The organism is Deltaproteobacteria bacterium (genome assembly GCA_026712905.1).
GTDB lineage: Bacteria > Desulfobacterota > Binatia > UBA9968 > JAJDTQ01 > JAJDTQ01.
On the sequence record JAPOPM010000130.1, the window covers coordinates 1 to 55,155 of the forward strand.

The window sequence follows — 55,155 nt, forward strand, 5'->3', positions numbered from 1 at the left end:
ATACCCGACGCGATCAGCCGAAAAAGGACATCTGGCTCCGACCCCTGCGCAAGGACTGGCGCCGGACTCTCACCCGGTGATATCATGGTCCTCCGTCACCCCTCGCGGTCTCTTCATCACTCCGTGACCGAACGAAAACGTTCAGCCGGAAAGGAGCTTAACCGATCCGTCATCGAAACGCAATCGACAGTAATCAATTCAGTGGTAGTCGGAGTCTGTGCTTGTCGTTGGAAATGCAGACCGATGAACATCGGCTGTGAAATATAACACAATGAAAACAAAGACAAAAATAGACAACGATCATCACCATGTGCGGTAGGTACACCCAGACGGCAAAGTTGCAGGATTTAATGGACCGGTTCGGATTCGACGAGCCGGGCTTCGAGTTGGCGCCCCGGTACAACCTGGCGCCGAGCCAGGACGCGCCGGTGTTGGGCGTGAACCCCAAGACGCCGGATTCCCGCACGCTACGGCTGATGCACTGGGGCCTCGTGCCATACCACGCCAAGGACGCCGCCAAGCCCATCATCAACGCCCGGGCGGAAACCCTGGCCCAACGACCGGCGTTTCGAAACCTGTTGCCGAGACGGCGCTGCCTGGTGCCGGCCGACGGCTTCTACGAATGGCGCAAGGAAGGTCGTTTCCGGACGCCCATGCGTTTCACGCTTCGGAGCGGGGAGCCGTTTGCTTTCGCGGGCCTCTGGGACCGCTGGCTCCAGCCCGACGGCACCCCGCGCTATTCGTTCACCATCGTCACCACCAACCCAAACAGCCTCCTGGAGCCGGTCCATAACCGGATGCCGGTCATCCTGCTGCCGGAGGACGAAGCCAAGTGGCTCGATCCCGCCAACACCGACCCCGCGACGCTGTCACCGCTCCTCAAGCCCTATCCCGCCGAGCTGATGGACGGCTACTGTGTCTCGCGCGCGGTCAACTCGCCCGCGAACGACTCCCCGGAGTGCATTGCCCCCGACGAAGTGCAAGCCCTGCCCAAGGGTCGACATTCGCACGAAGATCGCACCGGGGTGAGGGCAGCGACATTCGACGTGGACTTTGACGAGGGCAAGGACATCACGGGCGCACTGGATTTGTTTGCCGCGCGTCGTCCTTCACGGGACCCGGATACCGGATGAGTTGCACGCCACCGCTCCTGAATGGGGTCGCGGTGCGTTCGCCGTACCCTACTTCGCCGCGCAGACCATGATCTCCACCTGGGTGCCCGGCGTAAGGTCCACGCCGATGGCGGCCCGGGCCGGGAGATTGTCCTTGTCGATCCAGGCCATCCACGCCTCGTTCATCTCGTCCTTGGCGTCGATGTCGGCGAGATAGACGGTGGACGTGAGGATGCGGGACTTGTTGGTGCCGGCGGCGGCGAGGACGTCGTCGATCTTGGCCAGTACCTGTTCCGTCTGGCCCTTCGTCGACAAGGACTTGTCGTCGGCTACCAAGCCGGACAGGTATACCAGATCGCCGTGCACCACGGCGCGGCTGTTCCAAACCTGCGGTCTGATGTGTTCGATGCTCATCGGACTGTGCCCTCCATTGGAATGTTTTTCCGGGTGACTTCCCGAACCGCGAAACGCTATCAGATTTTGCCGGAGACGCCTACGCACCCGACGATTCCGCATCCATCTTGTCCTGCCGGTTGCGGTCCTGCCGCTTTCCGCTCCTGCCTCGAAACAGCGACGCCACCGCGGCCAGGCCGCACAGCACCGCCGCTGTCAGGAACACGAGCTGGAAGGCGGTCACGAAGGCGCCGACCTCCCCCAGGTCCGCGTGGGCGACGCGCCAGCGTTCGAACATCAGGCTGGCGCCGGTGACGCCGAAGACGATGCCGCCGGTGCGCATCATCTGGTTGACGCTGCCGGCGACGCCTTGGTGGTCGCGGGGGATGGCGCCCATGACGAAGCTCATGTTGGGCACCTGGAAGGTGCCCAGGCCGAGCCCCACCAGGGCCAGGGAAAGGGCGGCGGTGGGGTAGTCGGAGCTGGCGTCGAGGCCGCTGGCCAGCCACAGGCCCACGGCCTGGACGGCCAGCCCCGCGGAGCTCAACCAGGCGGTGCCGATGCGGTCGGACAACCGGCCGGCGAAGGCGGCGGCAAAGATGGTCATCACCGCGGGCGCGAAGATGAGCAGGCCGACCACAACCCCCCGGTAGCCCAGGATGTCCACGGCATAGTAGGGCACCAGCAGGCCGATGGGAAACCGCGTGGCGTTGGCCGCCAGGGTGAGCAGGTTGGCGAGGGTGAAGGCCGGCCAGCGGAACAGGTCGAGGTTGATGACGGGCGCGGCCACCCGCTTCTCGGTGATGAGAAAGACCACCAGGCTCACCGCCCCGGTCAGCGCCAGCGCGAGCACCTCCGGATCCGCCCAGCCGAGGTCGCGGCTGCGGGTCATGGCCAGCAGCAGCGCGCCGGCCGCCAGGGTGAGCGTGACGGCGCCCAGAAGGTCGAACCGCTCGCGGGAGGCCGCGCGTTCCACGGAGTGCACGCGGCGGGAGGTGAACCAGGCGATGATGAGGGCGGGAAGCGCCCGGTACAGGTAGACGCCGCGCCAGCCGAAGGCGTCCACCAGCACGCCCCCCAGCAGCGGGCCCATGGCGTACCCCGTGGCCATGTTCATTTGGTAGAACCCCAGCGCCCGTCCGCGTTCGTCGCCACTGACGCTGAGCGTGACCAGCGCCGGGGCCGAGCCGAACACCAGCGCGACGCCCACCCCCTGGAGCATCCGTCCCATGAGCAGCCACGCGAACGTCTGGGCCAGGCCGCAGGCGACGAATGCCGCGGCGCTGATGAGGAGACCGATGGTAAGGGTGCGCCAGTGGCCGAAGAGGTCCGCCAGCCGGCCGCAGCCCAGCAGCAGGCTGGCGTGGGTCAGCACGTAGCTCACCACCACCCACTGGATGGACAGCAGGTTGATGCCGAACGCCTCGGTAATGGCCGGGAACGCGATGTTCACCGACGTGTCCGAAGACGCCAGCAGGCCGCTCAGCCCGGCGATGAGCAGGGTCGGATGCGACCAGATGGGAGTCGGTGGTGATGTCGAGTCGGACAAGCGGTAAAATCCCCTACCGTCGTTCCCGCGGAACAGGCTGTGTCAAGACGTCGACCGGACAAGAATTGGCACCAAACCCCCGAGAAGTCGTTCCCGCGGAAGCGGGAATCCAGGGGCGGAGAGGGGCGCGGGAAGGACGATCGCGGATGTCGTCACGGTCAGCTTCCCGCCAGCCATTGCTCCAGCCGCTCGTTGTAGGCCTCGGGCCGGGTGCCGCGCATCATGTGGCCGACGCCCTCCCAGAACTCGAACACGACCTGCGGCGAGGCGATGCTTCGGAGGTGGCCGAGCTCCTGGGCGAGGATGGCGCCGGGCTGGGGCGGCACGGTGGCGTCCCCCACCAGGATCAGCGTGGGCACCTGGATGCGCCGCAGGCGTTCCTCGGACGCCAGTGCCCAGTCGCGGTTGTCGGTGAGCAGCCGGGTCAGGGCGTGGGGCGAGAAGTGGCGGTTGCGGTAGACTTCCCAGTCCTCCTGCTCCGGCGAGAGGCCGTTCTCCCGGGCCTCGGCACGAATCTCGTCCTCGGGGCGCGCGAGCCGGGCCAGCGCGCCGGGCAGGGCGGTGACGAAGGCGTGCTGCATGCGCCAGTAGACCGGGTCCTCCAGGAAGGCGCGTGAGATGTCCTCGGGATGGTCGGCCGCGAGCATGGTGCCGATGTTGCCGCCCCAGGAATGGCCGGCGTAGACTGGGCGCTCGAGCTTGAGGTTGGCGATGAGCTGGTGGACGTCCTCGGCGAAGTCGCGCAGGCGGTAGCCGGTGACGGGTTTGTCCGACTCGCCGTGGCCGCGCAGGTCCGGCGCCACCACGTGGTAGCGGCCGGCGAAGCGCTCGGCCACGCCCGCCCAACCGAGACTGTAGTTGGTCCAGCCGTGGACCAGCAGGAGGTCCGGAGCCGCGGGGTCGCCCCACTCCCGGTAGTGCATGCGGATGCCCTGCACCTCGGTGAAGCCGCTTCGGGGGTCGTCAGCCATGATCGTCCTCCATTGCACGTCCTGTTACAGGTCAAGGGTTAGTGATACACGTTTAGGCAGGTTCTGACCAAACTGACACAATGGTCGTCCGCGCCTCACCTCTGACGGGACAAACAGTGCCGGAGTTCATCACAGCATTGACGGAAGAAGACTACCGCGAGGCGAGGACCTTGCTGCGCGAGTACGAGGCCGAGATCGAGGTGGACCTTTGCTTCCAGGGGTTCGAGGAGGAGCTCGAAACCCTGGAGCGCGTCTACGGCCCGCCGGGCGGAGTATTATTCCTCTTGCGCGAGGGAGAGCGGACCGCGGGCTGCGTCGCCCTCAAGGACCTGGGCGGCGGGGTGTGCGAGATGAAGCGGTTGTTTCTGCGCCCCGGGTTTCGCGGCAACGGCCTGGGGAGAGAGTGCGCAGAGCGGATCGTCCAAACGGCGCGGGAGAAGGGCTATGCGGCCATGCGCCTCGACACGCTTCCCGCCATGCGCCCGGCCATCGCCCTGTATCGTTCCATGGGGTTCAGGGAGACCGCCCAGTACACCGAGAATCCGCTGGAAGGCGCGCTGTTCATGGAATTGAGGTTGCGGTAGGGTTCTGAGCTGTCTACCTGGACATTGCCGACGGAGGATCGCATGAGCGCAAACGCAGACTCGTTCACGGTGCCGGAAGCCACCATCGCGGACATTCACGGCGCCTACGCCGCGGGTACCCTCACCGCGCGCCAACTGGTGCAGGCGTACATCGACCGCATCGACGCCTATGACCGCGGCGGTCCGCGGATCAATTCCGTCATCACGGTGAACCCCGCGGCCCTCGACGAGGCGGACCGGCTGGACGCGGCGTTCAAGGGCTCGGGCAAGAGCGGGCCGCTCCACGGCATCCCGGTGGTCATGAAGGACCAGGCGGATCTCAAGGGGACGCCCACCACCCTGGGCTCGCTGCTGTTCAAGGACTACTATCCGGACCGGGACTGCCGGGTGGTGGAGAAGCTCAAGGAGGCCGGCGCCATCGTGCTGGCCAAGACCACTCTGGGCGAGCTGGGCGCGGGCGATACCCACGGCTCGTTGTTCGGCTCCACCCGCAATCCCTACGACGTGGAGCGTACCGTGGGCGGCTCCTCGGGCGGCTCCGGCGCGGCGGTCTCCGCCAACTTCGGCACGGTGGGCGTGGGCCAGGAGGGACTGGCGTCCATTCGCCGGCCTTCCACGTGGAACTGCATCGCCGGCATGCGTCCCACCGCCGGGCTGGTGAGCCGGGCCGGCGTGTACTCCGGCTGGCCCCAGGAAGCCGGGTCGCTGGGGCCCATGGCGCGCACGGTCCGGGACATGGCCACCCTGCTGGACGTCATGGTGGGCTACGACGGCGATGACCCGATTACCTCCAGGGGCTACGGCCACGTGCCGCCGAGCTACACGGACTTCCTGGACGCGGACGGCCTGCGCGGCGCCAGGATCGGCGTCCTGCGCGAGCCCATGGGCTACAACACCGATCCCGAGGCCGACGACTTCAAGAGCATCAGCGGGATATTCGACAACGCGGTGGAGGAACTGCGGGCGGCCGGCGCCGAGGTGGTGGACCCGGTGGAACTGGCGCGGTTGAACGAGCTGCTGGCCAAGCGCTGCGCGGATCCCACCGCCGGGGAAAGGGCCTTCGGGATCTACATGTCCCGCAGCGCCAATCCGCCGTACCGGACGCGCGCCGACGCCATGGCGTCGCCGGACTACCCCAAGCTCACGGAGCAGGTGCAGGCGCGCCTGCGCATCACCTCCGACCCCGCGGACCACTACCAGTACCTGCTGGCCCGGGAGCACCTGATGGTCCATCTGCTCAAGACCATGGCGGAGCACCGCCTGGACGCCATCGTGCACAAGGCGGTGGAGCACCAACCCACGCTCATCGCCGACGGCGTGAAACCGCCCTTCGTGAACCACAAGGGCGCGCCGCACCTGAACACGTTCCTGGTCTACGTGCCTACGGTGACGGTGCCCGCGGGGTTCACCGCCGATGGTTTGCCGGCCGGCATCAGCTTCCTCGGCCGGCCCTACGAAGACGGCCGCATGATCCGGCTGGCGTACGCCTACGAGCAGGCCACGCACCACCGGAGGGCGCCGGAGACCACGCTGTAGGAGATGTTCCACCCTTCGTCATTCAAGTTCGCGGTTGGCACGATGCCAAGGACGCCCCGATTCGTCATTCCCGCGACAGCGGCTGTATCAAAACGTCACCCGGACAAGAATTGGCGCCAAACCCCCGACCGTCATTCCCGCGGAAGCGGGAATCCAGGGCCCTAGCCGCGGCAGGGATCTTGCACAGCTTGCCATTGGGGAGTATATGTCGGAGTACATTCCGAATTAGTTCGACCATTTCGGAGGATACTCCGAATCATGTACTACCACCGCACCCTTCGCCTGGACCTGCCGCCACTCCAAGACCGTGCGCGAGTATTTTCAGATCCTTGTGGACACGCTGCTGGGCGTCTTCGTCGAGCCGTTCAGTCCGCGCCGCTCGCGCGCGGTCATCACACGGGCACCGAAATTCTACCTGTTCGACGTCGGCGTGGCCGGCCACATGACCGGGCGCCGGATCGAACGCGAACACGGTGCCGACTTCGGGCGCGCCCTGGAGCATCTCGTGCTGATGGAGCTGCTCGCCTATCGTTCCTATCGCGAGTACGATTTCCCGGTACGCTTCTGGCGCACCAAGTCCGGGCTGGAGTGCGACTTCGTCCTCGGCCGTGCGGGCGAGATAGCCATCGAGGTCAAGGGAAGCCCCCGCGTCCGCCCCGAAGAACTCAGGGCCATGCGCGCCTACGTGGAAGAACATCGTCCCGCCCAAGCCGTGGTCGTGTGCAACGAAACCGCCCCCCGCCGCACCGCCGAGGGTATCAGGATACTGCCTTGGGAACGGTTTCTCGAACGGCTCTGGGGGGATGCGCTGGTGACGTAACGAACCGCGGCCGGGCCGAACACGATCCCGGAGGCCCCTACTCGCCGCGCTCCTTCGCGCGGATCACCGCCACCGTCGCGCCCCAGCCGCCCCTCTCCGGCGGCGCATCGTGGCACGACTCCACCAGCGGGTTCTTCCCCAGCGCCGACTGCACGATGCGCCGCTGCACCCCCTTGCCGCGCCCGTGAATGATCCGCACCTCCCGCAACCCCTGCTCGTGGCACTGCCAGACATACTCCTCCACCACGCTCGGAATGTCCCGCGGCGCGAACGGATGCAGGTCGATCTGGTCCTCGATGGGGAGGACGACGGGGTCGTCGTCGGGCAGGGTGTCATCGTCGGGGTCGGGTGCGGGTTCGCGAACGTCGCGGCCTTCGCCGGCGAGCAGGGCGGCGAGGCGCCGGAGGGTGTCTATCAAGGGAGGGGGCATCGGGTTGGGCAGTCGGACTTCCCAGGGGGTTTAACCTTGCAAATTAAAACAAACCATTTTAATTTGCAAGGATGATTATCCGCCGTGCAGACAAGGATATCCGCGTCGCCTTGGGCCGACAAGCCGCCGTGGCGTTGATCGGACCGCGTCAGGTCGGCAAGACCACGCTGGCACGGCAAATCGCCGACACGACGGATAACGTATACCTCGACCTCGAGAAAAGCACGGACCGGACCCGGTTGGCCGAACCAGGGCTCTTTCTCCAGCGGTACGCGGACCGCCTCGTGATCCTCGACGAGGTCCATCGCGCCCCGGAATTGTTTCGCGAGTTGCGCGGCCTCATCGACGAAGGCCGCCGGGTGGGCAACCGCACCGGACGGTTCCTGATCCTGGGCTCCGCCTCCATGGACCTGCTGCGGCAGTCGAGCGAGAGTCTGGCGGGGCGGATCGAATACGTCACCCTCGACCCCCTCGACGTTCTCGAGTTGGCGCCCGACGACCAGACCCTCCGGCGTTTGTGGGTGCGCGGCGGCTTTCCCGAGAGCTTTCTCGCCGCCAACGATGCGGACAGCCTTGCGTACCGTCTGAACTTCACCGCCACGTACCTGGAGCGGGACATGCCGCAGTTCTCGCCGTATCCGGTCCCCGCCGCCACGCTGGAGAGGCTGTGGCGGATGCTTGCCCACGGGCAGGGATCCCTGCTGAACGCCTCGGCGCTGGCCTCCAGCCTGTCCATCAGCGCCCCCATGGTGACTCGGTACGTCGATCTCATGACCGATCTGCTGCTGGTTCGGCGTTTGCCGCCTTTCATCGCCAACACCCGCAAGCGGCTGGTCAAGTCACCCAAGGTGTACGTCAGGGACAGCGGCCTCGTGCACGGCCTCCTGGGCATTCAGGACGAGCTCGCCCTGACCGGCCATCCCGTGATGGGTGCGAGCTGGGAGGGTTTCGTGATCGAGAACCTTCTGGTCGCGGCGCCTCGGCGGACCCTTGCCAGCTTCTACCGCACCGCCGCCGGCGCCGAGATCGACCTGCTCCTGGAGCTTCCCGGCCGCACCTCGCCCTGGGCCATCGAGATCAAACACAGCCTCGCCCCCCGCCCCACCCGCGGCTTCTACAACGCGCTGGAAGACGTACGGCCCGAGAAGGCGTTCGTCGTGTACGCGGGAACGGAACGCTACCCGCTGTCGCGGGAGGCGGAGGTGATCGGCGTGCGGGAGATGGCGGAGGTGTTGAGGGGGGTGTGAGGTGGTATCAAGACTGATACGATCCGTGCCCGTGTGGGACCCGACTCGGGCAAGACGCGAAGAACGTCATACCGGAACTATCGTTGCATCCGGAGATCATCCGCCTGCACCGTGGTGCCTATTCGAGCGCCGGTTTGCGAAAGACCTCGCGCTGATGCCAGGTGATGAACTCCGTTTTCGGGTCCAGTTGGCGATTGCGAGGCGGTCGCAACGGCTTGTCGTGGAAGTCGAGGAACCACTGGATGGGCTGGCTGCGGCCGTGGACATCGCTGGAAACGAGGATCTTGAAGCCCTGGCCAGCGGCCGCGAGACCGATGGCACCACGGTCGAAGGCCTTGTGGTGCAGCCAGCAAAGAGCCAAGCCGTTCGGGACTTCGTCCGGGCCTCCGGCTGCATGCCATTTGATATGGGCAGCCTCGACGCCGATCAATTCGTCCCCGAGGCGCACATCGAAATCACACACGGCGCACCGTCTCTCGTACTCACGCAACACTTCACGGCGGAAGGCGGGGTCTCGCGGCTGAACGGAGGAATCCCGTATCTCCCAGGTACGCGGGATGCCGGTGGCGTTCCGGATGTCTTCATGTAACGACTCCGGGAAGTGGCCCTCCAGCAGTCTTCGTGCAGCCTCTCGCACGAGCTCGGAGGAATCGTGCAGCATGTGGTAGATTTCTTCCGGAAATCCGCCCGGGACGTTCCGGCTCTCCAGTTCCCGGACGGAAAGGTCTCCGCTCGCGGTGACTCTCAGGCTCTCACTCCCCGGGATCTCCCAGAGCCCGTCGGCGCGTAGGCGACCGAAGGGAAATTCCGGGTGAAGCGCTTTCCGGGGAGGGCCGAAGCGTTGCAGCAGGTTTGCCAGCTCGGGCTTGATTTCACTCGGGTAGGACGCGAGGCGTTCCTGGTCGTTGAGGACGCGCCCAAGTGCCAGCAACAGTAACAAGGGTTTGTGGGGCGCACGCTGCCCGCCGCTCTTCCAGACGTTGATTTCGTCGATCTTCTTGAGAAATTCGTTGTGGGTCATGAAAATTGCGATGATAGATGGTTCGCAAGAGTATCATCGCTGGCACGAGACCGACAACTCGGGGAAGGGTAGACCGTGAACGAATCTTGTAAGGACAGCTTGTCCGCGCTGGTCGACGGGGCGCGTGCCTTCCGCCGGATGGAATACGAAGGCGACCGCTCCCTCATGGCGCGCCTGTCGCAAGGCCAGGAACCGGATGTCCTGATCATCGCCTGCAGCGACTCCCGCGTGGACCCGGCGTTGATCCTTGGTGCGCGTCCCGGAGACATCTTCGTGGTTCGCGTCGTCGCCAACCTCGTGCCCCCTCGGCGCCCGGGCGACGCGACCGCGTACGCAGTGATGGCGGCCGTCGAGTACGGCGTCAAGGCGCTCGGGGTCTCCCACGTCGTGGTATGCGGGCATTCTCACTGCGGGGGCATCAAGGCGGCGATGGATGCGGCGCGAGGGCAGGAACCGCCACCGTTCGAGTGCCTGGGGCCGTGGGTTGCGCTGGCGGACGGAGCCTGCCGGGAGGTGCTGGCGGAGGATTCCGAGGGCGGGCGCACGGACGCGGAAACAGCGACTGAGGCCGAGCAGCGATCGGTGCTCAAGTCACTGGCAAACCTTCGGTCCTATGCGTGGATTCAGGATCGGGTGGAAAGCGGGGAGCTCACGCTGCACGGGTGGTGGTTCGACATCGATACGGGTGAGTTGTGGACGGCTGATATGGAGACCGGTGTCTTCCGGTTGCCGCCAACTTGATCCCCGCCTCCCCACCCCTGGATTCCCGCTTCCGCGGGAATGACGACTCGGGGGGTTGGCGCCTCACCCCTTCAAGTACCCTCCAAACCTCTCCAGCACCTTCTCCTTCAGTTCCGGGCTAGCGCCCGACACGGGCGGGAAGTCCTTGGCCCATTCGTATGGGCGGCAGGCGTCGATGATGGCGCGGGAGTTGAGGCCTGGCTTGCCTCGAACACCCGGTTCACCCGGTCCGCGGGGCGTGGTGCCTCGTTGACTCATTCATGACTCCATCCTCTCAAAGAGTTGAGTCTGCGGTAAACCCGGGGCGGTTCAGTCGTGGCCCCCGCGACTTCGGGGGTGGCACATTCCTTGCACTTGACGGGAGAACCGTCTTGAGTCGAAGGCGTGAGCGACCCTGCGCCGCTCTGTCGGCCCCGCCCGTGAATTCGGCACAAGGGAAGACATGTTTGACGTGTGTAGTCATAAATGACAACAATGGAACTTGGTCGCAGACAAGACCCATCGGTTGGGTCAAGGCAGCGCGGAAGGGTTACGAGACCTTCCCAAAGGCTGTACGCGACCGGATCAACACCGCGCTTACGATCGCCGCGGAAGGCGGAAAGGCAGACATCGCCAAGCCGCTGAAGGGTCTTGAGCTCGGAGTCATGGAGATTGCGCTTCGCCACCAAACCGGTGCTTGGCGCGTTGTCTACGTCACTGAAATCGCGGGGAGATTGTGGGTGGTTCACGCGTTCGGGAAGAAGTCGAAGACGGGCATCAAAACGCCGAAGCACGACATCGATCTCGTGAAGGCGCGCCTGGGGCGATTGAAGAGGGGTTTGTTGCAATGAACGACGACTTCGAATTGGAGGAGGGAAGCGGGAACGTCTTTCGAGATTTGGGCGATCCCGAAGCGGATCTGAAGCAGGCCAAGGCGATTGTTGCGGCTCGGGTCATAGCGGTGCTGGACAACCGCGGGCTTACGGTCAGAAAGGCCGGGCAAGAGACCGGCTTTGCGGCCGCGGATTTCTCCCGAATCCGTAATGCCGATCTGCGGCGTTTTACGCTGGATCGGCTCATGAGAATGTTGGCTGCCCTGGACCGTGACATCTGTGTCAAAATACAGGTGGTTTCGCGGTCCACCAAAGAAACCCGCGAACAGAGTCGTGACCGGGGGGTGTCGTAGCTAACCCTGAATTCGTCATTCCGCGGCGTTGGCCCGAATCCTTGCAAAATAGAAATCCATTTCTATTTTGCAAGACCCGCGGCTCACTCCCCCCTCACCCCTTCAAATACCCCCCAAACTTCTCCAGCACCTGCTCCTTCAGCTCCGCACTCGCTCCCGACACCGGGGGGAAGTCTTTCATCCATTCGTAGGGGCGGCAGGCGTCGATGATGGCGCGGGAGTTGAGGCCTTTCTTGTCTCGCGGGATGATGGGGTCGAGGGGGCCGCTCCAGGTGCGGCGCAGGATATCGATGGAGTCGACGGGGTTGCAGCGGGTGCACATGGCCCAGACGACGTCGTTCAGGTCGGCGACGTCGATGTCGTCGTCCACTACCACCACGTAGCGGCCGAGGTAGGCGCCGGTGTGGTTCTGGCTGGCGATCATGGCGGCCTGCTTGGCGTGGCCGGGGTAGCGCTGGCGGATGGAGACGGCGGTGAAGAAGCGGTTCTGGTAGCAGGCGACGCCGGTGACGTCGGGGACGCCGGCCTTCTCCATGGAGTCCCAGATGAACGCGGCGCGGATCAGCGAGCCGCAGCCGTCGGCGCCGGGCAGGGGCCGGAACGGCGGCGAGCCGGTGAGGATGGGGTTGTCGCGGTACATGAGGCTCTTGACGTGCACCACGGGTTCATCGCGCGAGCCGCTGGCGTAGTAGCCGGTCCACTCGCCGAAGGGGCCTTCCTCGCGCATCTCGTCGGGCATGATCTCGCCCTCGATGGCAATCTCGGCGCGGGCGGGAATGGGCAGGCCGGTGAACTCGCCGCGGATGACGTCCACGGGCGCGCCCTTGATGCCGCCGGCGTAGGCGAGCTCCTCGTCGCCCCAGGGGATCTGCCGCGATCCCAGCAGGAACAGCAGCGGGTCCTGGCCGAAGGAGATGGCGACCTTGAGGGGCTTGTTCTGGTCGAAGGCCTTCTGGCGGTGGATGCGCCCGTGCTTGCCGGGCGAGATGTACACGGCCAGGCGGTCCTTCTCGTGCACCATGGTGCGGTACACGCCCATGTTCACCCAGCCCTCCTCGGGGTCCTGGGTCATGACCACGTGGGCGGTGCCGATGTAGCGCCCGCCGTCCTCGTCGTGCCACTTGGGCACGGGCAGCGACAAGAGGTCGATGTCCTTGCCGGTGAACACGTTGTCGTAGAGCGGGCTCTCGTCCACGTACTCGGGCGGGATCAGCGCCGGGTTGTTGAGGCGCTCCTTCCAGGCGGCGATGAACTCGTTGCGCGTGATGTCCGTGGGCAGGTTGGTGGTGAGGGCGGCGCGCTTGAGCGATTCCACCATGCCCACCAGCACCCGGTGCCCCTCGGGGTAGTCCTTGATCTGGTCGAACAGGATCGCGGGGGCGTTCTCGCCGCGCCCGGCCGCCTCCGCCAAGGCGCCGATCTCCAGGTTCCAGTCGCAGCCGGGAACCGTGCGCAGCTCGCCCATGGCGTCCACCTGCTCGATCCATTCTCTCAGGTCGCGATAGGACATGGTTGGTCTCCTTTGCGGCAACAGGGCCCCCTCAGGTCTCTCGCGGTTTACGCCGGCCGGAACTTCGGCAGGGTCACTTCGTCGGTGATGTCCTCGTAGACCACCTCCACGGGCATGTCGCAGCGCACCTCTTCGGGCTTGCAGCCGGTGACGTTGGAGAGCATGCGCGCTCCTTCGTCGAGCTCGATGACGGCCACCACGTAGGGAAGCTCGTCCGCGAACCCGCGCTGGTAGGCGCGGTGGTAGATGACGAAGGAAAACACCCGGCCCTTGCCGGAGACGGGCGTCCAGTCGTACTCGTCGGAGGTGCACTCGGGGCACACCTCTCCGGGCGGGAACCGGAAGGCGCCGCACCTGCGGCACTGCTGCAGCTTCATTTCGTGGTTCTTCGTGGCCTCCCAGTAGACCTGGGAGTCCTCGGACGGGGTCGGAATCGGTTTGGCGTAATCGCTCACGGCGGTCTCCCTCTATCGTTCTGCATTTCCCGGCGGCAACGGGCGTTCCTTCGTCCGCGTCGCCTTGTCGGATGATGCTTCGCTCATGCGACCTGCGTCCCTCGGCTGTCCGGTCAATTGCGCAGTATCAGCGTCGAGTGGCACACGGCGTTGCCGCCGTTGCCGCTGATGATGGCGGTCTCGGCGTCCTTGACCTGGCGCGGGCCGCATTCGCCGCGCAACTGGCGCACGCCCTCGACGATCTGGAGCATGCCTTCGATGTAGCACTCGGAGAGCATGCCGCCGGAGGTGTTGGTGGGCAGCTCGCCGCCCAGCTCGATGCGGCCGCCGCTCACGAACGGGCCGCCCTCGCCCTTCTTGCAGAAGCCGTAGTCCTCCAGCGTGGCCATGAGGATGTAGGTGAAGCAATCGTAGATCTGCGCGGTGTCGATGTCCTTGGGCTGGAGGCCGGCCATGGCTAAGGCCTGGGCGCCGGACTCCTTGGCGCCGAGTTCGGTCATGTGGTCGCCCCAGATGTAGCCGCGGGAGTTGTTGGCGCGGCCCATGCCCATGACGTGGACCGGTTTCTGCTTCATGTCCTTGGCGCGCTCGGCCGAGGTGACGATGACCGCGGCGGCGCCGTCGCTCCGCAGGCAGCAGTCGAACAGGTGGAACGGCCACACGATCCAGCGCGAGTTGTGGTAGTCCTCCAGGGTCATGTCGGTCTGCATGGCGGCCACGGGGTTCAGTTGCGCGTGCTTGCGGCAGGCCACGGCGATGGCGCCCATGTGGTCGTGGGTGGTGCCGTACTCGTGCATGTGCCGGGTGAGGCCGAAGGCGTGCTGGCCGGCGGCGCCGAACAGGCCGTACTCGGGGCCGAACTCGCCGCCGCCCTCGCCCCGGCTTACGGTCTTGCGCGTGGCGCCCTTGTCGCCGTGCACGCACAGCACGGTCTTGCAGAAGCCCGCCTCGATGGCGGCGGCCGCCACCTGCACCATCAGGCAAGAGGTCGCGCCGCCCGCGGACAGCGACACGCCGAAGGCGGTGTCGATGCCCAATCGCTCGGACAGGTTCTGGTGGTGCACCCGCACCGCTCCCAACAGGTGGCTGTGGGTGATCACCGCGTCGACATCGGTCTTCTTGATGCCCGCGTCGTCTAGGGCGGCCTTCACCGCCGTGACCTGCAGACCGTAGTCGCTCAGCTCGGGCACCTTGCCCAGGGCCGAGTGTCCGACGCCGACGATCGCGTATTTGTCCTTGAGTGAAGCCATTCGGTGTCCTTTCTAGGGCGGGGATTCGTCATTCCGTCATTCCCGCGAATCAGGCTGTGTCAAACAAAACACCATCTGAGAGAAGCACCAACCGCCCGGACTCGTCATTCACCAACCGCCCGGACTCGTCATTCACCGACCCCCCGGACTCGTCATTCACCGACCCCCCCGACTCGTCATTCACCGACCCCCCCGACTCGTCATTCACCGACCCCCCCGACTCGTCATTCACCGACCCCCCCGACTCGTCATTCCCGCGAAAGCGGGAATCCAGGGGCGGTGGTGGGGCACTACAGGGGCGGTCCCCCGCCTCCCCACCCCTGGATTCCCACTTTCGCGGGAATGACGAGTCCGGGGGGTTGGCGCCAATTCTTGTCCGGACGACGTTTGACACAGCCTGTTCCTCGGGAATCCTTGTCCGGACGACGTTTTGACACAGCCTATTCCTCGGGGTTTCTTGTCCGGACGACGTTTTGACACAGCCTATTCCTCGGGAATTCTTGTCCGGACGACGTTTTGACAGGCCCATTCCTCGGGAATGACTTTCAACCGGCGCGTTCGCGCTCGTGCAGCCCGGCGTGTTGCCGCGGCGTGGCCGGGCGCGTGTCATTGCCCTTTCCCTTGGTGAGCCGTAGCGTGCCCACGAACTTGACGTTGGCGCAGGCGTCGGCGCCGCCGGTGGCGCAGCCCTCGTCGTTGGGGATGAGAAAGCGCAGCGGGCCGCCCTTGTCACGGGGCAGGGGCTCGTCGCCCACGCGGTAGGCGATGAGCGCGTTGCGCAGCGCTTCCAGCGGCACGCTGGCGGCGAAGCCGCCGTCGGTGGATTCCACTGTGAGGTGGTCCAGTTGCGGGTCGGGCTGGAGCCGGTCGAGGATGGCCTGGAGCGTCACCGCGCCGCCGACCCGGCCGGGGATCAGCGCGCCGACGTCGTCGATCTGGCCGTCCAATGCCGCGAGTTGCCGGAAATCCAGCTCCTGCGCCGGCCTTCCTTCCTGTTCGATGCGAAGCCCGTTCATGATTCGTCTCCCTGTGGTGGGTGGGCCCGCGCCCGCGCGGCGTTCTCGTGTCAGCCGCGAGTCGGGCCGCCCGCAATCACGACATGGCCGGCTGCGTCCGGCATGAGCGTCGAGTGTCGTGACGAAGTCCAAAACGCACGGAGGGGCGTCGAAGCCCATCTCCGCGATACGTCATCGTGAATGGAAACGCAAGCAGGGGGGCGGGCGCGGGCATCCCGCGGAACAGGCTCGCGGTCAGGTCGGCATGCCCGTGCACGGCGGGCAGACGCCGTAGAGCACGACCTGGTGGCTTTCGAGATGAAAGCCCTTGGGCGCCAGCTTCACCAGGTCGTCGGTGGGGCAGCCCTGCACGTCGAATACACCGTCGCACTCGCGGCACTGAAAGTGGTGGTGGTGTTCCTTCCCGGCGGTCTCGTAGCGCGCCGCCTCTCCGGGAATGCCCACCGCCACGAGCGTGCCTTCGGTCATCATGGTGTGGATGGTGCGGTAGACCGTGGCGATGCCCAAGCCGGGCGCCCTGGCCTGCGCGGCCAGGAGAATGTCCTGCGGGCTCAACGGTCGGTTGGCTTCCAGGAGGACTCGCTGGATGACGCTGCGCTGCCTGGTGCGCCGCTTGGCGCGAGGGCGAATTCGAAGAACGGTCTCGTCGAGGTGGCTTTTTTCGCTGTCCATGTGAACTCCCAAGCACCTGCCGGGGCAGGCGTGCCGTCCGTCCCGTGCGCGACTACGGAACGGATCCCTCATATTACACAATACCACACTTGAGTGGCACGCAAAGGCGGCGGCCGGGTCCGTCGCCGAAAAGTGCGACTCGGCCGAGAGGTCGGAAGGGCGGGTCCATACGGGCATTATACGCGGGCATTTGACCAAATAAAATGATCGATCAATATATTTATCCCTTGCGACGCGACAATAGGTGGTCAAACAGGTCTTGTTAATGATCTACAGATCTCACTCGCAACAATGGTCTTTCCAACGACAAGGAAACATGGGAATAGGCCTTGATAATCTGATAGTGATTTACTAATAGCATATGGTGGAACTGTGCCAGAAGGAGGCTTTTCTATGAGACTTGTCAAAGTGAAAAGGTTGGTTCTCGGATGCGCGGCGTTCCTGCTAGCGTGCGGGCTCTCGGTACCGGGCGGAGCCCAGGAGCCGGTGGATGCGCTCAAGAAGCAACTGCGCGACATGCAGCAGGAAATGGGTGACTTGATGAAGCGCATCGAGGATCTCGAGACGAAGAAGGCCGAGGCGGACCACGTGAAGTCGGTCGAGCAATCGGTGAAGTCGATTCAGGAGAGCCCTTCGATCCTGAACCCGTCCATCGGTCTGGCCATCGACACGACCTTCGAGAGTCGGCCGGACACTGACGGGGAGTTCAACGTACGGTCGGTGGAGCTTGGACTGTCGGCCGAGATCGATCCCTACGCCAGGGCCTATACGTTCATCAACGGCACGGGAGAGGGAGTCGAGATCGAAGAGGCTGCCGTGCAGACGACGTCGCTGCCGGTCAATGTCACCGCGGGGCGGTTTTTCGCGGACTTCGGCCGCCTGCCCCAGTTCCACCCGCACGAGCTCCCGTTCGTCAATACGCCTCTGTCCATGACCCGCATGGTCGGCGGAGAGTCCCTGGGCACGGGCGTCCAGTGGCGCTATCTCTTTCCGACCCCGTTCTACCTCGCCTTGAGCGGCGGCGTGTTCAACGAGATCGGGCATGCACATGGTGGCGAAGGGCACGGCCACGAGGAGGAGGGCGAGGAACACGAGGAAGAGGGCGAAGAGCACGATGAGGAAGGTGAAGAACACGAGGAGGAGGGCGAAGAGCACGATGAGGAAGGTGAGGAACACGAGGAAGAGGGCGAAGAGCACGCCGACGAAGGCGGAAGCCGCTCCCTCGAGGACCTGACCTACCTGGGCCGGCTGCACGCCTACTTCGACCTGAGCGAAACCTGGAATCTCGAGGTGGGTTCGTCATTGGCGCATTCGCCGAGGACGGAGATGGAAGAAGACAGCCGTCGCTCGCTCATGGGCGTCGACGTGACGCTTCGGCACCGGCCCCTCGTGCCGGGTTTCTACGAAGGGTTCACCGTCGCCGGTGAATGGTTCGTCAACCGCCAGGACTTCCACGACGTCGGAACCATGACTGCCCGCGGCGGCTACGCTTACGCCAACTGGGACGTCAATCCGGAGTTGCCCGGCAAATGGAGCCTGGGTTTGTTGCTGGATTCCGCGCCCGAGCTGGAAGACCCCGACCACAGGACGCTCAGTCTGTCGCCGTACATCACCTGGGCGCCCAGCGAGTTCAATCGCCTGCGGCTCCAGTACACCCAGGGATGGGACGACGACGAGGGTTCGTCGTACGACGGTTCGCAGGTCTTTCTCCAATGGACCACCGTTCTCGGCAGCCACACGCACGGTTTTCGTGAGCGGCGCTAGGGTCGTGTCCCGTAAATACCTGGCATAAGTTGCGCAGGATTTTTCGTCGTCGGCAAGGCGCGATGACGAGCAGTGGCGGGCACCACGCGAGGAAGAGCAACGCAGCCGACGGCGAAAAAGACCAGCAAATTATGCCACGTATTTGCGGGACACGACCCTAGGGTCCTTGAGGAGACATGCGCATGACGAGTCCTTTCATACGGTGGTGGCCGCGGGCCGCCTTCACGCTGTCGCTGGTCCTGCTGTTGGCGGGACCGGCGGCGGCCCAGAAGATCCGCGTGGTGACGACCATTCCGGACCTGGCCGACATCACGCGGCGGATCGGCAAGGACAGGGTGTCGGTAAACAGCCTGACGCTGGGTGTCCGGGACATTCACAGCGTCCAGGTGAAGCCGAGCATGGTCACCCTGCTGAACCGCGCGGACGCGGTGGTGCTGATGGGGCTGTCGCTGGAGCACGCCTTCCTGCCCGCGCTGCTCGACGTGGCCGCCAATCCGCGGATTGCGCGCGGCGGCATCGGCTACATCGACACCTCCACCGGGGTCGTGCCCCTGAAGCCGCCCAAGACCCTCTCGCGCAAGGGTGGCGACATCCATCCGCGGGGCAATCCCCACTACAACCTGGACCCGGTGCTGGGGAAGCTCATCGCCCGGAACATCGCGGAAGGCCTGTCGAAGGCCCACGCCGAGCACCGCTCCTTCTTCATGGAGAACATGCAAGCCTACACCGCGGAGCTGGACCGGCGCATACCCGGGTGGCAAAAGGCCGCCCGGAGCCTCGACGGTATCCAGTACGTCAGCTACCACGACGACATGGCCTACTTCGCCAAGCGTTACGGAATGCGGCTGTTCGGCACCCTGGAAGTGGCGGCCGGCATCGGACCGACGCCGGCGCACATCGTCCAACTGGTGGAGCGGATGAAGGCCGCGCGCGTGCCGCTGGTGGTGTACGGCACCTATCCCAGCCGGGTGCCGCAACGGGTCGCGCGTGAAACCGGTGCCGCCGTGGTGCCCGTGCCCTTGTACGTCGGCGGGCGGCCCGGCGTGGACACCTACGTCAAGTTGATCGACTACCTCGTCACCCACCTTTCCAAGGCGGTCCGTCAGTGACCGCGAGCGCCTCGCCGGAGCGTCCTCTCCTCGCGCTCCAGCACGCGTGTCTGGGGTACGGCCCCGAGACGGTACTCGACGATGTCCATCTGCGCATCGACGCCGGTGAATTCGTCGGCTTGGCGGGAGCCAACGGGTCCGGCAAGACCACTCTCCTCCGGTCTATGCTGGGCCTGCTCCCGCCACGCGGCGGCAACGTGGAACGCCACATGCCGCGGGCCCGCCTCGGCTACGTACCCCAGCACGCAACCCTCGACGCCTACTTCCCGCTGAGCGTCCGGGAGGTGGCGGCCATGGGCACCTACGGCCGGCTGCGTCCCTGGCGGCTGTTCCCGCCAAGCGAACGGCAGCGGGTCGACAAGGTTCTGCTCCAGGTCGGCCTGGTCCACCTCGGGCGAGCGGTGTTCTTCCATCTCTCGGGCGGGCAGCGTCAACGGGCGCTCATCGCCCGCGCCCTGGCCGTGGATCCGGCGTTGCTGCTGCTCGACGAGCCGTTCGCCGGCGTGGACCGGCATACCCGCGAGGACATCGCGCGACAGCTCGAAGAGATCAACCGGTGCTCCCGTCTGGCCATCGTCATCTGCAGCCATGACGCCGACCTCCTCGCGCGGTCCTGTGATCGCGTCATCCAGGTCTCGGACGGTCGCGTGCACGGGGGCATCCGCGAAGCCGCGTAAGGTGCGCCGACGTGGTGCAGGCATTCGCGGAGATCCTGGACCCTGCCTTCCTGCTCTTCCCGGCGGTCCTGGGAAGCGTCGTCCTGGGCTTGGTGTGTCCGGTGGTGGGGGGCTTCCTGGTGCTCAGGCGCAGTGTGCTGCTGGGCCTGACCCTGCCGCAGTTCGCGGCCGCGGGCGCGGCCTTCGCGTTGTTCGCGCACGAAGTCGGCCTGGTGCCGCATCCGGGCCACACGTCGGGCGACGCGCACCAGATCGAGCGCCTGCTGGCTTACGCGGGCTCGCTGCTGTTCACCTTCGCGGGCATGACGCTGCTCGCGCTGACGGACCTTCGCGGCGGCGGGCGCTCGGAGACGCGGCTGGCCGTGGCGTATGCCCTGGCCGGGTCGCTCATGATCCTCTTCGTGGCGGTCCATCCCTTCGGCGACGCGGCGATCCTGGGCCTGGTCAAGGGAGAAGCGGTGGTCCTGTCCTGGACCGAGTTTGCCGTCCTCAGCGCGGTCTACGCGGCGGTGACGGCGGGCCTCGTCCTCTTCCGGCGCGAGTTGCTGATGGCGTCGTTCGACCGGGACCTCACCTTCCTCCTCAAGGGAGGCACCTTCACGTGGGACCTGCTCTTCCACCTGCTCGCCGGAGTCACCATCGCGCTGGGGGTCATGATGGCCGGCCCGCTGATCACCTTCGGCCTGCTGGTGCTCCCGCCCATCGCCGCGAGGCCCCTGGTATCGCGCATGGCGCCCTATTTCATCGTGTCGTCGCTGGCCGGCGCGGGCATCGGCTTGACGGGTTTCGCGATCGCCTACCGGTTCGACGTGCCGTTGGGTCCCGCCATCCTGACGTTGGGCTGCGGCCTGGTGCTGGCCGCTCACGCCCCGGCGTGGCTCGGGGACAGGTTCCGGCGCTGACCGCTCTCACCCCGCGGCGGCGCGCAAGACCTCCTCGGTGCAGGAGGCCAGCAGGCGGTCGTGGGCGTGGTCGAGGGCGAAGACGCGGAACTTGACGATCTTGGAGGGGATGTAGGCGAACAGCTCGGCCATGGATTCCTTGGTGATGATGCCGGTGGAAGGGTCGTAGGTGTGGATCTGCTTCTTGCCCATGGCCATGGGGTTCTCGGGGCGCGAGTCCTGGCTGGCCATGTCCACGCGGAAGACCAGGTCGCGCCGGTCGGCCGGCAGCGCGGCGCGCACGCGCGCTTCCCAGTCGCGCACGCCGATGGCGTCGAGCCCGGCGTCGAGCTCCGACCCCGCGAGGCTCCGCTCGTAGGCCAGCCGCCACTTGAGGTCGCGGTCGAGGATGCGCCCCCATTCGCGCCCCAGCGGCGTGCCGAGCCGGCGCCAGTGTGAGACCTCCTGCAAGAGCGACCAGTCCGTCAGGTGCAGGTACCGGTCCATGTGCTCCAGGGGATTCCCCGGCGCGATCCGCGCCATGGTCTCCGGAAACAGTTCCTGCAGGTGCGCGTCGATGGCCCGGGTGGTGCGGTGGAAGTAGACGTTTTCGTAGAGGTACTTGCGCGCGTTCAGGAACATCGTGAGAGCGCCCTCGCCGGAACGGTGCAGCGTGAGTCCCTTGGGCGAGATGAACGTGTAGTACATCAGCCGTTCGCGGTCGATGGGGCCGATGGCCACGCCGCACATGTACGAGTCGCGCGACACGTAGTCGAGGTTGTCGAAGGTGAGGATGCCGTTGGTCAGCGGCTGCAGGAAGCGCACCCAGCGCGGGCGCGCGGGGTCGTCGTCGGAGTCCTTCTTGATGGGAAAGGCGATCTCGTCGGGGTCCAGTTCCTCGCCCTCGGCGAAGGGGCCCGACGGGCTCCGGCGGATGCCGCGGATGAGGTCGCCCAGGTGCTCGCGGATGATGACCTGGGAGAGGTCCTCGTGGATCAGTCCGTGATCGCTGAGGAAGTGGTTGTCGAAGAAGTGGCAGAACGGGCCGTGGCCGACGTCATGCAGCAGCCCGATGACGCGCATGTACGCTTCCACGTAGTTGGCGGAGGGGCAGTCCTCGCCCAGGACATTGTGCAGGGACGGGTACAGCCCGCGGGCGAAGGCCCCGGCCAGGTGCATGGCCCCGAGGCAGTGCTGGAAGCGGCTGTGCTCCGCGGAGGGGTAGACCCAGCGCGCGCTCTGGAGCTGGAAGATGTAGCGCAGGCGCTGGAACCAGGGAGAGTCGATCAGGTCCTTTTCCGTGACCTCGCCCGGTTCCTCGGGCACGGTGAAGGGGATGTAGCGGTGGATCGGGTCGGCGATGAGCGAACAGCCATGGTAGTCAGAGCGCATGAACAGCCCCGGTTTCTCCTCGGACCCGCGGAGCCCTCACCGCTTCGGGCTCACGTTGCATCAACGGCCCGGTTGACCCTCATAACTCGAACCCCACCTGGGCGGTCCATTGGTCGCCCATCTTCCCCAGGTGGCTCGAGCGCTCGTTGACCGCGGCGATGGTTTCGCGTTCTTCGTGGCGGTCGGGATCGAATTTCTCACCGCGGCCCTCCGCGCGCACGAAGAACTCGCCGGCCTCGTGAATCGTGAACTCCTTCAGCACGTAGCCGCTCGCCTGGTACTCGTAGAGCAGCTCGCGAATCCAGTTTACCATGAGGTCGTCGTGGTCCACGCCCTCCACCTCGATTGTGACGCTCTCCGGCGCCTCCACGGCGTCGAGGTCCACGAGCAGATCGAAGAGCGCGAACCCCGCGTCCGCCAGCACCCGCGGCAGGGAGTCGCCCGTGAGCCGGACACTCAGCTCCGACGCCCGTCGCAAGACCCGGTATTTCTTTTCTTCATCGGCCATTTCAATCCCTGTTGATCAGCGACGCGGCGTAGCCGGCGCCGAAGCCGTTGTCGATGTTTACCACGGTGACCCCGGCGGCGCACGAGTTGAGCATGGCCAGGAGCGCGGACAGGCCATGGAAGCTGGCGCCGTAGCCGACGCTGGTGGGTACGGCGATGACCGGCCGCCGCACCAAGCCGGCCACGACGCTGGGCAGCGCGCCTTCCATGCCCGCCACGACGATCAGCAGCGCCGCCTCGGTGAGTTGCCGGTGGTGCCCGAGCAGCCGGTGCAGGCCCGCCACGCCCACGTCATAGACCCGTTCCACCCGGTTGCCCATGATTTCGCTGGTGACCGCGGCCTCCTCGGCCACCGGGATGTCCGAGGTGCCGGCGCACACCACCGCGATGGTCCCCTTGCCCTTGAGCGGCGCGTCCTTGGCGCGCCACGTGGCCGCGTGCGCCTCGCGATGGAAACGGAAGCCCCGAAGCCGCGGCTTGAGCGCGTCCATCTTCTCATCGGACAGGCGCGTGATGAGCACGTTCACCGCGCGTTTGCGGATCGCCCGGGCGATGGCGGCGATGTCCGCCACCTCCTTGCCCTCGCCCAGGATGACCTCGGGAAATCCCTGCCGCAAGGCCCGGTGATGGTCCACCTTGGCGAACCCCAGGTCCTCGAAGGGAAGGTGCCGCAGCCGCTCCAGCGCGTCGTCGACCGCCACCTCGCCGCGCCGGACGCGATTCAGGAGTTCTGTAAGTTGTTCTTCGTCCATGGTGAACCAAATTCCGTCATTCCCACGCTACTCCCGCCATGTCCACCGGTCCGACTCCACCGTCAACCGATCCTCCGGCCGTCACCCGGTCCCTCCGGTCGTCACCCGGTCCCCCCGGTTCGTCACCCGGTCCCCCCGGCCGTCACCCGGTCTGCCCGGCCGTCACCCGGTCCCCCCGGTCGTCACCCGGTCCTCCCGGCCGTCACCCGGTCCCCCCGGTTCGTCACCCGGTCCCCCCGGTTCGTCATTCCCGCGAAAGCGGGAATCCAGGGGTGGGGCGGGGCGACACGGACGTACTCCCCGCCTCACCCCGCCTGGATTCCCGCTTTCGCGGGAATGACGAACCGGGGGGGACTCGACGACCCCGGGGGAATGAGGACCCCGGGGGACCGGTCGACGACCTGGGGGTTCGCGGGAATGACGTCCCTCCCGGCGTCCCTGAAGTGGTCGTATCCCCCCGCGCTCAGGGGCGCGCATTCCCCACCGGCGTCCACCAGCGTGACGCCGCGCTTCCGTGGCACGCACTCGCCGATGCGGGTGATGGGGACGCCGGCGCGGCGGGCGACGCGCTCCACGCTCTTGCGCGCGTCCGGAGCCGCGGTGAACAGCAGTTCGTAGTCTTCGCCGCCGGCGAGCGCGCACCAAAGATCGTCGGGCCCGGCGACCCGGACGAAGGCCGGCGACAGTGGTACCCGCGCCTGGTGCACCACGGCGCCCGTGCGGCTGGCCCGGCAGATGTGGCCCAGGTCCTGGGCGAGGCCGTCGCTCACGTCCATCATGGCGTGCGCCAGGCCCTCCCGGGCCAGCAGCATGCCGGTCTTCACGCGCGCGCTGGGGCGGTGGTGCCGCCCGACCAGGTAGTTCCGGTCCCGCGCGGACACCTTGGGGCGCGGATCCGAAAGCAGCGCGAGCCCCAGGGCCGAGTCCCCCAGCGTGCCGGTGACGTAGATGTCGTCGCCCACCCGGGCGCCCGCGCGCGTCACCGCCCCGTGGGGCGCTTCTCCGGCGAGGAACACGTCGATGGTGAGCCGGTCGGCTGCGCAGGTGTCGCCCCCCACCAGCGCCACGCGGTGCTCGGCCGCCAACGCCTGGATGCCGTCGACCAAGGCGGCGGCCTGCCGCGTGTCGATGTCGGGAAGGGCCAGGGAAAGGAGGAAGAACGCCGGACGCCCGCCCATGGCGGCGATGTCGCTCAGGCTGGCGGTGAGGGATTTGTGTCCGAGATCCCGCATCGAGATCCACTCCCGGTTGAAGTGGACGCCCTCGATGAGCAGATCCGAGGTGAACAACAGTGAGTCGCCGGCGGTGGACACCCAGGCGGCATCGTCGCCGATGCCGAGCCGCACCCCGCGCCGGCGTGGGGTCTTGCGTTGGATCAGGTCGATGAGCCCGAATTCTCCCAGGTCGCGGAGTTTCATGGGCGACGAAGGGCTTTCCTGGCGGCGCTCCACTACGCGTTCGCCGGCACCGTCCTGTCCCCCCCGCTCTTGGGGCGGCTGCGCCGGGCCTGCTTCTTGGCCTTGGCGGCGGTCCCGGAGCCGGTCCCCTTGCTGGGTGCGCGGCCGGGTTTGTCGACGAAGGCCACCTCCAGCACGTCGGTCATGTTGCGCGCCAGGATGAAGTTGAGCTTGTTGCGCAGCGGACGCGGGATCTCTTCCAGGTCCTTCTGGTTCTGGAAGGGGATGGCGACGGTCTGGACCCCGGAGCGGAAGGCGGCCAGGCACTTTTCCTTCAGGCCGCCCACGGGCAACACCCGTCCCCGGAGCGTGATCTCCCCGGTCATGGCGATGTTGCGGCTTACCGGCCGTTTGGTCAGCGCCGAGATGAGGGCGGTGCCCATGGTGATGCCCGCGGAGGGGCCGTCCTTGGGGATGGAGCCCGAGGGCACGTGAATGTGGATGTCCTGCTTCTGGTAGAAGTTCTCCTCCAGCCCGAGGTTCTTGGCCTGGGCGCGGGCGTAGCTCACCGCGGCCTGGGCCGATTCGCGCATCACCTCGCCCAACTGGCCGGTGAGGGTGAGGTTGCCGCGGCCTTTGGAGAGCGATGCCTCCACGTGCAGCAGCTCGCCCCCGGCGCTGGTCCAGGCAAGGCCCGTGGCCACGCCGATCTCGTTCTGCTCCTGGGTCTCGGTGAGGAAGCGCGGCGGCCCGAGGAACTGGTGCAAGTTGCGCCGGGTGACGCGCGTGCGCGCGGTGCGGCCGTCCGCCACCTTGCGCGCGATCTTGCGGCTGATGGCCGCGATCTCCCGTTCCAGGTTCCGCAGCCCGGCCTCCCGCGTGTACTGCTCGATGATGCGCAGCACCGCGTCCTGCGAGATGTCCAGCAGTTCGGCGGAGATCCCCGCCTCCTGGCGTTGCCGCGGGATCAGGAAGCGGCGCGCGATCTCCAGCTTCTCCTCGTTGGTGTAGCCGGAGAGGTGGATGACCTCCATGCGGTCCCGCAGCGCGGGCGGCACCGTGTCGAGCAGGTTGGCCGTACAGATGAACAGCACGCTGGAGAGGTCGAAGGGCACGTTCAGGTAGTGGTCGCTGAATGCGTGGTTCTGCTCCGGGTCGAGCACCTCCAGCAGCGCCGCCGACGGATCGCCGCGGAAGTCGTTGCCGACCTTGTCCAGCTCGTCCAGCATGAATACCGGGTTGTTGGAGCCGGCCTGCTTCATCCCCTGGATGATGCGGCCGGGCAGGGCGCCCACGTAGGTCCGGCGGTGGCCGCGGATCTCCGCCTCGTCGCGTACCCCGCCCAGCGAGATGCGCACGAAGTTGCGCCCGAGGGCGCGCGCGATGGATTTACCGAGGGAGGTCTTGCCCACCCCCGGCGGGCCGACGAAGCACAGGATGGGGCCGCGGATCTTCTTCCGCAGCTTGTTCACCGCCAGGTATTCGAGGAACCGCTCCTTGATCTTCTCCAGGTTGAAGTGGTCCTCGTCGAGGACTTGCTTGGCCTTCTTGAGGTCCAGGTTGTCGTCGGTGCGCACGCTCCAGGGAAGCTCCACCATCCAGTCCAGGTAGGTGCGCACGAGGGAGGACTCGGACGACTCCGGGTGCATCTGTTCCAGCCGCTTGAGCTGCTTGTCGGCCTCCTTCTTGACCTCCGGCGGCATTTCGGCCTTGTCGATCTGGTCCTTGAGCTCGTTCATCTCCTCGGTCTTCTCGTCGCCCTCGCCGAGTTCCTGATGAATCTGCCGGAGCTGCTCCCGCAGGAAGTACTCCCGCTGGGTCTTGCTCATCTCGTCCTTGGCCTGGTTCTGGATGCGCGCCTGCATGGTGGCCAGCTCGAGCTCCCGGGTGAGCAGCTCGTTGACCTTCCGCAACCGCTCCACCGGCTCGTAGATTTCGAGGATGGCCTGGCTCTCCTCGATCTGGAGGCGCAGGTTGGAGGCCACCAGGTCGGCCAGCACGCCGGGGTCCACGACGTTGTCGGTGACCATGACGATCTCCGGCGGCAGGCTCTTGAGGTTGAGGATCTGCTCGATCTTCTCCTTGACGTTGCGCATGAGCGCCTCGACCTCGATGGACACCTCGATGACCTGAGGCTCGATGACCTTCTCGATGCGCGTCTCGAAGTAGGGTTCTTCCCGGACGAACTCCTGGAGGATGCCCTTGGTCATCCCCTGCACCAGGATCTTCACCCGGCCGTCGTCGAGCTTGAGCATGCGCAGGACGGTCGCCACCGTGCCCACGCGGTAGAGGTCGTCCGCCGTGGGGTCATCCTCGGCGGCGTCCTTCTGCACCACGAGAAAGATGTGCCGGTCGCGCTCCAGCGCCTCGTTGACGGCGTTGATGGACAGCTCCCTGCCGATGAACAGGGGGATCATCATGTAGGGATAGATGACGATGTCCCGGATGGGCAGGAGCGGTATGATGTCCGGGATCTCGCTCACGGGCCGGTCGTCGACGAGCGCCGCGGCATCCTTGTCGGAGTCTTCCATCGATGATCCTCAGTCGAAGAGTTCCTTTACCTTCTCGAAGAACCCTTTTGCAATAGGCTGGCCGTCGTCGCCGTCTTCTTCGGCGAATTCCTGCAACAGCTTCTTCTGGTGGCCGGTCAGGCGCGTGGGCGTTTCCACGACCACGCGCACGTGTTCGTCCCCACGGCGGCTCCCGTGCACGTCCTTGATGCCCTTGCCCTTGAGCCGGAACACCGCGTTGGACTGGGTCCCCGCGGGGATCTTCATCTTGACCTTGCCCTCCAGCGTGGGCACCTCGATCTCCGCGCCGAGGGCGGCGTGGACGAAGGAGATGGGCATGTCGCAGATGACGTCCTGTCCGTCGCGCGCGAAGATCGGATGATCCTCCACCAGGATGACCACGTACAGGTCGCCCGGCGGGCCGCCGCGGAGGCCGCCCTCGCCCTCGCCGCGCAGCTTGAGGCGCGATCCGGTGTCGACGCCGGCCGGGATCTTGACGTTGATGGTGTGGAACTTGCGGGTCAGGCCCACGCCGCCGCACGCGGCGCACGGGTGGGCGATCACCCGGCCTTGGCCGCCGCACTGGCCGCAGGTGCGCGATACCGTGAAGAACCCCTGCTGGAACGCCATCTGCCCCGAACCCTTGCAGGCGGGACAGGTCTCCGGCGACGTGCCCTTCTCGGCGCCGCTGCCCTCGCACTCGTCGCACGGGCCGTGACGCGGGATCTTGATCTTCTTCTCGGTGCCGAAGGCGGCCTGCTCGAAGGTGACCTCGAGGTTGTAGCGCAGGTCGTCGCCGCGCTGCGCCCGGCTCCTGGTCCGGCCCCGCGGCGACCCGCCGAAGAAGTCCCCGAAGATGTCGCCGAAGATGTCCTCGAACCCGCCGGTGAAGTCGAACCCCCGGGCGAAGGGGCCGGCATCGCCGAACGCGGCGTGGCCGAACTGGTCGTACTTGGACCGCTTCTCGGGATCGGACAGCACCTGGTAGGCTTCGGACAGCTCCTTGAACTTCTCCTCGGCTGCCTTGTCGTCCGGGTTTCGGTCCGGATGGTACTGCAGCGCCAGCTTGCGGTACGTCTTCTTGATCTCGTCCTCGCCGGCGTTGCGGCTCAGGCCGAGGATTTCATAGTAGTCCTTCTTGTCCAATATAGGGTCCCATCAAGAGCCTGCGCCTACTCCTTGACCTCCTCGAAGTCCGCGTCCACCACGTTGTCGTCGGGCTTGCCGCCGTCGGCGCCCGGCGGCGGCGTCTGCTGCCCGGGATCCTGCTGCGCCTGCTGCTGCGACGCCTTGGCGTACATGGCTTCCGCCAGCTTGTGGGAGGCCTGGTTCAGCTCCTCCGACGCCGCGCGCATGGCCGCGGCGTCGTCCCCCTCCAGCGCCTTCCTGGCCTTCTCCAGCGCCGCCTCGATGCCTGTTTTGACCTCGGCGTCGAGGTCGTCGCCGTACTCGTTCAGGGACTTCTCCGTGGAATAGACCAGGGAGTCGAGCTGGTTGCGCGCCTCGGCCGCTTCCTTACGGTTCTTGTCGTCCTCGGCGTGGACTTCCGCGTCCTTCACCATGTTGCGGATCTCGTCCTCGCTGAGGCCGCTGGACGCGGTGATCTTGATGGACTGCTCCTTGCTCGTCCCCAGGTCCTTGGCCGACACGTGCACGATGCCGTTGGCGTCGATGTCGAAGGTGACGTCGATCTGCGGCAGGCCGCGCGGGGCCGACGGAATGCCCTCCAGGTTGAACTGGCCGAGAAGCTTGTTGTCCCGCGCCATCTCGCGCTCGCCCTGGTGCACGCTGATGGTCACCGAGGGCTGGTTGTCCGCGGCCGTGGAGAACACCTGGTTCTTCTTGGTCGGGATGGTGGTGTTGCGCTCGATCAGCTTGGTGAACACGCCTCCCAGGGTCTCGATGCCCAGGGACAGCGGCGTCACGTCGAGCAGCAGCACGTCCTTCACGTCGCCCGTGAGCACGCCCCCCTGGATGGCGGCGCCGATGGCCACCACCTCGTCCGGGTTCACGCCCTTGTGCGGCTCCTTGCCGAAGGTCTTCTTCACCCGCTCCTGCACTGCCGGCATGCGCGTCATGCCGCCCACCAGGATGACCTCGTTGATGTCGCCGGGGGAGTAACCGGCGTCCTGCAGCGCCTGCCGGCACGGTCCCTCGGTACGGTCGATGAGGTCGGCGCACAGGGCCTCGAGCTTCGAGCGCGACAGCTTGATGCTCATGTGCTTGGGGCCGCTCTGGTCCGCGGTGATGAACGGCAGGTTGATGTCGGTCTCCACCGAGGTGGAGAGCTCGCATTTGGCCTTTTCCGCCGCTTCCTTGAGGCGCTGCAGCGCCATCTGGTCGCCGCGCAGGTCGATTCCCTGGTCTTTCTTGAACTCGTCGGCCAGGTAGTCGATGATGCGCTGGTCGAAGTCCTCGCCGCCCAGGAAGGTGTCGCCGTTGGTGGCCTTCACCTCGAAGACGCCGTCGCCCAGTTCCAGGATGGAGATATCGAAAGTGCCGCCGCCCAGGTCGAACACCGCGACCTTCTCGTCGGTCTTCTTGTCCAGCCCGTAGGCCAGCGACGCCGCGGTGGGTTCGTTGATGATGCGCTTCACGTCGAGCCCGGCGATGCGTCCGGCGTCCTTGGTGGCCTGCCGCTGGCTGTCGCTGAAGTACGCCGGCACGGTGATGACCGCCTCGGTGACGGGCTCGCCCAGGTAGTCCTCGGCGGTCTGCTTCATCTTCTGCAGGATGAAGGCCGAGATCTCCGGCGGGCTGTAGCTCTTGCCGCGGCTCGTCACCCAGGTGTCGCCCTTGTCGGAGCGGGCGAGCTTGTAGGGCAGGACGGCCGCGGCCTTCTGCACCATGGGGTCCTCGAACGCGCGCCCGATCAGGCGCTTCACCGCGAATACGGTATTCTCGGGGTTGGTGATGGCCTGACGCCGGGCGATCTGCCCCAGCAGCCGCTCGCCGCTCTCCGAAAACGCCACCACCGAAGGGGTCGTGCGGCTTCCCTCCGCGTTGGTCAGCACCTCGGGCTCGCTGCCCTCCATGATCGCGACGCACGAGTTGGTCGTTCCGAGATCAATGCCTATGACCTTTGCCATTTCCAGGTCTCCTTGCCGTTCCGATGTCTTTCGACGTGGAATCTAATCATCGGCCGGGTCGTTTTCAACCGTGTTTTCGGCCTGTTTCGCAGGGGTTTTGGCGACGCTCACCAGGGACGGCCGCAGCAGCCGGTCGTTCAGGTAGTAGCCCCGATGGGCCTCGTCCACCACCGTGTTGGCCGCGTGCTCGGCGGTCTCCACCTGAGCGAACGCCTCGTGCTTCTCCGGGTCGAAGGATTCGCCCTTGGCCGTGACCTGAATCACGCCGTGCTTCTGGAGCGCTTCGAGGCAGCTCCGGTGCACGAGGGCGACGCCGTCCAGCAGCGACTGTCCGTTGTCGTCGGTCAGGCCGTGCTCCATCGCCCGTTCGAGGTCGTCGATGACCGGCAGAAGATCCCGCACCAGCGACTCGTTGGCGTAGCGGATGGCGTCCTGCTTTTCGCGCGCCACTCGCTTCTTGTAATTTTCCGTCTCCGCCGCCTGCCGCAGGAACTGGTCCTCCAGCCGCCGCGCCTCTTCCCTGGCCGCCGCCAGCTCCTCGGTCAAGCGCTCGACCTCGGAAGGCTCCGGCGCCGCGTCGTCGGCCGCTGCTCCGGCGTCCGTCTGGTCCGCCGTTGCCTCGCCCTCCACGGCCGCTTCGGTTTCGTCCTTTTCTTCTTGCATCATGGGTTCGTCGGCTGTTTGGCTGCCCTGGGAAACCGGCCCGCGGATACAGTAGGGCATCCGCCGAGACAACGGCCGTGAGAAGGTAATCACCGATCAGGGCCGTGTCAAGGTGGCGGAATCAAACGCCGGAACGGGCGGAAGTGGGTGTTTCCGCGCGACTTTTTGGCGGGGTTCGTGTATACGTGACAGGAGTTTGACGTTTGTGCGGCGCGCCTGGAGGGGACGAACGGCCGGGGCGCCGCGGGGGGTTGCGTTGCCGGCGATACGGTCGAGCCCGGCCATCGTTTTGCGGTCCTGGGCTTACGGCGAATCCGACAAGATCGTCTCTTTCCTGACACGGGATTTCGGCAAGATCCGGGGCATCGCCAAGGGAGCCAGGCGCTCCCGCAAGCGGTTCCTGAACGTCCTGGAGCCCTTCACGCTCGTCCAGTTGCGCTTTCACGAGCGCCCGCACAGCCCGCTGGCGTTCGTCCACGCGTGCGACTGGGTGTACGTGTTCCGGGCGATCGCCAGGGACCTCGCCAAGATCGCGTACGCCTCCTACCTCGTGGAGATCACGGACGAGTTGACCCGGGAGGGCGACGACAGCCTGTCGCTGTTCGACCACCTGCGCGCCGGGCTCCGGTTCCTGGAAGAGAACGCGGCTTCGCCGGGGTTCCTGACGGCCTTCGAGCTGACGCTGCTGCGGTTCGCGGGGTTTCAACCCTTTCTCGAGCGGTGCCAGCGATGCGGCCGCGGCCCCGGCGGCGACAACGGCCAGGGGAGCGTCCGCTGGGGCTTCAGCCCGGCGGACGGCGGCGTCCTGTGCCACGCCTGCCGCGACTATCGCCGGGAGGCGGTGCCGCTCTCGGCGGAAGCGCTGGGCGTGCTCACCCACATCCAGCGGCACGGCTGGACCGAAGGCGAGGCGCCGGCGTCGCTCCAGCCGGCCTTGCGGGAGGCGCGCGCGTTGATGCCCTTGTTTATCCAGTACCAGATTAGTAAGAAGCTCAAGTCCGCGGCCTTCCTGGACGGCCCGTTCCGGTAGACAGGAGAACCACAGCACCCATGAACCAACACGCGACGATGGAAAAGGTCGTCAATCTGTGCAAGCGGAGAGGATTCATCTTTCCGTCCAGTGAGATTTACGGGGGAATCGGCAGCACCTGGGACTACGGGCCCGTGGGCGTGGAGCTCAAGCGCAACGTCAAGGAGGCGTGGTGGAAGGCGGTGGTGACGGGGCGCAACGACACGGTGGGGCTGGACGCGTCCATCCTGATGCATCCACGCGTGTGGGAGGCCTCGGGCCACGTGGCCGGCTTCTCGGACCCGCTGGTGGAGTGCAAGGTGTGCCACCACCGTTTCCGGGAGGACCACGTGGACGGGGCGGGGTGCCCGGACTGTGGCGGCGAGCTTACCGCGGCGCGCCAGTTCAACCTCATGTTCAAGACCTTCATGGGGCCGGTGGAGGACACCGCCAGCACCGTGTTCCTGCGGCCCGAGACCGCCCAAGGCATCTTCGTCAACTTCCAGAACGTGCTCGACACCGCGCGCCAGAAGCTCCCCTTCGGCATTGCGCAGATCGGCAAGAGCTTCCGCAACGAGATCACCCCCGGCAACTTCATCTTTCGCACGCGCGAGTTCGAGCAGATGGAGATCGAGTACTTCGTCAAGCCGGGGGAGGACGAGGAAGCCTTCCAGTCCTGGCAGGAAGCGCGTCTCCGGTGGTACGTGGACAACGGCATCCGCGCCGAGAACCTGCGCATCCGCCCCCACGGCGGCGACGAGCTGGCGCATTACGCCAAGGCGTGCGTGGACGTGGAGTACGAGTTCCCGTTCGGCTGGTCCGAGCTGGAGGGCATCGCCAACCGCAGCGACTTCGACCTGAAGCAGCACATGGAGTACAGCGGCAAGGACATGACCTACTTCGACGAGGCCACGCGCAGCCGCTACATCCCCTACGTCATCGAGCCCTCCGCGGGCGTGGACCGGCCGCTGCTGGCGTTCCTGGTGGACGCCTACGACGAGGAGGAGGTGGAGGGCGACCGCCGCGTGGTGCTGCGCCTGGACCCGCGCCTGGCACCGTACAAGGCGGGCGTCTACCCGCTGCTGCGGAAGGAAGGCCACCCCGAGCGCGCGCAGGAGATCCGCGACATCCTGAAGGAGCACTTCCCGGTGGTCTATGACCAGGCCGGCTCCATCGGGCGGCGCTACCGCCGGCAGGACGAGATCGGCACCCCCTTCGGCATCACCGTGGACCACGACACCCTGAAGGACCAGACCGTGACCCTGCGCGACCGCGACGCCATGACCCAGGTGCGCATTCCCGTGGACCGGCTGGTGGAAGAGATTCGGCGGCGCATGGACCCGCGGACGAGGGCGAGCTGATGGCGCGGCACGTCTACTCGTTCGGGGCGGGCAAGGCCATGGGCGGGGCCTCCATGCGCGAGGTCCTGGGAGGCAAGGGCGCGGGCCTCCACGAGATGACCCGTCTGGGCGTGCCGGTGCCGCCCGGCTTCACCATCTCCACCGCGGTCTGCAACCACTTCGACGAGCACGACAACACCTATCCCGCGGGCCTGGAGCGGGAAGTGGCCCGCGCCATGGCGGGGGTGGAGAAGACCATGGGCCGGCGTTTCGGCGACGGCGGCAACCCGCTGCTCGTGTCCGTGCGTTCGGGCGCGCGCGAGTCCATGCCCGGCATGATGGATACGGTGCTCAATCTCGGACTCAACGACGATACCGTGGCCGGCATGATCGAGCGCACCGGCAACGCGCGCTTCGTGTACGACTCCTACCGCCGCTTCGTGCAGATGTACGGCGACGTGGTCCTGGGCATGAAGCCCGACAAGGCCGAAGCCCACGACGTGTTCGAGACGCTGCTGGAGCGCAAGAAGAAGGCGCGCGGCGTGACCGACGACACCGCCCTGACGGCCGACGACCTGCGGGACCTGGTGGACCAGTTCAAGGACGAGATCCGGCGGGAGCGCGGCGTGGGCTTTCCCGAGGACCCGCTGGAGCAGCTCTGGGGCGCCATCGGCGCGGTGTTCGGCTCCTGGAACAACGACCGCGCGGTGGCCTACCGGAAGATGTACGGCATCCCCGACGCTTGGGGAACGGCGGTGAACGTCCAGGCCATGGTGTTCGGCAACATGGGCGACACCTCCGGCACCGGGGTGGTCTTCACGCGCGATCCGGCCACGGGCGAGCGGCGTTTCTACGGCGAGTTCCTGATGAACGCCCAGGGCGAGGACGTGGTGGCCGGCATCCGTACGCCCCAGCCCATCAGCGAACTGGCCGGCGTGCAGCGCAAGGCCCACCGCGAGCTGCAGCGCATCGCCGGGGTCCTGGAAGCGCACTACCGCGACATGCAGGACCTGGAGTTCACCATCGAGGACGGCCGGCTCTGGCTGTTGCAGACCCGCACCGGCAAGCGCACCGGCTTCGCCGCGGTGCGCATCGCCGTGGACATGGCGGACGCCAAGCTCATCACCCGTGACGAGGCCCTGCGGCGCATCGAGCCCGAGCACCTCAATCAGGTCCTGCGGCCGGTCTTCGACCAGGCCGCGAAGGAGCGGGCCCAGGCGAGGGGCAGGGTCCTGGGGCAGGGACTTCCCGCTGGCCCGGGAGCGGCCACGGGGCGGGTCGTGTTCCACGCCGCCGACGCGGCGGCGCGGCGCGCCCGCGGGGAAGACGTGATCCTGTGCCGGGTGGAGACCAGCCCGGAGGACATCCGCGGCATCGAGGCGGCCCGGGGCATCCTCACGGCGCGTGGCGGCATGACCTCCCACGCCGCGCTGGTGGCGCGGCAGCTCGGCACGGTGTGTGTGGTGGGTTGCGACGCCCTGGCCGTGGACTACCGCGCGGGAGAGGCCCGCCTGGGCGGCGCCGTGCTCAAGGAAGGAGACTGGCTGTCGCTGGACGGCAGCACCGGCGAGGTCATCCTGGGGCAGCTCAAGACCCATCCCTCCGACGTGCTGCGGGTGCTGCTCGACCGCAGCCGCGAGGCCGCCGGGTCGCCCACGTACCGGCGCTTCGCCAAGCTCATGCGCTGGGTGGACCAGACCCGCCGGCTCGGCGTCAAGACCAACGCCGACCTGCCGGAGCAGGCGCGTATCAGCCGGGATTTCGGCGCCGAGGGCATCGGCCTGTGCCGCACCGAGCACATGTTCTTCGAGGCGGAGCGCATCCACGCCGTACGGGAGATGATTCTCGCCGACGACGAGGAGGGGCGGCGCAAGGCCCTGGCCAAGCTGCTGCCCATGCAGCGGGGCGACTTCAAGGCGATCCTGGGCATCATGGACAAGCTGCCGGTGACCATCCGGCTGCTGGATCCGCCCCTGCACGAGTTCCTGCCCCAGACCACCGCCGACATCGCCGCCCTCGCCAAGGTGCTGTCCATCCGCCCCAAGACCGTGCGCGAGAAGGTGGAGACCCTGCGGGAGGCCAACCCGATGCTCGGGCACCGGGGTTGCCGGCTGGCCATCTCGTTCCCCGAAATCGCCGAAATGCAGGTCCAGGCAATCTTCGAGGCGGCGTGCGAGTTGCGCAAGGAGGGCAGGGACCCGCGCCCGGAGGTGATGATCCCCCTGGTGGGCGGGCTGGAGGAATTCCACCTCCAGCGGGAGATCGTCGAGCGCGTGGCGCGTGACACCATGGAGCGCTACGGCGCCAAGGTGCGCTACGCCGTGGGGACCATGATCGAGCTGCCGCGCGCCTGCCTGGTGGCGGACGAGATCGCCCGGGAAGCGCAGTTCTTCTCCTTCGGCACCAACGACCTGACCCAGACCTGCCTGGGGCTGTCGCGCGACGACGCCGGCAAGTTCCTGCCCCACTATGTCGCCCAGGGCATCCTGCCCGAGGATCCCTTCGTGACCATCGACGAGCCCGGCGTCGGCAGGCTGATGGCCATCGGGGTCGAGAAGGGCCGCGGCGCCCGCCCGGACCTCGACGTGGGCATCTGCGGCGAGCACGGCGGCGACCCCAAGTCCGTCGGCTTCTGCCACGACCTGGGCCTCGACTACGTGAGCTGCTCTCCCTACCGCGTGCCCATCGCCAAGCTCGCCGCCGCCCGCGCGGCACTGCGCGACAAGGGTTAGAGCCGTCGGCGGTAAACCCGCCGCCGGCTGCCTTTACCCCGCGACCTTTTTCATCCTTCACAACAGACATCCCTATAGTCTCCCACCTGCCCGCCGATTCAGCCTGTAGGGGCGCGAACCGAAAGGGGCACTAACGCCCCGAACCGTCGAATGGCTGCGGGAGGGGATCCTCATGGAACTTTCGCTGGGAGATATGTTGGTGCGGGCGGGTGTGGTGACGCGCGAGGCATGCGGCCAAGCCGTGTCGGCGCAGCGCCGCCACGGCGGTAGCCTGGTAGCGGCGCTGGCGCGAGAGGGGACCGCCGATGAGGGGCGGCTCATGGCGTTCATGGGCGAACGGTTCGGGCTGGAGGAGACAAGCCTGACGTCGTCCGACGTGGACGAGGGCGCGTTCGGACTGCTGCCACTGTCTCTGTTGCGGAAACACCAACTGCTTCCATTCGCCCGAACGGGTTCGGTGCTGGATGTGGCCGTAAGCGATCCGACGGACCTCGCGGCGGTTGACGAGATCCGCTTCATGACCGGCCACGACGTGAGGACGGTGCTGGCGCGGCCCTCGACCATCGAGCGCCTCCTCGGGCAGCTTTCCGGCGCCTCCGACAGCGGCGCGCTCGTGCGCGAAGGGAAACCGGACGGCGGCGGTCGGGAGGCGGCCGCATCGTCTCCGGCCACGGGACGGCCGCGGGGCACCCCCGAGCCGGGCGCGGACACGACCGTGGTGGCGCTGGTGGATTCGTTGATGAAGGACGCGGTGGCGCGCGGCGCCAGCGACATCCACATCGAACCCTACGAGGACAGCGTGCGCGTGCGCTTCCGCATCGACGGGGTGCTGCGGGAAGTCATGACCCCGCGCCACGAGGTGAAGCACGCGTTGACTTCCCGCATCAAGGTGATGTCCGGGCTCGACATCGCCGAGCATCGCCTGCCCCAGGACGGGCGCCTGAAGCTTGAAGGAGCCGGCGGCGAAGTGGACGTGCGCGTCTCGGTCCTGCCGACGCGGTTCGGCGAGAAGGTGGTGCTGCGGTTGCTGCACCGGTCCGACCTCGTGACCAGCCTCGATGGGTTGGGACTCGATGCGCGCGACCGGGAACTCTTCACACGGGCCATGGGCAAGCCCGCGGGCATGATCCTGCTCACCGGCCCCACCGGCAGCGGCAAGTCCACCACGCTCTACGGCATGCTCTCGGAGCTGAACCGGCCGGGCGTCAACATTTCCACGGCCGAAGACCCGGTGGAGTACCACCTGGCGGGAATCAATCAGGTGCAGACCCATGCCGACATCGGGCTCACGTTCGCCGCCTGCCTGCGGGCGTTCCTGCGCCAGGACCCCGACATCCTCATGGTGGGGGAGATCCGGGATGCCGAGACCGCGCGCATCGCGGTCAACGCCGCGCTCACCGGTCACTTGGTCCTCACCACCCTGCACACCAACGATGCGCCTTCGAGCGTGCACCGGCTCCTGGACATGGGTGTGGAGCCCTATCTCATCGCCTCGGCCGTGACCATGGTGGCGGCCCAGCGCCTGCTGCGGCGGGTGTGCGACGCCTGCCGAGTGCGCGCGGCGTCGCCGGAGGGCGTGCCAAAGGCCTCGGGCGCTTGGGCGGAGGAGGTGCGCGACGTCGAGGACTGCCGTGGGGCGGGTTGTCCGGAATGCCATCATACGGGCTACCGCGGGCGCGCGGCCATCTATGAGGTGATGACCTTGACCGAGGAATTGCAGAGGCTGGTCCTGGGCGGCGCGCCCGCGACGGAGCTCAAGGCCTCGGCGGTGGCACAGGGCATGCGCACCTTGCGCCAGGCCGCCGTCGGCAAGGTCGGGCAGGGGGTCACCACCGTCGAAGAGGCGTTGCGCGTGACCGACGCGGACACGGCCGGGTAGTCCAATGGCGCTGTACCGATGGCAGGGCAGGAACCGCGAGGGGCGGCTGCTTCGTGGCGAGATGGAGGCGGCGGATCCCGCCGCGGTGGCGGCCGAGCTGCGCCGGCGCCGGATCCAGCCGCTCCCCTCCGGCATCCGGGAGAAGGGCAACGGACTCCGCCGGGAGATCGCCATTCCCGGGCTCGGGCCCCGGGTGGGCGCCGACGACGTCGTCATGCTGGCGCGGAACTTCGCGGTCATGATCGAGGCCGGCGTGCCCGTCGTCGACTGCCTCGGAGTGCTCGCCGACCAGACCGAGAACAGCGCCGTGCGCAAGGCGGTCCAGGCCCTGCGCCTCGACGTGTCCAACGGCATGACCCTGACCGCCGCCATGGCGCGGCACCCGCGCCTGTTCGACGCCATGTTCGTGCGCATGGTGGCCGCGGGGGAGCATGGCGGCGTCCTGGCCGAGGTGCTCTCCCGTCTCGCTCTCTTCATCGAGCGCTCCGCGCGGCTCAAGCGCAAGGTGCGCACCGCCATGGTCTATCCCGCCGCCATCGTCGCCGTGGCCACGGCGGTGGTGGCGGTGCTGCTCCTGTACGTGATTCCGGTGTTCGCGGAGATCTACCAGGGCATGGGGCGGGCACTGCCGCCGCTGACCGAGCTGACCATCGCCGTGAGCCGGGGAGTGTACGACTACGCCCTGTTCCTCCTGGCCGGTCTGGCGGCGGTTCCGCTGGCCCTGCGCACGGCCTGCCGCACCGAGGGCGGCCTGCGCGCGGTCCACCGGTGGCTGCTGCGCCTGCCGCTCCTCGGCGACCTGCTGCGCAAGGCCGCCATCGCGCGCTTCAGCCATAACACCGGACTCTTGTTGCGTTCCGGCGTCACCCTGCTCGACAGCCTCACCGTCACCGCCGGGACCGCCGGCAACAAGGTCCTGGAGCGGGCCGTCCTGGAGGCCCGCGACGGGCTGGAACGAGGCCGCACCTTCGCCGAGCTGCTGTCGGCCAGCGGGCTGTTCCCCGCGATGGTGTGTCACATGGTCGCCGTGGGCGAGAGCGTCGGCGCCCTCGACACCATGCTCAACCGGGTCGCGGCGTTCTACGAGGAAGAGGTCGACCGCGCGGTGACGCGGCTCACCACGCTCATGGAGCCGGCGCTTATGATCGTTCTCGGCGTCGTACTCGGAGGCATCGTCATCTCCATGTACCTGCCCATCTTTCAGATGGGCGGCATGGTTCACTGAGGAAGGAGTTCACGGATGAACACGTTCAGCGACGTAGAAATCATCAAGACCGGCAACCCCATCGCGGCGAGCGCCCAGGATGGCGCGAGCGAGGCGCGGGCGGCGAAGCCGCGAATGCGAGCCCTCGGGCGGATCGCCGGCTTCACCCTCATCGAGCTGCTGGTGGTCATCGCCATCATCGGCATTCTTGCCGCGGTGGCCATCCCGCAGTTCGGCGCCTACCGCCGCAAAGGCTTCGACGCCGACGCCCAGGCCAACGTCCGCAACATGGCCCTGGCCCAGGAGGCCTACTTCCTCGACAACAACACCTACGCCGATGACCCCGCCGCCCTCGGCGCCTTAGGCTACACGCAGAGCGCCAACATCCCCCCCGCCGTCACCGCCGCCGACGAGACCACCTTCGTCGTCACCGCCACCGTCGACGAAGGGTGCGGCGTAGACACGGGCGTCGCCACCTACGACCAAGCCACCGGCCAGGTCACCCTGGTGAACTGCGCGCCGTAGGGAAGGTGTGGCTGAGGTGGTCCCGAAAAATCGGCGTCACTGCCGTATGGTGAGCATGCACCGTGACGCCCTGATGGCGGCCATTTCGGCTATCCATGACAGGACGTTTGCGTCCAGTCCCGGTTCCATGAGCCCGTTGGCGACTTCCGCCGCGTGGGTCTTCACGGCCTCGCCGATCTCGGCGACCCGGCGGCGAATCAGCGGGAGGCCGAGGGTCGCGTCAGCCGCGAACGCGGCCCAGGCCCTGCGGTCCATCGCGTCCAGCGTCGACCGTCTGCCTATCTTCATGGCCATCCCGGGCGAGAGTTCGGGGTACGCGACCGTGGCCAACAGGTCGTAGAGCGGTGCCAGACGCGGACCGTCCTCGTCGTACAGGATCGAGAAGTTCTTGCCGTGGGCGTCGGCGTTCCCGACGATCAGGTTGAAGATTACGGCGTCGAGCAGCTTCAGGACGTCCACGGCGGGACGCAACGCTACCCGGCGCAGCAACGCGAAGCAGTCCTTGAGAGTGGGGCCCCCCTCGGCCGAGTATTTCCGTTCGGGGTTGATGGCGAGGGCTTGGCAGAAGTCTTCCTGATGGATGCGCCGTACGCGGCCGTCGGCGCTGGCGGCTCGGTCATAACGCGAAACCAGCAGGAACGTGCGGTGCCGCACCGAGCGGGGTTCGACTGGTGCGACGGCCAGCCCGGCCGCCGCCGCGAGACCCATGACGAAGGCTTCGTTCTCGGTGGTGCCGGGGAAACGCGGAATCGACGGCTTGAGGATGTGGGTGGTGGGTTGTCCGGGCGAGGGCAACGCGACCTCGCCGTCGACAAGGACCACGGGGACCTTCGTCTGGGAGCCGGCCAGCGACAGCCGCAGACCCTCTTCGCCGGCCAGTAGCGGACGCGTCGAGAGCGCATCGAGCCGATCCATCAGACCGGCTTCATCAAGGAGTCTCGGGTGAACCGCACCAGCGGGCCGAGGCAGCTCTCCAGGAGGCAGGAGTTGCAGGGCGCCGGCAACGTCGCCGCCGAGCTTGTCGAGAAGCGCGAAGTCGTTGCCGCCGGAGACGCCGAGCGCCCTCGCCACCGCTTGGCGCTGGCCTTCTTCCGGGAGGAGGCCGCCGAAGAACGGTCGGCATTCGCGGCGGGAATACGGCTCCGGGCGCTTGGGCAAAGAGGCCGACAAGGCCGGGGCGTCTTCACGTTGAAGCCAGTCGGGTGAATAGACGAAACCCAACTCGCCGTGGCGGTCTTGCGCGAGCCGGCCGACGACCGCGCCGTCCCACCAAACGTCGAGAGCGGGGCTCACGGGATTCGCCTTCCCTTGGGTTCGGGCGGCGGCGTGATGTCGAAGGTGCATCCGAGGGCTCGCAGGACCTGGAGGGCCTTGCCCATCTGCGCGGTGGGCTTGCCGGCTTCGAGGTCCACGATGAAGCGCACGCCCACGCCGGCGGTCCCGGCAAGCTCGAACTGTCGCAGGCCGGCCGCCTTGCGCGCGTTGCGCACGATGTCGCCGATATCCGCGGGGGTGAGGCTTCGAGCAGGCATGGGAATTTACCGCACGGGAAACTTAGCGAGAATTGCCGTATTCGTCAAGCAAAACTTCCCGAACGGGAACCCATACTTGCCACAGGCTGCGGACAACCCTACGGCTACCCGATCGGGAAATTCTTGGCGGAATCCTGTGTGGTGGCGGGGAGTATTCCCGCTCGGGAAGTCTCCGCGAGTTTCAGATGATTCACTCGGACGCGGTTTCCTCGGCGGGCGCGCGTGTGGGGAGGGGGGTCTTGTCTTCCTTGATGAAGTCGAAGAGCAGCCGCGGCACGTCGTTGCAGTTGATGCAGCGGGGTGTTTTCGGTTGGCTGCCGTCCGGATAGATCATGTTCTTGAGGTAGAACGGTTTCTCGGTGCCGACGTAGCCGTCGTAGTAGAAGGCCAGCTTGCCGCACTGACTGCATTCAAGATACTTCGCCATGCTTACGGGTCTTTCTGCGTTTCAGGATACCGGGTTACCAAGCCGTGCCGAAACCCGCGAAGCCGAACGTCATTCCCGCTTAAGCGGGAATCAGGCTTCGAAGCTGCCGGTGATCTCCTGGTGGCCGTCATTCTCTGTATAGCTTTCCTCGCGGTACAGGCCAAGCGCCTTCATCACCGGGGTGTCGTGGATGGCGAACAGCAGCGCTTCGCCGTCGGTTTCGTTGGCGTGCTCGTGCCATGCCCAGGGCGGCACCACGAAGAAGTCGCCGTCCTCCCAGTCGAAGCGCTCGCCGTTGATCACCGAATAGCCCTTGCCCGAGAAGGCCAGGTAGACGGAGCTCTGCACCTGCCGGTGCGCCTGGGTGCGCACGCCGGGCCGGATCTTCTGGATGGTGCAGCTTATGGTGGTCAGCACCGGGCCGCCGGTGTTCGGGTTCAGGTACTCGAAGCAGACGTCGTCGTGGGGGCTGGCCGGGCCCTCGCCGATGCGTTGCAGCGCGTCGTAGGTGGGCTCCCACTTGAAGTTGAGCAGCGGCGAGCGGTCCTCCGGCGGTTTTTCCCACGTGGGGCGCAGGTGCGTGACGCCGTACTTTCGCTCGGACTCGTTGACATGGGAGATGGGGAAGCGGTGGTCCGGGTACATCTCGAAGAAGGTGGCGTCCAGGTCTCCCACCAGCGGCAGGTCGAGTCCGTCCATCCAGATCATGGGATCGTCCGACTCGCAGCCGTGGTCGTGCCAGTCCCAGTTGGGCGTGAGCACCAGGTCGCCGCGGCTCATGACGCACTTGTCGCCGTTCAGGTTGGTGTAGGTGCGGTCGCCCTCGATGATGAAGCGGATGGCCGACGGGGAGTGCCGGTGGCAGGGCGCGATCTCTCCCGGCTTGACGATCTGCACCGCCGCCCACAGCGTCCGGGTAGCCGCGGGCTTGCCGCCCAGTCCCGGGTTCACCAGCCCCAGGACACGCCGTTCGCCGCCGCGCTCGATGGGTACGAGGTCCCCCGCGGTGTGGGCGAGCCGGCGCAGGTCCGCCCAGCGCCACATGTGCGCCTTCACCGGGGACCGCGGCTCGGCCGTCAGGGCGTCCTGGGTGATGTTCCACAGCGGCACCAGGTGCTTCTCGTCCACTTCCCGGTAGAATGCCTCGGTTTCCGTGTTCGTGCTCATGGGATGCCTCCCGGCGCCAGCGTGCTCAAAGCGTCCTCAACTCGCCGACCCCTGCAGCGCCAGCTTCAACCCCGGTTTCTGGATGTACACGTGGTTGGCCTTGTTGCCGCGCAGGTTCTTTAGCAGGCCGAGCACGCCGTTGCCGGTGTACGGAGTCGCCGGCCCGGCGGCGCGCATGGCGTTGAACTCGTCCTTGGTGATGAGCCAGCGCAGCAGCAGGTCGTCGTCCGAGAGGCCGGGCTCGAAGCCCTTGCGGATCTCGGCGATGGACGGCTGCGGCGGCTGCCACTTGGCCAGCTCCCGGGCGCGCGGCCGGTCGAGGATATTGTCCTTGACCTCCGGGTCCATGAGGCGGCTGCCTTCCTCGCCCCACAGCCCCAGGGCGTAGAGGATGCTCTGGTCGGTGACCTGGGTGTAGCGCGCGCCCACGATGACGTTGATGGCCGCCTGGCTGCCCACGAACTGGGACAGCGGCGTCACCATGATGGGATAGGCGAACTCCTCGCGCACCCGGCCGCACTCTTCCAACGCCTCCTGGAACTTGTGCTCCAGGCCCACCTTCTCCAGTTGGTGGCGCAGGTTGGAATACATGCCGCCGGGCACCTGGTGGAGGTACTGGCCGTGGTCGTATTCCACCGGCCGCCCGAGCGGCAGGCCCTCCTGCCCGGCGATGCCGGTGAAGTGCTCCGACACCGCGTGCAGCGGCTCCTCGTCCACCGCGGTGGTGTGCCCCAAAGCGCGGGCGTTGGCGGCGACGTTGAACAGCGACGGGTTGGACGAGGCGTTGGCCAGCGGCGGGATCGCCGTGTTCACGATGGTGATGCCGAGCTTGATGGCCTCCACGCAGCACAGCGGCCCCAGCCCGGTGGTGCAGTGGGTGTGGAACTCCACCGGGATGCCGTTGACGTTCTCCAGCACCAGCGGCACCAGGGTGCGCACCCGGTCCGGGGTGATGAGGCCGCCCGGGTCCTTGAGGCAGATGCGCGACAGGTCCAGGGTCGCCGCCTGGCGCGCCCGCTCCGCGTAGTACGCGTCGGTGTGCTTGGGCGACACCGAGTAGATCAGGTTGATGATGGGCTCGAGCCCGGCTTCCTTGGCCGTCTTGACCTTGTTGCGCCAGCCCTCGAAGTCGTTCCACTCGTCCGAGATGCGCGCCTGGCGCATGCCGTTGGCGCGCATGCGTTCGAGGTAGAGCTGGTACAGGGAGAAGGGCGTCACCTCGAAGGCGTTGAAGCGCCCTGAGGTCATGCGCAGCGGCGTGTTGGGCATCTTCGCCGCCATCAGCCGCAGCCGCTCGAACGGGTCCTCCCGGAGGTCCCGGGCCAGCTTCTTCAAGAAGATGCTGGACATGAGCTCCATGGCGTCGAAGCCCGCCTCGTCCATGCGCTCGGCGATGGGCAGCATCATGCCCGTGCGCATGCGCGTGGCCCACAGGCTCATCTGCCCGTCGCGCAACGTGGTGTCCACGAAATGGATCTCGCTCATGGGCGACAGCCTAGCACAAACCGGTCAGTTGACGCACGAGCGGCGACGTTCTATGTGGAGGAACCGCCCGTCGGGCGGTCCGCAAGAACAAGGGACAAGGGCAAGAACAACGGACAAAGGTTACCCGCCGCTCAAGCGGCACAAGGAGGCATCCCCATGGCAAACAGGCTTTTCAACTCGAAAAATTCGATGTTCTGCGAGAAGCTCCGCGTCGTCTTGACCATGAAGAAGGTTCCCTACGACGTCGTGGACGTACGCGCCGACAACCGCGAATCGCTGATCGCGTTCTCCAACCAGCGCAAGGTCCCCACCATGGACATCGACGGCCGGTGCGTCCAGGATTCCACCATCCTGGCCAAGTACTGGGAGGAGCAAGTCCCCGAGCCCACCATCTACCCGGACAACCCCTCGGACAAGGGGCTGTGCCTGATGCTGGAGGACTGGGCCGACGAGGACCTCAACGGCGCCGTCATGGCGTTCCGCCGGGCCCAGAACGACGACGAGGTGAAGCAGGCCGAGGAGGGGCTGGCGGTCCACCTGGAGAACCTCGACCTGCTCTACTCCGGCAAGGACTTCATCTTCGGCCGCATGACCCTCGCCGACATCTCCATCTACGCCCAACTCCACTACCTCTACACCGCCCTGGACCGCGAGATCGACGCTGGGTACACCCACGTGCACCACTTCCTGGAGCGCATGATGAAGGCCACGGGCGTGTCGTCGATGAAGGAGGTGGCGTAGGGCTCTGCGTCGTCAGACCCTACCCCAACGGATGCAACGGACAACCCGGATCTGAATGACGGGCCGTTCATCCAGGGCCATGGCGCGGTACTGGGAGTATTTCCGGCGCAACAGCCGGACGGCCCTGCGGTGAGCGTCTCCCTCCGTGACGACGCACGCTTCGCCCTGAATGATGATGTGGGCCAGACGCGACCAGTCCTCGTCTTCGTAGTGGTGGACCACTACGGATACGCGGGGATTGGCGCGGATGTTGCGGATCCGCTTGAGTTCCCGCAGCGTGGCGGCCTTGGGCTTCTCGTCGATGGGTGAGTACAGGCACTCGCCGTCGAAGGCGAAGCAGAAGGGGACGTTGAGCGGCTGGCCGCGCTCGTCCACCGTGGCCAGGTGGCCAACGCGGGCTTGGCGAATGAACGCGGCTTCCTTGCGAGTCATGGCGGTGCCCGATTTCTTCATTCCCGCCCCCTTCCGTCATTGATAGTCATTCCCGCGAAAGCGGGAATCCAGGAGGGGTGGGGCGGGGGATGCACGACCGCGACGCCCCTCCACCGCCCCTGGATTCCCGCTTTCGCGGGAATGACTATCAATGACGGAAGGGGGCGGGAATGACGTACCTGGGGTCCGCGCACGTCTTCGTCCCTTTGAAGGCTGCGAAGCCTACAACCTGTAATCCCCGATCAGCGACGGCGCGAACAGATCCTCCACGGTCGGGATCTTTTCCGCCAGCAAACCCTGTTCGCCCATGTAGCGGATGAGGGACTCGATGACGTGGCGGTTGGGCTCGATGCCGTAGGGCCACCAGTCGTCGCCGAAGACGTCGCGGAGGAGGGCGATTTCTGCCTGGAGCCAGGGGAGGGTGCTGGCCATGGTGTTGTTGATGTTCATGCGCGCGAAGGCGTCGTCCTTGGACTGGCAGAAGGCGGTGTAGAGGCTCCGGGCGACCCAGGGGTTGGCCTCGTACACGTCCTTGCGGATCACCACGGTGTGCATGATGGGGAAGAGCTGGGTGCGCCGGTAGTAGTCGATCTCCACGGACTTGAAGTCGGGGAACAGGCGGCGGATGTGCGGCGCGCCGGCGCTGTAGCACGACGGGATGCGCGCGCTGACCAGGGCGTCGAGCTCGCCTTTGTTCAGCATGTCGTTCAGGGTGCGGTCCTGCGGGATGGGCTGCACCTTGATCTCCGGCGGCAGCCGCAGCTCGATGCGCTCCTTCCGTCCGGGCACTTCCTGGCCGCCGGTGAACCACTGGACGTCGCTGGCCTTGATCCCGTGGTCGTCGCTCATGAAACCGCGGATCCATACCGCCGCGGTCATGGCGTACTCCGCCACGCCGATGCGCTTGCCGCTCAGGTCCTCGGGCTTGTCGAGGCCCCGGTCGGTGTTGATGAACACGCAGGAGTGGCGGAAATAGCGCGACGGATAGACCGGGATGGCGATGAACGGGCTCTCGCCGCGGGACGTCATGGTGATGTAGTTGGACAGCGACATCTCCGAGGCGTGGAACTCCTGGTGGTGGCCCATGCGCCAGAAGATTTCCTCGGCCTCCAGCGGCAGGTAGTTGAGCGCGATGCCGTCGGGGCTCAGCGAGCCGTCCTGCAGGGTCTTGGTGCGGTCGTAGTCGCCGCACGCCAGCGTCAGATGCAATTTGGACATAATGGTTTTCCTTGCGCGTTCGTGCGCACGTCGATCCGCCGGAACTCGCCGCCGGTGCGGCCGGAACGTCCCGGCGCGGGTTCCATCGTCAATCCTCCACCTTGTGGATCACCAGGCCGGTGACGAGCTTGGGGAAAAAGTAGGTGGACTTCTGCGGCATCTTCTCGCCCTTGAGCGAGACCGCGATCATTTCGCCGGCGGTGGGCGGGTTCAGGATGAGGGCCGCCTGGCAGCGGCCCGCTTCCGCCTCGGCCAGCGCCTCCTCGGCGTCGTGGGTGTACGCCACGGCGTCGGTGTTGACGGCGTCGCGGGTGGACACCCCGAGCACGTGCTCCATCAGCAGCACGTGCAGGGTGGTCACGTCCAGCCCGCGCAGCTCGGGGCTCATGTCCGGCGCCAGTTGCGCCATCGCCGCTCCGTCCCCGGGCCGCAGCGCCAGGTAGCGCGCATCGTCCTTGAAGGCCGCTCCGAGCACGCGCTCGCCGTCCTTGGGCTGTTCGAGGGTCTCCAGGAACCGCCTCCGCCCGCCGGCATCCCTGGAAAATGCCTCCACCTGGAAGTACCGCCGGAGCTTCTCCTCCAGCTCCGCCGCGCCCACCGGAGGCATCTCGCGCACCAGCCGGTGGGTGGGCAGGATCACCACGCCTTCCTCGTTCAGGTTGGCGAAGTACATCATCACCCGGTTGAATCCCTCGTCGCCGGTGGCGCCGGGCCGTTCCGCCAGGCGCCGGCGCCGGTAGTTGCCGGCGGCCTCGTAGCGGTGGTGTCCGTCCGCGATGAAGACCGCCTGCTCCCGCAGCGCCTCCCGCACCATGCCGATGAGCCCCGGGTCGGTGACCGCCCACAGCCGGGAGGTGCCGAACTCGCCCAGCTCCGCCTCGACCTTGGGCTTGTGCGAGCGCACGTGCTCGCGCAGCGCGTCGGTGAGGGTGGGCTTCTCGTCGTTGTAGAGCGCCAGGATGGAGCTGAACTGGGCGTCGCACGCCAGCATCAGCTTCAGGCGGTCCTCCCTGGGCTCGGCCAGGGTGGCCTCGTGCCCGTGGATGGCGCCGTCGCCGAAGTCCTCGATGGCGGCCAGCGCGATGAAGCCGCGCCGCTCCCGCGTCACGCCGTCCGCCAGCCGGTACTCCTGGCTCAGGTAGTAGATGGCCGGGGCATCCTCCGGCACCAGCGTGCCCTCGTCCTGCCACTCCCGGAAGCGCTCCGGCACCGTGGAGTAGGGATCCGCGTCGCGGCTGAAGTCGATGCGCACCACGTTGCGCGGCGAACGCGCGTAGAGCTCCGCCTGGTGCTCGGGAGAGATGACGTCGTAGGGCGGCGCCATCACGCTGGACAAATCGCCGGCCTTGCCGGGGTTGTAGGTGAGCCCTCGGAAGGGAAAAATCTTGGCCATTGCGCGTTCCCGCCTACGCCTTCAGGCTTTCCTGAAGCTTGGCGTCCCTGGCCTCCACGCCGGCGGCCAGCTCCTCCTTGAAGCGGGCCAGCTTGGCTGACAGCTCCGGGTCCTTCCGCGCGATGATCTGGGCCGCGAAGATACCCGCGTTGGCGGCGCCGCCCTTGCCGATGGCCATGGTCGCCACCGGCACGCCCGCGGGCATCTGCACCGTCGCCAGCAGCGCGTCCATGCCGTCCAGCGCCGACGCGCTCAGCGGCACGCCGATGACCGGCAGCGTGGTGACCGCCGCCACCACCCCCGCCAGGTGCGCCGCCGCGCCCGCGCCCACGATGAACGCCTCGATGCCCCGGTCCGCCGCGCCCTTGGCGTAGGCGTGGGTCCGTTCCGGCGAGCGGTGCGCCGAGGATATGTGCATCTCGTAGGGGATGCCGAAGGACTCCAGCCGCGTCGCGGCCTCCTTCATGACCTCCACGTCGGAATCGCTGCCCATCAGTATCGCGACCTTCGGATTCTGATCCGTCACTGTCCGTCTCCTTCTTCGGTTTTGTCGTTATACAGGTTCCGTCCGTTACGTTCCGGTTTTCGCTTCTCTAATGCGCCCTGCGCGGGCCGAGGGCCCCTTCACTTCGACCTCTTCCCCGGGCGGAGAGCGTCGCCTCAGCCGCGCTCCATCGCGCGCCGGGCGATGTCCCGGCGGCAGTGCATGCCTTCCCAGGAGATTCTGTCCACACCTTCATAAGCCTCCCTTGTGGCCGAGGCAATGGTGTCTCCCAACGCGGTCACGCCCAGCACGCGGCCGCCGGCCGTGTGCCAGCCGGTTTCCCGGCGGGTGGTGCCGGCGTGGAAGGCGTATCCCCGTTCCCAGGCGTCGAGCGCGTCCAGCCCCGCTATCCCCATACCCGTTCGATACTCGCCCGGATAGCCGCCGGACGCCAGCACGATGCACACCGCCGCCTGATCGGACCATTCCGCGACCGCTTCCCGCAAGCGGCCCTCGGCGGTGGCCATGAGCAGCGACGCGAGGTCGGATTTCAGGCGCATCATGATGGGCTGGCATTCCGGGTCGCCGAAGCGGCAGTTGAACTCCAGCACCTTGGGACCGTCCTCGGTGATCATGAGGCCGGCGTAAAGGACCCCGCGATACACCAGGCCGCGGCGCTTGAGTCCGGCCGCCAGCGGCTTGAGCACCCGCTCCACCACGGCGTCGTGCACCGCCGCGTCCACCACCGGGGCCGGCGAGTACGCCCCCATGCCGCCGGTGTTGGGTCCCTCGTCGCCGTCGAAGACGCGCTTGTGGTCCTGGGCCGACGCCAGCGGCAGGAAGTCGTCGCCGTCCATCAGGGCCATGAACGAGGCTTCCTCGCCGACGAGCAACTCCTCGACGACCACCCGCTCGCCGGCCGCGCCGAAGACCTTGCGCCCCATGACGGCGTCCAGGGCCGCTTCCGCTTCGGCCCTGCCGGAGCACAGGATCACACCCTTGCCCGCGGCCAGGCCGTCGGCCTTGACCACGCAGGGTCGGTCGTGGGCGACGTACTTCCGGGCTTGTTCAACGTCGGAGAACACCGCGCACGCCGCCGTGGGGATGCCGCTCTCCAGCATCAGCTCCTTGGCGAAGGCCTTGCTGCCCTCGAGCCGCGCCGCCTCCCGGCTGGGTCCGAACACCTTGAGGCCCCGGCTTTCGAACAGGTCGGCGATGCCCGCCACCAGCGGCTGCTCCGGTCCCACCACCGTGAGATCGATCGCCTCCCGCGCGGCGAAGTCCGCCAGCTTCTCGATCTCGCCCGCGCCGATGTCCACCCGCTCCGCCTGCCGGTCCATGCCGTCGTTGCCGGGCGCGCAGTAAAGCCGCTCCACTTGCGGGCTCTGTCGCAGCTTCCACACCAGCGCGTGTTCACGCCCGCCACTGCCGATGACGAGGATTCTCATGGCTTCCGCCGTGCCGACCTGCTCACAACGCGCCTGCGTAACGGAACGTCATTCCCGCGGAACAGGTAATTCAGGGGAAAGCCGGGGTATACGCCCGTTTGCCCCTCCCCGTCCCTGGATTCCCGCTTTCCAGGCTGCGTCAAGACTGATGAGGCAGAGCCCCCCCGGAACGTCATTCCCGCGGAAGCGGGAATCCAGGGGGGGTGGTGGGGCACTGCAGCGGCGTTTCTCCGCCTCGCCGCCCCTGGATTCCTGCTTCCGCGGGAATGACGTTCCGGGGGGGTGGCGCCAGTTCTTGTCCGGGCGACGGTTTGCCGCAGCCGCTGTCGCGGGAATGACGATTCGGGGCGTTGGTGCCGATTCTTGTGCAAGCGGGGTTTTACCACAGCCGGTTTCGCCGGAAAGACGGAGCAGGGAGGCCGGAGTGAGCGGTCTAGTGCCGGAAGTGCCGGATGCCCGTGAACACCATGGCCAGGCCGTGCTCGTTGGCGGCGGCGATGACTTCTTCGTCGCGGATGGAGCCGCCCGGCTGGATGACGGCCTTGGCGCCCGCCTCGGCGGCGGCGTCGACGCCGTCGCGGAAGGGGTAGAAGGCGTCGGAGGCTACCACGGAGCCCGCCAGGTCGAGGCCGTGGGTCTTGGCGCGGGTGACGGCGAGTTGGGCGGAATCCACCCGGCTCATCTGGCCGGCGCCTACGCCCAGCAACTGGCCGCTGGAGGTGAAGACGATGGCGTTGGACTTGACGTGGTGGCACACGCGCCAGGCGAAGCCCAAGGCCTTGAACTCGTCGTCGGTGGGCTGCCGCTCGGTCACCACCTTGCATTCGCGCACGTCGATGGGCTTGTGGTCCCAGTCCTGCACCAGCACGCCGCCGTGGACCCGGCGCAGGTCGTGGGCCGTGTCCACGGCCGGGGTCATGTCGATCTCCAGCAGGCGGATGTTGAGCAGCCGCTTGGCCGAGGACAGGATCTCCCGGGCCTCGGGCGTGAACGAGGGCGCGATGACGATCTCCAGGAAGATCTGTTTCAGCTCCTCCGCGGTCTCCGCGTCCACCGGGCGGTTGAGCGCGATGACGCCGCCGAAGATGGACACGGGGTCGCCGGCCTTGGCCTTGCGGAAGGCGTCCGCCAGCGAGACGTCCGAGGTGGCGAGGCCGCACGGGTTGGTGTGCTTGATGGCCACGGCGGTGGTCTCGGTGAAGTCCAGCACGGTGCTCAGCGCGGCGTCCGCGTCCAGGATGTTGTTGAACGAGAGCTGCTTGCCCTGGATCTGCGTCGCCCGCGCCACCGACGGGACGGCGTCGTCGCCGTGGCCGTAGAAGGCCGCGCTCTGGTGCGGGTTCTCCCCGTAGCGCAGCTCCTGCAGCCGGGTGAGCTGGAGGTTGAGCTTTTCACCCCACGGACCGGCCTGCCGGTCCCCGTCGAGACGGCTCAGGTAGTTGGAGATGGCGCCGTCGTAGCGCGCCGTGTGGTGGAAGGCCCGGCACGCCAGCCGGAAGCGTGTGTCCGCTGAAAGCTCGCCGTCGCCCGCCGCCAGTTCCTCCACCACCGCCGCGTAGTCCGACGGCTCCACCACCACGGCCACGTGCGGATGGTTCTTGGCCGCGGAACGGATCATGGCGGGGCCGCCGATGTCGATCTGCTCGATGATCTCGTCGAACGGTGCCTGCCGGGCCACCGTGGCCTCGAACGGGTACAGGTTCACCACCACCATGTCGATGGCGTCGATGCCCAATTCCTCCATCTGCGCGCGGTGCTCGGGCTTGTCCCGCAACGCGAGGATGCCGCCGTGGATCTTCGGATGGAGGGTCTTGACCCGGCCGTCCATGATCTCCGGGAACCCGGTGACGTCCGCCACCTCGGTGACGTCGACGCCCTGCTGCCGCAGCAGCGAGGCGGTCCCTCCGGTGGACAGGATCTCGATGCCCAACCCGGCCAGCCTGCCGGCGAAATCCACGATGCCATCCTTGTCGGATACGCTGATCAGTGCTCTCTGGATCTTGCCCACGGGTGCCTTGTTCCTTCCTGTTTTGGATGTTCCGGATAACGCGAGGCCCTCACGGCGTCAGCGCGTTGAGCCGTTCGAGGACCTCTTCCTGCCGTATCATGTCGAAGTGGGTGGAGCCGATATACATGTACCTGATTATGCCCGATTTATGTACTGGCGCGGGATTCTCGGGCTGATGGACGTGAGGATCTCGTAGGAGATGGTGTCCGCCCAGCCGGCCATCTCTTCGGCGGAGATGGCCTCGCCTCCCTGTCTTCCCAGCAACACCACCTCGTCCCCCGTCTCCACGCCGGCGATGTCGGTCACGTCCACCATCGTCAGGTCCATGGTGACGCGGCCCACGACGGGGGCGCGCCGGCCCCGGATCAGCACTGCGGCCTTGTTGGACAGAGAGCGTTTGTAGCCGTCCGCGTAGCCCACGGGCAGCGTCGCGATGACGCTCTTGCGGCGAGTGACGAAGGTGCCGCCGTAGCTCACGGGGGAGTGTTTCGGCAGCGTCTTGAGCTGCAGCACCCCGGTCTTCCACGTAAGCGCCGGGGCCAGCGGCACGCGCTCGGCCAGGGGAGGGTGCGAGTAGATGCCGTAGAGCATGCCGCCGGGGCGGACCATCTCGAAACGGGCTTCGGGCAGCCCCATGAGGGCGGCGCTGTTGGCCATGTGCGCCAGCGCGGGGCGGTGCCCCGCCGCGCGCATGCGCTCCAACGCTTGCCGGAAGGCACAGAGTTGCCCGCGGCACGACGGCGACGCCGGTTCCTCGGCCGAGGCGAAGTGGGACATGACGCCCTTGAGCTGGACCGCCTGGAGCTTGTCCAGCTCCGGCAGCCATTCCTCGATCGCCTCGGACAGGAGTCCCAGCCGCCCCATGCCCGTGTCCAGCTTGAGGTGGCAGGGGATCTCGATGCCGTGTTTGGCGCCGTGGGCGTCGAGGTGCCGGAGGAGGTCGGGATTCGGCACCACCGGGGTCAGGGAGTGCCGCGCCAGCCGCGCGGCATCTTCGGGATAGACGCTTCCCAGGACGACGATGGCGGCATCGATGCCGGCCTCACGCAGCCGCGCGCCTTCCGCCACGTCGGCGACCCCGAGGTGGCTCACGCCTTCCTCGCGCAGGACCCGCGCGGTTTCGAGGTCGCCGTGGCCGTAGGCGTCCGCCTTCACGACGGCAAGTATCGCAACGCCGGGACCTGCCAGACGGCGCGCCGTGCCGAGGTTCGCGCGCAAGGCCGCCAGATCCACCACACAACAGGTACCCGCGGCTTTGTCGATGGAGGACACTCGTGCGTGTCAGGAAACCTTGGCGCCGGGCTTGATGGGCTGTTCCGGCGTCAGGATGACGAGTTGGTCGTCGGCGGATGCGGCCAGGATCATGCCCTGGCTCTCGATGCCCCTCAGCTTCGCGGGCTTGAGATTCGCCACCACCACGAGTTGCCGCCCCGTGAGGTCCTCCGCGCTGTAGTGGCCGCGGATGCCGGCCACGAGTTGGCGCTCCTCCGAGCCCAGGTCCACCTTGAGCACCATGAGCCGGTCGGCGTTGGGATGGGGTTCGGCGCTGGTGACCGTGCCGATGCGCAGATCCAGGTTGCGGAAGTCGTCGATGGTGATGGTGCTGTCCATAGGGGTGGTCCGAGGATAACAAACCCCGGCCTTCCCAACCAGAGGTTGCGGAGGCGCGAGTCGTCGGAGAGTTGCCGGGCCGGGCGCGGCGTGTGGCCGGAATCGTTACCGGTCGTCGTCCCAGCCGCCCCACCAGCGCCGCCTCGTGGCGTTGGGGTTGGGGTGCGGCAGGACGAACAGCTCTGTGCTCTTGGGCAGCATCTTGCGCGTGAGCACGAGCCGGGAATCGGCTTGCGGGCGCACCGGGTAGCGGCCGTCGAGGTGGGACGCGAAGTATTCGGCCTGGTGCGGGTTGTCGTAGTGCATCGGCAGCACGATGGGCGGCTTGACCTGCCCGATGACCTTGACGAGGTCACTGAAGCCCAGGTTGTTGCGCGCGTCGATGGGAATCATCATAACGTCTACCCGGCGCAGCAGCTTCTCCTGTTTCTCGGTGAGCAGGTGGCCGATGTTGCCCAGGTGGGCGAGACAGAGGCTGCCCATCTCGAAGACGAAGATCGAGTTGGCGATGCGGGTGAAGTCGTAGTTGCGGGCGCTGGGCAGGTTCACCACCACGATGTCCTTGACCTTCCGGCGCACCGGCTGCCAGCGCTGGTCCAGCGTAATGCCCCTCAGCACCAGGGGATTCCCGCGCACCGCCTCGGTATTGTTGTGGGTGTAGTGGTCGTTGCTCACGGTCACCGCGTCGGCGGTGATCCCCGGCGTGACGTCGAAGTTGGGATCCGCCACCACCCGGGTGCCGGTGCCGGAACGGATGGCGAAGCTCGAATGGCCGAACCAGCGGAGGTGATATTCGCCGAGGCCGATGTCCGGCTTGGCGGACACGCTCGCCAGCGGGCCGAGAGCCCGGGCCAGGTTGGGCGCCGAATCGAAGGACCGCACCAGGTTGGGATTGCAGATGGCCCCGGCGGCCTGCGCGCACAACAGAACCGCCAACCCGAGCACAAGGCCTGTCACGTGGCGTCTTGACATGGCTCCTCCCCAAGTGGCCCACGGCTCACATCCGCGGACATTATGAGCACGCCTCGCACGTCCCGTAAAGAGAAAGCTGGTGGGAGGTCACCGTAAAACCGGTGTCGGGCGAGAGGAAGGGTTCAGCTTCTTCCCTACGGTCGAGGGTGACATCATAGACCTTTCCGCAACTTTCGCAAATAAAATGTGGATGCTTATTCAAGATCGGATCGAAGTGCTGCGTCCGTCCGATGTTGAGGATCTGCACCTTGCCGTCGGCGGCCAGTTTCTGAAGGTTTCGGTAGACCGTACCAAGGCTGATGTGCGGAACTTCCCTTCGGACCCGTTCGTAGATC

Annotated in this window: 51 protein-coding genes and 2 pseudogenes; 19 read left to right on the forward strand and 34 right to left on the reverse strand. The window is 66.9% G+C overall.

Annotated features, from left to right (window positions below; all coding sequences use genetic code 11):
• Nucleotides 1-308: 308 nt before the first annotated feature.
• A pseudogene (locus tag OXF11_10060) lies at nt 309-971 on the forward strand (SOS response-associated peptidase).
• A gap of 210 nt (nt 972-1,181) precedes the next feature.
• On the opposite strand, the gene OXF11_10065 reads toward OXF11_10060, so the two are convergent.
• The 3 genes from OXF11_10065 to OXF11_10075 all read right to left on the reverse strand — a co-directional run bounded on the left by OXF11_10065 (nt 1,182) and on the right by OXF11_10075 (nt 4,025).
• Nucleotides 1,182-1,526 carry a RidA family protein gene (locus OXF11_10065; protein MCY4487442.1) on the reverse strand — a complete coding sequence of 115 codons (345 nt, stop codon included), beginning with the start codon at nt 1,524-1,526 and terminating at the stop codon, nt 1,182-1,184.
• A 79-nt stretch (nt 1,527-1,605) separates the two neighbouring features.
• Entirely contained in the window at nt 1,606-3,054 is a 1,449-nt protein-coding gene (locus OXF11_10070) for an MFS transporter (protein MCY4487443.1), read from the reverse strand.
• Between the two features lie 158 nt (nt 3,055-3,212).
• A complete protein-coding gene (locus OXF11_10075; protein ID MCY4487444.1) occupies nt 3,213-4,025 on the reverse strand; it encodes an alpha/beta hydrolase in 813 nt (270 codons plus the stop codon).
• A gap of 137 nt (nt 4,026-4,162) precedes the next feature.
• Here OXF11_10075 and OXF11_10080 point away from each other — a divergent pair, with 137 nt between their 5' ends.
• From OXF11_10080 to OXF11_10090, 3 genes are all read left to right on the forward strand, one after another.
• Nucleotides 4,163-4,609, forward strand: a complete 447-nt coding sequence (locus OXF11_10080; GenBank protein MCY4487445.1) for a GNAT family N-acetyltransferase — start codon at nt 4,163-4,165, stop codon at nt 4,607-4,609.
• 42 nt (nt 4,610-4,651) lie between these two features.
• A complete protein-coding gene (locus OXF11_10085) occupies nt 4,652-6,145 on the forward strand; it encodes an amidase family protein (GenBank protein ID MCY4487446.1) in 1,494 nt (497 codons plus the stop codon).
• A 307-nt stretch (nt 6,146-6,452) separates the two neighbouring features.
• Entirely contained in the window at nt 6,453-6,965 is a 513-nt protein-coding gene (locus OXF11_10090) for a DUF4143 domain-containing protein (protein MCY4487447.1), read from the forward strand.
• Nucleotides 6,966-7,002: 37 nt separating this feature from the next.
• On the opposite strand, the gene OXF11_10095 is transcribed toward OXF11_10090, so the two are convergent.
• Nucleotides 7,003-7,383 carry a Smr/MutS family protein gene (locus OXF11_10095; GenBank protein MCY4487448.1) on the reverse strand — a complete coding sequence of 127 codons (381 nt, stop codon included), beginning with the start codon at nt 7,381-7,383 and terminating at the stop codon, nt 7,003-7,005.
• An 83-nt stretch (nt 7,384-7,466) separates the two neighbouring features.
• Between OXF11_10095 and OXF11_10100 the strand changes: the two genes are divergently transcribed.
• Nucleotides 7,467-8,642 (forward strand): ATP-binding protein, encoded by a 1,176-nt coding sequence (locus OXF11_10100; GenBank protein ID MCY4487449.1) that lies wholly within the window; start codon nt 7,467-7,469, stop codon nt 8,640-8,642.
• A 118-nt stretch (nt 8,643-8,760) separates the two neighbouring features.
• Here the strand turns inward: OXF11_10100 and OXF11_10105 are convergent, their stop codons facing one another.
• Complete coding sequence (locus OXF11_10105; GenBank protein MCY4487450.1) at nt 8,761-9,663, reverse strand: HNH endonuclease; 903 nt, start codon at nt 9,661-9,663, stop codon at nt 8,761-8,763.
• 99 nt (nt 9,664-9,762) lie between these two features.
• Between OXF11_10105 and OXF11_10110 the strand changes: the two genes are divergently transcribed.
• Nucleotides 9,763-10,404 carry a carbonic anhydrase gene (locus OXF11_10110; protein MCY4487451.1) on the forward strand — a complete coding sequence of 214 codons (642 nt, stop codon included), beginning with the start codon at nt 9,763-9,765 and terminating at the stop codon, nt 10,402-10,404.
• A 63-nt stretch (nt 10,405-10,467) separates the two neighbouring features.
• On the opposite strand, the gene OXF11_10115 is transcribed toward OXF11_10110, so the two are convergent.
• Nucleotides 10,468-10,662, reverse strand: coding sequence for a hypothetical protein (locus OXF11_10115; GenBank protein MCY4487452.1), 195 nt, complete (start codon nt 10,660-10,662; stop codon nt 10,468-10,470).
• 188 nt (nt 10,663-10,850) lie between these two features.
• Between OXF11_10115 and OXF11_10120 the strand changes: the two genes are divergently transcribed.
• Together OXF11_10120 and OXF11_10125 are read left to right on the forward strand one after the other, a co-directional pair.
• A complete protein-coding gene (locus OXF11_10120) occupies nt 10,851-11,234 on the forward strand; it encodes a type II toxin-antitoxin system RelE/ParE family toxin (GenBank protein ID MCY4487453.1) in 384 nt (127 codons plus the stop codon).
• Complete coding sequence (locus tag OXF11_10125) at nt 11,231-11,569, forward strand: helix-turn-helix transcriptional regulator (GenBank protein MCY4487454.1); 339 nt, start codon at nt 11,231-11,233, stop codon at nt 11,567-11,569. Before OXF11_10120 ends, OXF11_10125 begins: the two co-directional genes overlap by 4 nt.
• Before the next feature lie 94 nt (nt 11,570-11,663).
• Here OXF11_10125 and OXF11_10130 read toward each other — a convergent pair whose 3' ends face one another.
• From OXF11_10130 to OXF11_10150, 5 genes are all read right to left on the reverse strand, one after another.
• Nucleotides 11,664-13,079 carry a UbiD family decarboxylase gene (locus OXF11_10130; protein MCY4487455.1) on the reverse strand — a complete coding sequence of 472 codons (1,416 nt, stop codon included), beginning with the start codon at nt 13,077-13,079 and terminating at the stop codon, nt 11,664-11,666.
• 47 nt (nt 13,080-13,126) lie between these two features.
• The gene (locus OXF11_10135; protein ID MCY4487456.1) at nt 13,127-13,534 is read right to left on the reverse strand and encodes a Zn-ribbon domain-containing OB-fold protein; all 408 of its coding nucleotides are present in this window, start codon (nt 13,532-13,534) and stop codon (nt 13,127-13,129) included.
• Nucleotides 13,535-13,647: 113 nt separating this feature from the next.
• Nucleotides 13,648-14,784, reverse strand: coding sequence for a thiolase family protein (locus tag OXF11_10140; protein ID MCY4487457.1), 1,137 nt, complete (start codon nt 14,782-14,784; stop codon nt 13,648-13,650).
• A gap of 545 nt (nt 14,785-15,329) precedes the next feature.
• On the reverse strand, nt 15,330-15,800 hold the full coding sequence (locus tag OXF11_10145) for a molybdopterin-dependent oxidoreductase (GenBank protein ID MCY4487458.1): 471 nt from the start codon (nt 15,798-15,800) through the stop codon (nt 15,330-15,332).
• 234 nt (nt 15,801-16,034) lie between these two features.
• Complete coding sequence (locus OXF11_10150; protein ID MCY4487459.1) at nt 16,035-16,472, reverse strand: transcriptional repressor; 438 nt, start codon at nt 16,470-16,472, stop codon at nt 16,035-16,037.
• 393 nt (nt 16,473-16,865) lie between these two features.
• On the opposite strand from OXF11_10150, the gene OXF11_10155 reads away from it, so the two are divergent.
• From OXF11_10155 to OXF11_10170, 4 genes are all read left to right on the forward strand, one after another.
• Nucleotides 16,866-18,236, forward strand: coding sequence for a YbaB/EbfC family nucleoid-associated protein (locus OXF11_10155; GenBank protein MCY4487460.1), 1,371 nt, complete (start codon nt 16,866-16,868; stop codon nt 18,234-18,236).
• Nucleotides 18,237-18,418: 182 nt separating this feature from the next.
• Nucleotides 18,419-19,345 (forward strand): metal ABC transporter substrate-binding protein, encoded by a 927-nt coding sequence (locus OXF11_10160; GenBank protein MCY4487461.1) that lies wholly within the window; start codon nt 18,419-18,421, stop codon nt 19,343-19,345.
• Complete coding sequence (locus OXF11_10165; protein ID MCY4487462.1) at nt 19,342-20,022, forward strand: metal ABC transporter ATP-binding protein; 681 nt, start codon at nt 19,342-19,344, stop codon at nt 20,020-20,022. The genes OXF11_10160 and OXF11_10165 overlap by 4 nt, the downstream gene beginning before the upstream one ends.
• A gap of 11 nt (nt 20,023-20,033) precedes the next feature.
• Nucleotides 20,034-20,924, forward strand: a complete 891-nt coding sequence (locus OXF11_10170; protein ID MCY4487463.1) for a metal ABC transporter permease — start codon at nt 20,034-20,036, stop codon at nt 20,922-20,924.
• Nucleotides 20,925-20,930: 6 nt separating this feature from the next.
• Here the strand turns inward: OXF11_10170 and OXF11_10175 are convergent, their stop codons facing one another.
• The 8 genes from OXF11_10175 to grpE form a co-directional block, all read right to left on the reverse strand.
• Nucleotides 20,931-22,295 (reverse strand): HD domain-containing protein, encoded by a 1,365-nt coding sequence (locus tag OXF11_10175; protein ID MCY4487464.1) that lies wholly within the window; start codon nt 22,293-22,295, stop codon nt 20,931-20,933.
• A 79-nt stretch (nt 22,296-22,374) separates the two neighbouring features.
• Nucleotides 22,375-22,803: an archease gene (locus OXF11_10180; protein ID MCY4487465.1), complete on the reverse strand. Its 429-nt coding sequence runs from the start codon at nt 22,801-22,803 to the stop codon at nt 22,375-22,377.
• A 1-nt stretch (nt 22,804) separates the two neighbouring features.
• Nucleotides 22,805-23,554, reverse strand: coding sequence for a nickel pincer cofactor biosynthesis protein LarB (gene larB / locus OXF11_10185; GenBank protein ID MCY4487466.1), 750 nt, complete (start codon nt 23,552-23,554; stop codon nt 22,805-22,807).
• A gap of 305 nt (nt 23,555-23,859) precedes the next feature.
• Nucleotides 23,860-24,972, reverse strand: a complete 1,113-nt coding sequence (gene thiL, locus OXF11_10190) for a thiamine-phosphate kinase (protein ID MCY4487467.1) — start codon at nt 24,970-24,972, stop codon at nt 23,860-23,862.
• Nucleotides 24,973-25,004: 32 nt separating this feature from the next.
• A complete protein-coding gene (gene lon, locus OXF11_10195) occupies nt 25,005-27,482 on the reverse strand; it encodes an endopeptidase La (GenBank protein ID MCY4487468.1) in 2,478 nt (825 codons plus the stop codon).
• A 9-nt stretch (nt 27,483-27,491) separates the two neighbouring features.
• Nucleotides 27,492-28,607, reverse strand: a complete 1,116-nt coding sequence (dnaJ, locus tag OXF11_10200) for a molecular chaperone DnaJ (protein MCY4487469.1) — start codon at nt 28,605-28,607, stop codon at nt 27,492-27,494.
• Nucleotides 28,608-28,633: 26 nt separating this feature from the next.
• On the reverse strand, nt 28,634-30,550 hold the full coding sequence (gene dnaK / locus OXF11_10205; GenBank protein ID MCY4487470.1) for a molecular chaperone DnaK: 1,917 nt from the start codon (nt 30,548-30,550) through the stop codon (nt 28,634-28,636).
• 42 nt (nt 30,551-30,592) lie between these two features.
• Entirely contained in the window at nt 30,593-31,216 is a 624-nt protein-coding gene (grpE, locus tag OXF11_10210; GenBank protein ID MCY4487471.1) for a nucleotide exchange factor GrpE, read from the reverse strand.
• A 253-nt stretch (nt 31,217-31,469) separates the two neighbouring features.
• Between grpE and recO the strand changes: the two genes are divergently transcribed.
• The 6 genes and pseudogenes from recO (at nt 31,470) to OXF11_10240 (ending at nt 39,611) form a co-directional block, all read left to right on the forward strand.
• Entirely contained in the window at nt 31,470-32,243 is a 774-nt protein-coding gene (gene recO / locus OXF11_10215; GenBank protein ID MCY4487472.1) for a DNA repair protein RecO, read from the forward strand.
• Nucleotides 32,244-32,263: 20 nt separating this feature from the next.
• Nucleotides 32,264-33,583 carry a glycine--tRNA ligase gene (locus OXF11_10220; GenBank protein MCY4487473.1) on the forward strand — a complete coding sequence of 440 codons (1,320 nt, stop codon included), beginning with the start codon at nt 32,264-32,266 and terminating at the stop codon, nt 33,581-33,583.
• On the forward strand, nt 33,583-36,294 hold the full coding sequence (gene ppdK, locus OXF11_10225; GenBank protein MCY4487474.1) for a pyruvate, phosphate dikinase: 2,712 nt from the start codon (nt 33,583-33,585) through the stop codon (nt 36,292-36,294). Before OXF11_10220 ends, ppdK begins: the two co-directional genes overlap by 1 nt.
• Before the next feature lie 172 nt (nt 36,295-36,466).
• Nucleotides 36,467-38,173, forward strand: a complete 1,707-nt coding sequence (locus OXF11_10230; protein ID MCY4487475.1) for an ATPase, T2SS/T4P/T4SS family — start codon at nt 36,467-36,469, stop codon at nt 38,171-38,173.
• Nucleotides 38,174-38,177: 4 nt separating this feature from the next.
• Complete coding sequence (locus OXF11_10235; protein MCY4487476.1) at nt 38,178-39,398, forward strand: type II secretion system F family protein; 1,221 nt, start codon at nt 38,178-38,180, stop codon at nt 39,396-39,398.
• Between the two features lie 114 nt (nt 39,399-39,512).
• Nucleotides 39,513-39,611 (forward strand): annotated as a pseudogene (locus tag OXF11_10240) (prepilin-type N-terminal cleavage/methylation domain-containing protein).
• 327 nt (nt 39,612-39,938) lie between these two features.
• Here OXF11_10240 and OXF11_10245 read toward each other — a convergent pair.
• The 5 genes from OXF11_10245 to OXF11_10265 all read right to left on the reverse strand — a co-directional run bounded on the left by OXF11_10245 (nt 39,939) and on the right by OXF11_10265 (nt 44,513).
• On the reverse strand, nt 39,939-41,195 hold the full coding sequence (locus OXF11_10245; GenBank protein MCY4487477.1) for a type II toxin-antitoxin system HipA family toxin: 1,257 nt from the start codon (nt 41,193-41,195) through the stop codon (nt 39,939-39,941).
• Nucleotides 41,192-41,434, reverse strand: a complete 243-nt coding sequence (locus OXF11_10250) for a helix-turn-helix transcriptional regulator (GenBank protein MCY4487478.1) — start codon at nt 41,432-41,434, stop codon at nt 41,192-41,194. The genes OXF11_10245 and OXF11_10250 overlap by 4 nt, the downstream gene beginning before the upstream one ends.
• A 190-nt stretch (nt 41,435-41,624) precedes the next feature.
• The gene (locus OXF11_10255; GenBank protein MCY4487479.1) at nt 41,625-41,861 is read right to left on the reverse strand and encodes a hypothetical protein; all 237 of its coding nucleotides are present in this window, start codon (nt 41,859-41,861) and stop codon (nt 41,625-41,627) included.
• Between the two features lie 90 nt (nt 41,862-41,951).
• A complete protein-coding gene (locus OXF11_10260) occupies nt 41,952-43,028 on the reverse strand; it encodes a cupin domain-containing protein (protein MCY4487480.1) in 1,077 nt (358 codons plus the stop codon).
• 36 nt (nt 43,029-43,064) lie between these two features.
• Entirely contained in the window at nt 43,065-44,513 is a 1,449-nt protein-coding gene (locus OXF11_10265; protein MCY4487481.1) for a biotin carboxyl carrier protein, read from the reverse strand.
• A 156-nt stretch (nt 44,514-44,669) separates the two neighbouring features.
• On the opposite strand from OXF11_10265, the gene OXF11_10270 reads away from it, so the two are divergent.
• Nucleotides 44,670-45,254 carry a glutathione S-transferase gene (locus tag OXF11_10270; protein MCY4487482.1) on the forward strand — a complete coding sequence of 195 codons (585 nt, stop codon included), beginning with the start codon at nt 44,670-44,672 and terminating at the stop codon, nt 45,252-45,254.
• 12 nt (nt 45,255-45,266) lie between these two features.
• On the opposite strand, the gene OXF11_10275 is transcribed toward OXF11_10270, so the two are convergent.
• The 10 genes from OXF11_10275 to OXF11_10320 all read right to left on the reverse strand — a co-directional run.
• Nucleotides 45,267-45,707 (reverse strand): TIGR03668 family PPOX class F420-dependent oxidoreductase, encoded by a 441-nt coding sequence (locus OXF11_10275; GenBank protein ID MCY4487483.1) that lies wholly within the window; start codon nt 45,705-45,707, stop codon nt 45,267-45,269.
• Between the two features lie 201 nt (nt 45,708-45,908).
• The gene (locus OXF11_10280; GenBank protein MCY4487484.1) at nt 45,909-46,904 is read right to left on the reverse strand and encodes an ABC transporter substrate-binding protein; all 996 of its coding nucleotides are present in this window, start codon (nt 46,902-46,904) and stop codon (nt 45,909-45,911) included.
• Nucleotides 46,905-46,992: 88 nt separating this feature from the next.
• Nucleotides 46,993-48,297 (reverse strand): DUF1015 domain-containing protein, encoded by a 1,305-nt coding sequence (locus OXF11_10285; GenBank protein ID MCY4487485.1) that lies wholly within the window; start codon nt 48,295-48,297, stop codon nt 46,993-46,995.
• 13 nt (nt 48,298-48,310) lie between these two features.
• Nucleotides 48,311-48,823: a 5-(carboxyamino)imidazole ribonucleotide mutase gene (gene purE / locus OXF11_10290; protein MCY4487486.1), complete on the reverse strand. Its 513-nt coding sequence runs from the start codon at nt 48,821-48,823 to the stop codon at nt 48,311-48,313.
• Nucleotides 48,824-48,957: 134 nt separating this feature from the next.
• On the reverse strand, nt 48,958-50,229 hold the full coding sequence (gene purD / locus OXF11_10295; protein MCY4487487.1) for a phosphoribosylamine--glycine ligase: 1,272 nt from the start codon (nt 50,227-50,229) through the stop codon (nt 48,958-48,960).
• Between the two features lie 433 nt (nt 50,230-50,662).
• On the reverse strand, nt 50,663-52,237 hold the full coding sequence (purH, locus tag OXF11_10300; GenBank protein MCY4487488.1) for a bifunctional phosphoribosylaminoimidazolecarboxamide formyltransferase/IMP cyclohydrolase: 1,575 nt from the start codon (nt 52,235-52,237) through the stop codon (nt 50,663-50,665).
• A 135-nt stretch (nt 52,238-52,372) separates the two neighbouring features.
• Nucleotides 52,373-53,509 (reverse strand): alanine racemase, encoded by a 1,137-nt coding sequence (gene alr, locus OXF11_10305; protein ID MCY4487489.1) that lies wholly within the window; start codon nt 53,507-53,509, stop codon nt 52,373-52,375.
• A 9-nt stretch (nt 53,510-53,518) separates the two neighbouring features.
• Nucleotides 53,519-53,848, reverse strand: a complete 330-nt coding sequence (metG, locus tag OXF11_10310; protein ID MCY4487490.1) for a methionine--tRNA ligase subunit beta — start codon at nt 53,846-53,848, stop codon at nt 53,519-53,521.
• 105 nt (nt 53,849-53,953) lie between these two features.
• Nucleotides 53,954-54,820 (reverse strand): MBL fold metallo-hydrolase, encoded by an 867-nt coding sequence (locus OXF11_10315; protein ID MCY4487491.1) that lies wholly within the window; start codon nt 54,818-54,820, stop codon nt 53,954-53,956.
• A 40-nt stretch (nt 54,821-54,860) separates the two neighbouring features.
• Nucleotides 54,861-55,155: transcriptional repressor (locus OXF11_10320; protein ID MCY4487492.1), on the reverse strand; the 295-nt coding region annotated here is incomplete at its 5' end.

Excerpts from the sequence above, each read along its gene's own strand:
- ppdK (MCY4487474.1), top strand. The coding sequence starts at position 33,583 with ATGGCGCGGCACGTCTACTCGTTCGGGGCGGGCAAGGCCATGGGCGGG.
- OXF11_10085 (MCY4487446.1), top strand. The coding sequence starts at position 4,652 with ATGAGCGCAAACGCAGACTCGTTCACGGTGCCGGAAGCCACCATCGCG.
- OXF11_10145 (MCY4487458.1), bottom strand. The coding sequence starts at position 15,800 with ATGAACGGGCTTCGCATCGAACAGGAAGGAAGGCCGGCGCAGGAGCTG.
- OXF11_10220 (MCY4487473.1), top strand. The coding sequence starts at position 32,264 with ATGAACCAACACGCGACGATGGAAAAGGTCGTCAATCTGTGCAAGCGG.
- OXF11_10285 (MCY4487485.1), bottom strand. The coding sequence starts at position 48,297 with ATGGCCAAGATTTTTCCCTTCCGAGGGCTCACCTACAACCCCGGCAAG.
- OXF11_10115 (MCY4487452.1), bottom strand. The coding sequence starts at position 10,662 with ATGAGTCAACGAGGCACCACGCCCCGCGGACCGGGTGAACCGGGTGTT.
- purD (MCY4487487.1), bottom strand. The coding sequence starts at position 50,229 with ATGAGAATCCTCGTCATCGGCAGTGGCGGGCGTGAACACGCGCTGGTG.
- OXF11_10125 (MCY4487454.1), top strand. The coding sequence starts at position 11,231 with ATGAACGACGACTTCGAATTGGAGGAGGGAAGCGGGAACGTCTTTCGA.
- OXF11_10270 (MCY4487482.1), top strand. The coding sequence starts at position 44,670 with ATGGCAAACAGGCTTTTCAACTCGAAAAATTCGATGTTCTGCGAGAAG.
- OXF11_10160 (MCY4487461.1), top strand. The coding sequence starts at position 18,419 with ATGACGAGTCCTTTCATACGGTGGTGGCCGCGGGCCGCCTTCACGCTG.
- OXF11_10140 (MCY4487457.1), bottom strand. The coding sequence starts at position 14,784 with ATGGCTTCACTCAAGGACAAATACGCGATCGTCGGCGTCGGACACTCG.
- grpE (MCY4487471.1), bottom strand. The coding sequence starts at position 31,216 with ATGATGCAAGAAGAAAAGGACGAAACCGAAGCGGCCGTGGAGGGCGAG.
- lon (MCY4487468.1), bottom strand. The coding sequence starts at position 27,482 with ATGGAAGACTCCGACAAGGATGCCGCGGCGCTCGTCGACGACCGGCCC.
- dnaK (MCY4487470.1), bottom strand. The coding sequence starts at position 30,550 with ATGGCAAAGGTCATAGGCATTGATCTCGGAACGACCAACTCGTGCGTC.
- OXF11_10275 (MCY4487483.1), bottom strand. The coding sequence starts at position 45,707 with ATGAAGAAATCGGGCACCGCCATGACTCGCAAGGAAGCCGCGTTCATT.
- OXF11_10065 (MCY4487442.1), bottom strand. The coding sequence starts at position 1,526 with ATGAGCATCGAACACATCAGACCGCAGGTTTGGAACAGCCGCGCCGTG.
- OXF11_10175 (MCY4487464.1), bottom strand. The coding sequence starts at position 22,295 with ATGCGCTCTGACTACCATGGCTGTTCGCTCATCGCCGACCCGATCCAC.
- thiL (MCY4487467.1), bottom strand. The coding sequence starts at position 24,972 with ATGAAACTCCGCGACCTGGGAGAATTCGGGCTCATCGACCTGATCCAA.
- OXF11_10155 (MCY4487460.1), top strand. The coding sequence starts at position 16,866 with ATGAGACTTGTCAAAGTGAAAAGGTTGGTTCTCGGATGCGCGGCGTTC.
- larB (MCY4487466.1), bottom strand. The coding sequence starts at position 23,554 with ATGGACGAAGAACAACTTACAGAACTCCTGAATCGCGTCCGGCGCGGC.
- OXF11_10265 (MCY4487481.1), bottom strand. The coding sequence starts at position 44,513 with ATGAGCGAGATCCATTTCGTGGACACCACGTTGCGCGACGGGCAGATG.
- OXF11_10150 (MCY4487459.1), bottom strand. The coding sequence starts at position 16,472 with ATGGACAGCGAAAAAAGCCACCTCGACGAGACCGTTCTTCGAATTCGC.
- OXF11_10235 (MCY4487476.1), top strand. The coding sequence starts at position 38,178 with ATGGCGCTGTACCGATGGCAGGGCAGGAACCGCGAGGGGCGGCTGCTT.
- OXF11_10180 (MCY4487465.1), bottom strand. The coding sequence starts at position 22,803 with ATGGCCGATGAAGAAAAGAAATACCGGGTCTTGCGACGGGCGTCGGAG.
- OXF11_10130 (MCY4487455.1), bottom strand. The coding sequence starts at position 13,079 with ATGTCCTATCGCGACCTGAGAGAATGGATCGAGCAGGTGGACGCCATG.
- OXF11_10250 (MCY4487478.1), bottom strand. The coding sequence starts at position 41,434 with ATGCCTGCTCGAAGCCTCACCCCCGCGGATATCGGCGACATCGTGCGC.
- OXF11_10260 (MCY4487480.1), bottom strand. The coding sequence starts at position 43,028 with ATGAGCACGAACACGGAAACCGAGGCATTCTACCGGGAAGTGGACGAG.
- OXF11_10315 (MCY4487491.1), bottom strand. The coding sequence starts at position 54,820 with ATGTCAAGACGCCACGTGACAGGCCTTGTGCTCGGGTTGGCGGTTCTG.
- metG (MCY4487490.1), bottom strand. The coding sequence starts at position 53,848 with ATGGACAGCACCATCACCATCGACGACTTCCGCAACCTGGATCTGCGC.
- OXF11_10100 (MCY4487449.1), top strand. The coding sequence starts at position 7,467 with ATGATTATCCGCCGTGCAGACAAGGATATCCGCGTCGCCTTGGGCCGA.
- OXF11_10230 (MCY4487475.1), top strand. The coding sequence starts at position 36,467 with ATGGAACTTTCGCTGGGAGATATGTTGGTGCGGGCGGGTGTGGTGACG.
- OXF11_10075 (MCY4487444.1), bottom strand. The coding sequence starts at position 4,025 with ATGGCTGACGACCCCCGAAGCGGCTTCACCGAGGTGCAGGGCATCCGC.
- OXF11_10280 (MCY4487484.1), bottom strand. The coding sequence starts at position 46,904 with ATGTCCAAATTGCATCTGACGCTGGCGTGCGGCGACTACGACCGCACC.
- OXF11_10255 (MCY4487479.1), bottom strand. The coding sequence starts at position 41,861 with ATGGCGAAGTATCTTGAATGCAGTCAGTGCGGCAAGCTGGCCTTCTAC.
- OXF11_10105 (MCY4487450.1), bottom strand. The coding sequence starts at position 9,663 with ATGACCCACAACGAATTTCTCAAGAAGATCGACGAAATCAACGTCTGG.